This is a genomic window from Pseudomonas sp. R45(2017), from assembly GCF_002112305.1.
Classification (GTDB): Bacteria; Pseudomonadota; Gammaproteobacteria; order Pseudomonadales; family Pseudomonadaceae; genus Aquipseudomonas; species Aquipseudomonas paraglycinae.
Map to the genome: position 1 here is coordinate 563080 of NZ_NEHH01000003.1, position 57671 is coordinate 620750.

A 57671-nucleotide genomic window follows, 5' to 3' on the forward strand; every position below is an offset into this window, starting at 1 on the left:
CGCGCAGGCCGAACACTGGATGCGCATCGGCATGCTCGCCGAGCTGTATCCCGACCTTGATCACCACGCCATTTGCCGGTTGCTGATTCGCGCCGAACAGTCGGGTGGTCTGGATCTGCAGCAGGTCTGCGCACTGGCGGATGCCGCGCAGAACGCCTCGGTCAAAGAGGCGGCCAAGGCATGAGAAACCCGATCAAGATCAACACCCAGGCCGAAATCGCCCACTCCCGCGAGGCCGGCAGACTGGCCGCCGAGGTGCTGGCGATGCTGGTGCCGCACGTCAAGGCTGGCGTCACCACCGATCAGCTCGATCAGTTGTGCAACGACTACATCGTCAATGTGCAGAAGGCGATTCCGGCCAACGTCGGTTATCACGGCTTCCCGAAAACTGTTTGCGCGTCGGTCAACGAAGTGGTCTGCCACGGCATTCCTTCGAAGCGTGTGCTGAAGGACGGTGATATCGTCAACCTCGACATCGCGGTGATCAAGGACGGCTGGTTCGGCGACACCAGTCGCATGTACGTGGTCGGCGAACCGACGCCCGAGGCGCGGCACCTGATCAAGACCACTTACGACGCGATGTGCGCCGGTATCCGCGTCGTACGGCCGGGCGCTACGCTGGGCGATATTGGCCATGCAATTCAAAGTCTGGCGGAAAAAGAAGGGTTTAGCGTGGTGCGCGAGTACTGCGGGCACGGGATCGGCAAGGTCTATCACGATGAACCGCAGGTACTGCATTACGGTTATCCGGAGCAGGGCTTGAAGCTGAAGGCGGGGATGATCTTTACCATCGAGCCGATGCTCAATGCCGGCAAGCGCCATGTGAAAAGTCTGGCGGATGGCTGGACGGTGGTGACCAAGGATCAGTCGTTGTCGGCGCAGTGGGAGCACATGATTGCGGTGACGGAAGACGGATTCGAAGTGTTGACCGCGTGGCCTGACGAAATTGAAGGTTTTGCGGCTATCAAGTGAGACCGAGTCGTCTGCTGGCCCTCACCCCAGCCCTCTCCCGGAGGGAGAGGGAGCCTACCGAGTTGTCTGGCGCACTACATCGACCTGAAAGACCGTGTTGATTGTGGATTCAAAGCAGCTCCTTCAGGTCGGCATATCTCTTCAATATCCCCCAATCGGCTCCCTCTCCCTCCGGGAGAGGGCTGGGGTGAGGGCGGGCAGGCGACTCGGTGTTAATGAGCCCCCGCCGCTTTGTTCAAATCGCTCTCAGCCCACTCGGTATAGACGCAAGCATCCGCCGTCGCCCAACGCACTCGAACCGGATCTCCAGCCTTCAGCGGCATCCCCGCCGCTGACAACGCCTTCACCGTCATCGAAGTCCCGCCCGAAGTCACCACACTGCAAGTCTGACTCTCACCCAGAAACAACACCTCGACCACCTTCGCCGAAACCTCGTTCCAGCCCGCCGCCAACGGCTCACTCGCCGCCTGCTGCACACTCAACGCCAACGCCTTTTCCGGACGCACCATCAGCAGCACATCCTGCCCGGTCTGCAATCCAGCGGTCAGGCGAATCGAAAGCGCCTGCGCCTCAAAACTCGCCGCCGCATTGCCCTGCGCTTTGAGCTTGAGGAAATTCGAGTTGCCGAGGAACGACGCCACAAATGCATTCGGCGGATTCTGATAAAGGTCATACCCGCTGCCGAGCCCGACAATCTTGCCGTGACTGAAAATCGCGATGCGCTGGGACAGGCGCATGGCTTCTTCCTGATCGTGGGTCACGTAGACGATGGTGATGCCGAGGCGACGGTGCAGCTGGCGCAATTCATCCTGCAGGTCTTCGCGAAGTTTCTTGTCCAGCGCCCCGAGCGGTTCGTCCATCAGCAGAATACGTGGCTCGTAAACCAGCGCCCGTGCAATGGCGACCCGTTGCTGCTGGCCGCCGGACAGTTGCGAAGGACGACGATGGGCGAACTGTTCCAGCTGCACCAGCTTCAACATCGCATCGACGCGTTTATCACGCTCGGCTGCAGCGAGTTTGCGGATCGCCAGCGGGAACGCGATGTTGTCGCGCACCGACAGATGCGGGAACAGCGAATAGCGCTGGAACACCATGCCGATGTCGCGTTTGTGCGGCGGCACATTCACCAGCGACTGGCCGTTGACCAGGATCTCGCCGCTGCTCGGGGTTTCGAAGCCGGCGAGCATCGACAACGTGGTGCTTTTGCCCGAGCCGCTGGAGCCGAGAAAGGTGAGGAATTCGCCGTCCTTGATGTCCAGCGAGATGTTGTCCACGGCGGCGAAATCGCCGTAGTGCTTGTTCAGGTTGCGCAGGCTGACCAGGGGTTTGTCGCTCTGCTGGGATGCGTCTTTGATCACGGCACTCATGTCGTACTCCTGGCGCTCATGCGCTGATTTCGTTGCGCCGGCGCAGCGCGGCGGCGATCACCATGACCAATACCGACAGGCCGATCAGCAGCGTCGAAGCGACGGCGATCACTGGCGTCAGGTCCTGGCGCAGGGTGGTCCACATTTTCACGGGAAGGGTTTGCAGGGTCGGGCTGGCCATCATCACGCTGAGCACCACTTCGTCCCACGAAACGAGGAAGGCGAAGAGGGCGCCGGCCACCATCCCCGGGCGGATCGCCGGGAAGGTCACCTTGAACACCGCTTGCAGGCGTGACGCCCCGCAGATGACCGCCGCGTCTTCAATCGACTGATCGAACAGCTTCAGCGAGTTGATGATCGAGATGATGGTGAATGGCAGCGCGACAATCACATGGCTGACGACGAAGGCAAACATCGTCCCGGTGTAGCCGAGCTTGAGGAACAGCGCGTACACCGCCACCGCGATGATCACCAGCGGCACGATCATCGGCAGGGTGAACAGACCGTAGAGCATTTCCCGGCCGGGGAAGCGTCCGCGCACCAGCGCAAAGGCCGTCGGCAAACCGAGGGCGACGGCGCAGATCGTGGTCAGCACCGCGACCTTGAGGCTGGCCAGCGCTGCGCTCATCCAGTCGGCGTTGGAGAAGAACTGCACGTACCATTTCAGCGTCCAGCCCGGTGGCGGGAACACCAGCCACTGGGACGAACCGAACGACAGCAGGACGATGAACACGATCGGCAACAGCAGGAACAGGCCGATCAGCCCGGTGGTGAAATACAGGCCGAAGCGCATCCGGCGACTCATGGCATTGGGCGTCAGAAGCATGTCGGCTTACCTCGCGTTACTGGCGCCAACCGGGGATTCCGGTTGCAGCTTCAGGTAGACGTAGAACAGCACCAGGGTGATGACGATCAGCAACGCGGCGCCGGCGCTGGCCAGGCCCCAATTGAGGAACGACTGCACCTGCTGAATGATGAATTCCGGCAGCATCATGTTCTGCGCCCCGCCCAGCAGCGCCGGGGTGACGTAGTAACCGAGCGACATCACGAACACCATCAAGCCGCCGGATGCCAGACCCGGCCGGCACAGCGGCAGGAACACCCGGAAGAAGTTGGTCCACGGGCTCGCGCCACAGATCGAACCGGCCTGCAGGATCATCGGGTCGATGGCCTGCATGGTCGCCTGCAACGGCAGCACGATGAACGGGATCATGATGTAGCTCATGCCGATCACCACGCCGGTCAGGTTGTGCACCATTTCCAGCGGCTGATCGATGATGCCCATGGCCATCAGGGCTTTATTGATGACGCCCGAAGCCTGCAACAGCACCAGCCAGGAATAGGTGCGGGCGAGTAGGCTGGTCCACATCGACAGCAGCACGATGTTGAGGATCCAACGGCCCCAGCCCCGTGGCACCAGGGTGATTGCCCAGGCCAGCGGGAAGCCCAGCAGCAGGCTGAACACGGTCACCAGTCCCGCCACCGAAAAGGTGTTGAACAGCACCCGGGCGTAGGCCGAGTTAGCGAACAGTTGCTCATAGTTGCCGAGGCCCGGCACCGGTTCCAGCACGCCGCGCAGCAACAAACCAATCAGCGGGGCGAGAAAGAACAGACCGAGGAACAACAGCGCCGGCGCGAGGTTGCCGGCGCCGCGCCAGCGTTGCTTGAGGGACGGGGCTTGCGCCATGGCACTCGCCTTGCCTGAAGCCGGGCCGGCAGCGCTCGGGGCGCTCCCGGTGGCAGTGGAGGGACGGGATGCGGTGGCCGCCATTTTCATTTGACCAGCCATTCGTTCCACCGTGTCGCGATGGCCGGACCGTTCTTGGCCCAGTACGCGAAATCAAGAGTGATCTGATCCTTAGCGTAGGCAGTCGGCAGGTTCGGGGCCAGCGTCGAGTCCAGACGCGCCACGCTGTCGACGTTGACCGGGGCGTAGGCGGTCAGGTTGGAGAAGTCGGCCTGGCCTTTGGCACTGCTGGCGCTGGCCAGGAACTTCATCGCCGCGTCCTTGTTTTTCGAACCCTTTGGCACCACCAGAATGTCGGCCATGACCAGATTCTGTTTCCAGCTCACGCCCACCGGTGCGCCGTCTTCTTGCAGGGCATGGATCCGGCCGTTCCAGAACTGGCCCATGCTCGCTTCACCGGAGGCCAGCAGTTGCTGCGACTGCGCGCCGCCGCCCCACCAGACGATGTCTTTCTTGATGGTGTCGAGTTTCTTGAAGGCGCGATCCAGGTCCAGCGGGTAGAGCTTGTCGGCCGCTACGCCATCGGCGAGCAGGGCCAGTTCGAGCACGCCGGGGCTTGGCCATTTATAGAGGGCGCGTTTGCCGGGGAAGGTCTTGGTGTCGAACAGCGCGCTCCAGTCCTGCGGCTTGTTAGCGCCGAGCTTGCCCTCGTTGTAGCCGAGGACGAAGGAGAAGAAGAACGAGCCGACGCCGTGGTCGCTGACGAAACGCGGGTCGATCTTGTCGCGCTGGATCTGTTTGAAATCGAGGGGTTCGAGCAGGCCTTCGGCGGCGGCGCGCAGGGCGAAGTCGGCTTCGACGTCGACCACGTCCCATTGCACGTTGCCGCTCTCGACCATGGCCTTGAGTTTGCCGTAGTCGGTCGGGCCGTCCTGCACGACGGTGATGCCGCTGGCCTTGCTGAACGGATCGGCCCAGGCCTGTTTCTGCGCATCCTGGGTGCTACCGCCCCAGCTGACAAAGTTCACACTCTCGGCGGCCATCGCGGCCTGGCCGGTCACGCTCAGCAGTCCCGCAAGAAAGATCGCGGTTGCAGCTTTGTTCAACACCATTTTTACGCCCTCATTGTTGTGTTTTTGAGCGGGCTTGCGTTGTTGCCCGCCTGTCGGGAGCAGTAGCTGGACGGTTTTTCAGGTCGTCCGGTCTATGGAATATCATATTATGGTATTCCAAACTTTGTGCAAGCACTTTGCCTTACCGGCTATCTGGCAAACAGGGTCATTCGGTGAATGGAATGCTCTCAACCACCTCAAGATCGTACCCAGTCAACCCGGCATATTTTAGCGGCGGGCCCAAGTGGCGCAGCTTGCCGACGCCCAGGTTCTGCAGAATCTGCGCCCCGGTGCCGACTTCCGAATAGATCCGCGATTGCGAGCGACTGAACTGTCGAGGCGGCTGAGTCAGTTGCGGAATGCGCTCCAGCAGCGACTGGGACGACTCATGATTGGCCAGCACCACCACAACGCCATGCCCTTCGGCCGCGACCCGTTGCAACGCCGCCCACAACGTCCAGTTCGTCGGCCCGCTGTACTCGGCACCCACCAGATCCCGCAGCGGATCGATCACGTGCACGCGCACCAGCGTCGGTTCCTCACGGCGCAATTCACCCATGACCATCGCCATGTGCACGCCACCTTCGATGCGATCTTCGAAGGTGATGAGACGGAACGTGCCATGCACCGTCGGCAACTCCCGTTCGCCGATGCGCTCTATGGTGTGTTCGGTGCTCAGGCGATAGTGGATCAGGTCGGCGATGGTGCCGATCTTGATCCCGTGCTTGTGCGCAAAGACTTCCAGATCCGGACGACGGGCCATGGTGCCGTCGTCGTTCATCACCTCGACAATCACCGAGGCGGGCGTGAAACCCGCCAACCGCGCCAGATCACAGCCGGCTTCGGTGTGACCGGCACGGGTCAACACGCCACCTTCCTTGGCGCGCAGCGGGAAGATATGGCCGGGCTGCACCAGGTCTTCAGCGCGGGCATTCGGCGCCACCGCAGCGGCCACCGTGCAAGCGCGGTCGGCGGCGGAAATGCCGGTAGTCACGCCGACCGCCGCTTCGATGGAAACCGTGAACGCGGTGCTGAACACGCTGCCATTGCTCGGCACCATCTGCTCCAGCCCCAGACGCTGGCAATGATCGTCAGTCAACGTCAGGCAGATCAGCCCCCGAGCCTCACGGGCCATGAAACTGATCGCCTCGGGTGTGCAACGATCGGCGGCCAGCAGCAGGTCGCCTTCGTTTTCCCGGTCTTCGTCATCGACCAGCAACACCATTTTGCCGAGGCGATAATCTTCGATGATTTCTTCGATGCTGTTGAAGGCCATGCTGGACTCTCGATGTGGATGAATTTTGTGGTATACCATAATACAAAATCAACCAAGAGGTCACTATGAAGGCGTACTGGATTGCACACGTGGACATCAACGATCCCGATCACTACAGCCAATACACCCAGCGCGCGCCGAAAGCGTTCGCCGAGTTCGGCGCGAAGTTTTTAGCCAGAGGCGGGCGCAGCGAAGCAATGGAAGGGCGGGCGACGCCACAGCGCAGCGTGGTGATTGAATTCGACAGTTATGAGCAGGCCGTGGCGTGCTACCGCTCGGCGGCGTATCAGGAAGCGAAGAGCTATCGCGAGGAATGGGCGCGGGCGGAGATTGTCATCGTTGAAGGGATGGCGCCGTAACGTCTTGCTTGTAAACCCGCAGGAACTACAGAATCGAACGTGGCCGCGATCTTTGATTTTTTCTGGATCAGGAGATCGTCCGCCGGACGGAATTTAATGCCTGCGGGTTTGCACGGTGTGCTCTAAGGGAATATTGATGCGCATGACAAAAGGAATGTTTTCAGGTAGGCGAGTGGGCCTCTGGCTAGTGGCTGCACTATTTGTGAATGCAGTCTTTCTGGCTTTTCTGATTTTCGGGAACAGTGCGAAGGGACGCGATCTGGAGATGGTTAAAACCAAAGAACCCCTGCTGATCGAGGGGCAAGGTGGCGATGACAATTACTATGTCCTGCCGATGGGGACAACGCTATATCACGATAAAAGCTTTCCTGAAGGGCACGATCGTTATGTGGTGTATCTGAATCACAAAGGTGCCATTGCCCACGAAGAAGTCCCAATGAAGCCTGAATATGGCGGATCTTTTATCGATCCTCTTTGGCTCTCCAATATTGATGCCGATACCTTGAAGGACATTTTCAAGCGTTTCCCGCTCTCCAAGAAAGACATCTCCGCTGCTCTCAAAGCCAATGAAATCACCAAAGATGATTTGGCGGATATCATTCGTGCGATGCCGGATTGAGTGAGCAACTGCCGAGGACCCGGATCCAGCTCTGCATCTCTGGCAAGTGACGTTTAATCAACGCATGAAATGAATCTTGCCGCTGTCGTCATTGCCCATGTACATGCCATACACCCCGGCCTGGCGTTCCTCGATGTAGCGTTCGAGGATCTGCCGGATCGCCGGGTAGTAGATCTGCTCCCACGGGATGTCTTCGGGGGCGAAGAATTTGCAGGCGAGGGTTTCCGGACCGTACTCGCCAGTGATTTCCAGCGCGAGTGCGCGGAAGATGATGTAGACCTCGCTGATCTTCGGCACGCTGAAGATTGAGTACGGCGAGACGATCTCCGCGCGTACGCCGCTTTCTTCCCAGACTTCGCGCAGGGCGGCCTGTTCGGTGGTTTCGCCGCTTTCCATGAACCCGGCGGGCAGGGTCCAGGTGCCGGGACGCGGGGGAATTGCCCGTTGGCACAAGAGGTATTTGCCGTCCTGCTCGATGATGCAGCCGGCGATGATTTTCGGGTTTACATAGTGGATGTAGCCGCAACCGCGGCACATCAGGCGCTCGTGCGTATCGCCCGGCGGCACCTGCTGACCGAGGTCAGCGCCACCGCATTTCGGGCAAAAGCTCGGGCTGAACATGTCAGTGACCTATGCGCGGTTCTTTCAGCGCGATGGGCAGGGTGATCGGTGGAGTGGCGCCGGTCTCTTCCTGTTTGCGTTTCAGATAATCGAGGGCCACGGCAGCCGCAGCGCGCACGTGATCGACGCACGCCTGATGCGCCGCCAGCGGATCGCCGCTCTTGATCGCCTCGACCATTTTTTCCATCTCGTGATTACTGGCGCCGCGACGGTTTTCCTGGGACACCGATGTCGCGCGCAGGTAGCTGATGCGCGCCTGCAACTGCCGCAACTGAGTGGCCGCAACATGGTTGCCGGAGCCTTCCAGCAGCACGTCGTAGAAACCCTGCACCGAGTCGATCACCTGCTGCAACTCGCCGTCCTTGAGCGCCTTGCGGTTCTCGTCGAGGGCTTTTTCCAGGGCCTTGATGTCCTTGGCCTTGGCGCGCAGGGTGAACAGCTGGACGATCAGGCCTTCGAGCACGCAACGCAGTTCATAGATGTCGACGGCATCGGCGAGGGTGATGATCGCCACGCGCGGGCCCTTGGCGTCGGCGAATTCCACCAGACCTTCGGATTCGAGGTGACGCAAGGCTTCACGCACCGACGTACGGCTCACGCCCAGGCGATCGCACAGATCGCGCTCCACCAGGCGATCGCCCGGCAGCAGCTGGAAGTTCATGATGGCGCTTCGCAGTTTATCCAGCACGATTTCGCGCAGGGTGACGGGGTTGCGATTGACCTTGAAGCTGTCGTCGAGTGGCAGGCGTTTCATGGGGTCCGCTCTTTAAGGTGGCTGTCCATGCCAGAGGGGCATCAAAACAGCCGAGGGGTTAACTGGAGGCCTCGGCGTCGGCTTCGGCGAAGGCTTCACGGGCGAGCCGGAAACTGTCCACGGCTGCCGGGACGCCGCAATAAATACCGACCTGAAGCAGAATTTCGCGTATTTGCTCACGACTCAGGCCGTTACGCAAGGCGCCGCGCACATGCAGTTTCAGTTCATGCGGGCGGTTGAGCGCCGAGATCATCGCCAGGTTGATCATGCTGCGCTCCTTGAGCGACAGGCCTTCACGTCCCCAGACGTGGCCCCAGCAGTATTCGGTGACCATTTCCTGCAGCGGGCGGGTGAAGTCGTCGGCGTTCTCGATCGAGCGCTGCACATAGGCTTGGCCCAGCACCTGGGTGCGGATCTTCAGGCCTTGCTCGTACTTTTCGTTGCTCATGTGTTTCTCCGCTCAACCCAGTGTCGGCAAAGCGCCGAGCTTGCCCTTGTGATAAATCATCGGCGTCATCGGTTGCTCCGGCAGGATCAGATTCTTCACCGCGCCAACGATGATCGCGTGGTCGCCACCGTCGTATTCACGCCACAACTCGCACTCGATGATCGCCGTGGCCTTGGCGAGGATCGGGTTACCGAGCTCGCTCAAATGCCACTCGATGCCGTTGGCCTTGTCCTTGCCTTTGCCGGCGAAGGCGTAGGCCTCGGCGGTCTGGTCGGCGGACAGCAAATGGATCGCGAAACGCTTGCTGTCGCGCAGCACCGGATAGGTGTCGGAGGCGTAGTTGGGGCAGAACAGCACCAGCGCCGGATCAATCGACAGCGCACTGAAGGCGCTGGCGGTGATGCCGACGATGCCGCCGTCCGGGTCGAGGGTGGTGACCACCGTGACCCCGGACGGAAACGAGCTCATGACGTCTTTGTAAATGCCGGGTTCGATCATGTCGCAGGACTCCTAACGCATCACAAACGGATCAGGCATCGGCGCCTGGGAGAGGTTGATCCACACCGTTTTCAGTTCGGTGTAGGCCAGCACCGAATCGATGCCGCTTTCGCGTCCATAGCCACTGTTCTTGAAGCCGCCGATCGGTGCCATGGCCGACACTGCGCGGTAGGTGTTGACCCAGATGATCCCCGAACGCACGTCCCGGGCCAGACGATGGGCGCGGCCCAGATCGCGGGTCCAGATGCCGGCGGCGAGGCCGAACTGCGAGTCGTTGGCGATCGCCAGCGCTTCGGCTTCATCCTTGAACCGGATCACCGAAGCCACCGGGCCGAAGACTTCTTCCTGCATGATCTTCATCGAATTGCGATCGCATTCGAACAGCGTCGGTTCGTAGAACCAGCCGTCACCGACGCCGCTCGGGCGCTTGCCGCCCAGACGCAGACGCGCGCCTTCGGCGATGGCATCGGCCACCAGACCTTCAACCACCGCCAGTTGCTGCGCGGTGGCCATCGGGCCCATTTCGCTGCTGTCGTCCTGTGGGTTGCCGATGCGTATGCGCTGGGCGCGCTCCACTAGTCGGCTGACGAATTCGTCGTAGATTTCATCCTGCACCAGCAGTCGCGAACCGGAGACGCAGCTCTGCCCGGACGCCGCGTAGATCCCGGCGATGGCGCCGTTGATCGCGCTGTCGAGATCGGCGTCGGCGAAGATGATATTCGGCGACTTGCCGCCCAGTTCCAGCGACAGCTTGGCGAAGTTCTCGGCGCTGCTGCGCACCACATGCCGGGCCGTGGCCGCGCCGCCGGTGAAGGCAATCTTGCGGATCAGCGGATGGCGGGTGAGGGCGGCGCCCGTGCTCGGGCCGTAACCGGTGACCACGTTGACCACGCCCGGCGGAATCCCGGCTTCGAGGGCCAGGCGCGCCAGCTCAAGAATGGTCGCCGAGGCGTGCTCGGAGGGCTTGATCACAATGGTGTTGCCCGCCGCCAGCGCCGGCGCCAGTTTGATCGCGGTCAGATAAAGCGGGCTGTTCCACGGAATGATCGCGGCGACCACGCCCATGGCTTCGTGCACGGTGTAGGCGAACAGATCGGGCTTATCCAGCGGCAGGGTGCCGCCTTCGAGCTTGTCGGCGAGGCCGGCGGTGTAGTGGAAGAACTCCGGCAGATAACCGACCTGACCGCGGGTTTCGCGGATCAGTTTGCCGTTGTCTCGGCTTTCCAGCTGCGCCAGTTGTTCCTTGTTTTCAGCGATCAGGTCACCGAGACGACGCAGCAGTTTGCCGCGCGCGGTGGCGGTCAAGCCACGCCATGCCGGGCTGTCGAAGGCGGTCTGCGCGGCTTGCACGGCGCGTTCGACGTCGGCCTCGTCAGCGTCGGGCAGTTCGGCCCAAGGTTCGGCCAGCGCCGGGTTGAGGCTTTCGAAAGTCTTGCCGGAGAGGGCGTCGACCCATTCTCCGCCGATGCACATCTGGAAGCGTGCGAGCGTCATGCAACGATCCCCTTTATATGGTTTTGTCGGGCGTGTGCGGTGTCGAGAAATTCCAGCAGCGTCTGGTTCACCAGCCGTGGCGACTCTACCGGCATCATATGCCGTTGCTCGGGCAGCACGGCAACCTTCGCACCGGGAATGCGCGCGGCCAGTTGCTCGGCCATTTCCGGGGTCGATCCGGGGTCCAGCTCGCCGGTGGCGATCAGCGTCGGCGCCTGGATGCTGCCCAGGTCGTCGGCGCGGTACATGTCCTGGGTGGCGAACAATTCGTAGGTGGTCAGGTAACCCTGCGGATCATTGCCGGCCAGGGTCTGGCGGATCGCGGCGATCTGCGCCGGGTTGGCCGCCTGATATTCACGGCTGAACCAGCGCGACAGTGCCGCTTCGGCATTCGCGTCGGGCCCGTGTTCGGCAGCTTGAGCGGTGCGGGCGATGACGCCGGCGCGTTGCTCTTCGCTGCGGTTGAACACGCTGTTGAGCACCACCAGGCTTTTCAGGCGGTCCGGGTAATGCAGGGCAAACGCCCGCGCCACCAGACCGCCCATGGAAAAGCCGATCACCGATGCCTCGGGCAATTGCAGGTGGTCGAGCAACTCCAGCAACTGATCGGCATAGCCGAGCAGGGCGGTGCCGCTGGCCGGTCGCGGGCTGGCGCCATGGCCGAGCATGTCGTAGGCGATCACCCGGTATTGCGTGGCCAGGCCAACGATCTGGCCGCCCCACATTTCTTTGTTCAGGCCTACGCCGTGGATCAACACCACGGGTTGGCCAACGCCTGTCGCCAGATAACTGGTGCCGGCCGGGGTGAGTTCAGCGGTGAGCCGAATCATGGAGCGCTCCTGCAATGCCTTTTTTATTGTGATTACTGGGCTTTTTCGGCGGCCAGTTCTTCCAGATCGATGTAGCGGTTGCCGATGCGCGGGTGCAGGCGACCACCGTCGGCGCAACCGAGCACCACGACGATTTCGTCGGCGCGGGGGGCGTCTTCGATCTGCATTTCCAGGGTTATGTAGTGCGAGCGCAGGCCTTCGTCGTCCTTGTGCATCATCGGGATCTGAATCGAAGTGCCCGGACCGCCGCGCTTGTTGGTGAAGCTCAGGTAGCTCTTGGCCTTGACCGCTTCGCGATAGTGATTGCCGAAGCGCAGGGTGTGGATCACCGCCGACGCGTGCTCGATTTCGCCGTCGGCGCCGACCACCGCGGCTTTGCCGTAAGCCTCGATCTTCTCGGCACCGCCGATGATGCCCACCAGACGCTCGACCATCATCGCGCCGAGGTCGGAGCAATTGGCGCGAATCTGCGGCTTGAGGTCTTCGACAAAGCCGTTGCCGACCCACGGGTTTTTCATCACGACGGCCAGGCCCACCATGGTCACCGGGGTGTCGGAAGCCTTGCCGCCTTCAATGAAGGTCTCTTCGACATAGCTGACGATCTTGCGAATTTCGAAACTCATGAGCTGCTCCGTAGGGGATAAAGAGTGTCTGTGCGTCTGATGGTATACCATAATACCGATCGTGCAAGCCTCCCATTCGAATTTGTACGAGATCAGATGGACGGCATGCGCAAGCGCCACGCCATTCAGGGGCGGCAGTTCAAATGTTTAGAGGCGTTGATCGGATAAGCGGAAGGCTTGGGATAACATTGTCCGATCTGAGAGAAAGGACGCTCGCGATCAATGCTCCCCTACATTGCTACCTATTTGATTTTCGCTTTCGTACTGGAAGTGGCCAGACGCTGCATGGATGGCCCGATGTTTGTCAGAACAGGTTCGAAACACTGGCCCTGGAAGCTCAACTACAGCATTCGATGGTGGGGGGGCGACGAGTATCTGGCGGCGCTGACCCTTGTGTCGCTGGCGCTGCTGCTGTTGCTCGCTTTATGGACCAGGCTGGGCAGCCCTGCGGATCTGAGTGTGGTCTTGCAGGTATGGGTCACCCTGTGCCTGAGTTCATTGGTCCTCTCGATCAGATATTTCAATCTGGTCGCCAAATTCAGGGAAAACTTCTGGTGGCTGGCCCTCACCGCGGCCTTGATAACGTTGGGTATCGGCCAGTTTGCGAGTGCCTGGGCTGACTATTTCATCGTTCACTACACGCGAGTCGAAGCCACCCAGTTTCCCGTCGCACAAAAGACGCTGACGTTGCTGATACTTGCATTCACTTGGCTTTACGCCGCGACGATGCTGGGCAGTCTCATTGTCATCGTCACATATATGTTCATGAATGAAGTGAAGCCGACATTCCGCGAGTCGGCGAAGCGCGATCCTCTGTCAGCGCCGTTCTGGAAAAAATACAAATCCGGTCGTAGCCACATCAGGCGCGCGACCATGCGCTGGATTGTCCTCGGCGTGTCTCTTTTCACCGTCAGCAGTTCATGGAGTGTGTGGGTTTTTGTTCTCAAACATGTCGAAGAAGGTGTTCAGGAAGCTCTGGTATTCGCCTCGTTTCATCTTCATCCGCGCGAATGCGCCATCCCCGGGATGCCCCATGGCGCCAGAGCGGCATTGATCAGTGAAAAAAAAGCGGTTGTCGCAATTCCCGGGGCCAAGGGTTATGTCTTCGAGACTATGCCTTGCGACATGCAGTCGATCCGGGTTCTGAAAGATGACGCGGCTCAGAGGTTGAAGCTGGATGATTATTTTTGACGAGGGGCCAGATGCGGGTTCATCAACCCGGCGAATACCCCTCCATTCGCTCGCAACCCCGCTCCTTCGCGGTTAACAAAAGATAACGTTGCGCCGATTGTCAGACGTTTCGAATGCCCGATAGGATGAGCCAGCTTCCGAAGGGGCTCTGGATGGCGGGTTTCAGGACTATGCTTGTGACCAGGCAGTCACCGTGAGCACCCTTGCGGCGCCCTTAAGGTCCATGACCAACAATAATAAACAGGGGAAGGTCTATGAGTCGTTGCCGCCCGCCGGCGTTACGCAACACCGCGTTGCTGGCCACAGCACTCTCTCTGCTGGGCTTTGCCACATTGTCGGCGCCGGTTCTCGCCGCCGAAGCGCCAGCCGACGTGGTCTATTCCACCGAATCGGCCAAGGCCTCGAAAAGCCTGATGCTCGATGTCGTTCACGCCGGAACCCGGCTGGTGGCGGTTGGGGATCGCGGGCACATTCTCTATTCCGACGATCAGGGCAAGACCTGGACCCAGGCCAAAGTGCCGAGCCGCCAGTTGCTGACCGCCGTGTATTTCGTCGATGACAAGCACGGCTGGGCCGTCGGCCACGACGCACAGATCCTCGCCAGCGAAGACGGCGGCCTGACCTGGACCAAACAGTTCGAAGACCTCAAGCGTGAGTCGCCGCTGCTCGACGTCTGGTTCAAGGACGTCAACAGTGGCCTGGCCGTAGGTGCCTACGGCGCGCTGCTGGAAACCACCGACGGCGGCAAAAACTGGGAAGACGTCAGCGACCGCCTCGACAACGAAGACCAGTTCCACCTCAACGCCATCGCTTCCGTAAAAGACGCCGGCCTGTTCATCGTCGGTGAGTCGGGCAGCATGTTCCGCTCCGCCGACTGGGGCCAGACCTGGGAAAAACTCGAAGGCCCGTACGAAGGCTCGCTGTTCGGCGTGATCGGTACGGCGCAGCCGCAAACCCTGCTGGCCTACGGTCTGCGCGGCAACCTTTACCGCTCCACCGATTTCGGCAGCACCTGGGAGCAGGTCGAACTGAAAGCTGCGCGCGGTTCGCTGGAGTTCGGCCTGTCCGGTGCCACACTGCTCGAAGATGGCTCCATCGTCATCGTCGGCAACGGCGGCTCGGTGGTCAGCAGCAGCGACAACGGCGAAACCTTCAGCGTGTTCAACCGTCCGGATCGCATCTCGCTGTCGTCGGTCACCGCCGCCGGCAACGGCAATCTGATCCTGAGCGGGCAGGGTGGCGTGCGGGTCACTACTGCGAACGGCGCCGAGCTGGGCAAATGAGCCGAATCAATAATAAGAAGGCGGGGCTATGACTTCCTTGAGCACTCATCATCAGGACAAGGCGACGTTTCTTGAGCGCCTGATCTTCAACAACCGCCCGGCAGTGATCGTGATCTGCCTGCTGGTCAGCATTTTCCTGTTCTGGCAGGCCACGCTGATCCGCCCGTCCACCAGTTTCGAAAAGATGATCCCGCTCAAGCATCCGTTCATCGAGAAGATGATGGAGCATCGCAACGATCTGGCGAACCTGGGCAACACCGTGCGTATTTCGGTGGAAGCGAAGGATGGCGACATCTTCTCCAAGGAGTACATGGAGACCCTGCGTCAGATCAACGACGAGGTGTTCTACATCTCCGGCGTCGACCGTTCCGGCCTCAAGTCGCTGTGGAGCCCGAGCGTGCGCTGGACCGAAGTGACCGAGGAAGGTTTTGCCGGCGGCGAAGTGATCCCGCAGAGCTACAACGGCTCCCAGGACAGCCTCGATCTGCTGCGCAACAACGTGCTCAAGTCCGGTCAGGTCGGGCGTCTGGTGGCCAACGACTTCAAGTCGAGCATCGTCGACATCCCGCTGCTGGAGTCCTACCCGGACCCGCAGGACCAGGGCAAGCTGCTGGCGCTGGACTACCGCCAGTTCTCCCATGAGCTCGAAGACAAGATCCGCAACAAGTTCGAAGCGCAGAACCCCAACGTCAAGATCCACATCGTCGGCTTCGCCAAGAAGGTCGGTGACCTGATCGACGGCCTGGTGATGGTGGTGATGTTCTTCGGCATCGCCTTCGTCATCACCCTGATCCTGCTGCTGTGGTTCACCAACTGCCTGCGCAGCACTGTGGCGGTGTTGAGCACCACGCTGGTGGCGGTGGTCTGGCAACTCGGGTTGATGCACTTCTTCGGGTTCGGCCTCGATCCGTATTCGATGCTGGTGCCGTTCCTGATCTTCGCCATCGGCATTTCCCACGGCGTGCAGAAAATCAACGGTATCGCCCTGCAATCCGGTGAGGCGGACAACGCGTTGACGGCCGCACGGCGGACATTCCGTCAATTGTTCCTGCCGGGGATGATCGCGATTCTGGCAGACGCCGTCGGCTTCATCACGCTGCTGATCATCGACATCGGCGTGATCCGCGAGCTGGCCATCGGCGCTTCCATCGGCGTGGCGGTGATCGTGTTCACCAACCTGATCCTGCTGCCGGTGGCGATTTCCTATGTCGGCATCAGCAAGCGCGCCATCGCCAAGAGCAAGAAGGACGCGCATCGCGAGCATCCGTTCTGGCGTCTGCTGTCGAATTTCGCCAACCCGAAAGTCGCGCCGATTTCCATCGCCCTGGCGCTGGTCGCCTTCGGCGGCGGTCTCTGGTACAGCCAGAACCTGAAAATCGGTGACCTCGACCAGGGCGCGCCGGAACTGCGTCCGGACTCGCGCTACAACAAGGACAACAACTTCATCATCAGCAACTATTCGACCAGTTCCGACGTGCTGGTGGTGATGGTCAAGACCAAGTCCGAAGGCTGCTCGCGCTATGAAGCCATGGCGCCGATCGACGAGCTGATGTGGAAGATGCAGAACACCGAGGGCGTGCAGTCGGCGATCTCGCTGGTGACCGTGTCCAAGCAGATGATCAAGGGCATGAACGAGGGCAACCTGAAATGGGAAACCCTGTCGCGCAACCCGGATGTGCTGAACAACTCAATCGCCCGGGCCGACGGCCTGTACAACAACAGTTGCTCGCTGGCGCCGGTGCTGGTGTTCCTCAACGACCACAAGGCCGAAACCCTGGATCGCGCCGTGCATGCGGTGCAGGACTTCGCCAAGGAAAACAACAAGGAAGGCCTGGAGTTCATCCTCGCGGCTGGTAACGCCGGGATCGAGGCGGCCACCAACGAGGTGATCAAGAAGTCCGAGCTGACCATTCTGATCCTGGTGTACATCTGCGTGGCGGTGATGTGCATGATCACCTTCCGCTCGTGGGCGGCGACCCTGTGCATCGTGCTGCCGCTGGTGCTGACTTCGGTGCTGGGCAACGCGCTGATGGCGTTCATGGGTATCGGCGTGAAGGTTGCGACGCTGCCGGTGGTGGCGCTGGGCGTGGGGATCGGCGTGGACTACGGCATCTACATCTACAGCCGCCTGGAAAGTTTCCTGCGTGCCGGCCTGCCGTTGCAGGAAGCCTATTACCAGACCCTGAAATCCACCGGTAAAGCGGTGCTGTTCACCGGTCTGTGCCTGGCCATCGGCGTGTGCACCTGGATCTTCTCGGCGATCAAGTTCCAGGCCGACATGGGCCTGATGCTGACCTTCATGCTGCTGTGGAACATGTTCGGTGCGCTGTGGCTATTGCCGGCACTGGCGAAGTTCCTGATCAAGCCGGAGAAACTGGCGGGGCAGAAGGGCAATTCGTTGTTTGCTCACTGATCCGGTTGGCTGAAATGAAAAAGCCGCAACCTTGAAGGGTTGCGGCTTTTTTTATGGTGTGAGATCAAAAGCCCCCTCACCCTAGCCCTCTCCCAAAGGGAGAGGGGACTGACCGAGTTGTGCTTCGTCAACCATCGACCTGAAAAACCGAGTCGATTACGGATTCAAGGCAGATAGTTCAAGTCGGTGTATCTCTCCAATATCCCCGGATCGGTTCCCTCTCCCTCCGGGAGAGGGCTAGGGTGAGGGCAGGCGGACTAAAGGCTTACGAAAGATCCGCCCCCAGCACCACACTCAAGGCGCTGCGCGCATCATCCAGCTGCACCAACGTCGCATGCCTCGCCCCCAACGCATCCCGATTCTCGATCGCCGTCAAAATCGCCTTGTGCCGAGGCAACGCCAGTTCATGCAGATTCGGCCGCTGATTCGAATGCTTCAACGCCTCGGCAATCGCCACCGCAAGCATGTTGCACAGATTGGCCAGCAAATCGTTGTGGGTCGCATCGGCAATCCGGCTGTGAAAGTCCAGATCCGGTTGCAGCAAGGCTTCCGGCGTCGGGGCCGCTTCCATGCGCTGGTAAGCCTCGGCAATCGACGCGATGTCGGCATCCGTGGCGTGCTGGGCGGCGAGGGCGGCGGCGGCCGGTTCGATGATGCTGCGCACGCTGGTCAGGACGTTGAAGAACTCGTTCTGCGGGCTGCTTTGCATCAACCAGTGCAATACGTCCGGGTCGAGCATGTGCCATTCCCGGCGCGGCTTGACCACGGTGCCGACGCGCGGTTTCGAATACACCAGGCCCTTGGCGACCAGCACTCGGGTGGCTTCGCGCAACACCGGCCGGCTGACCGCGTATTCCTCGCAGAGCAAGGCTTCGGCGGGCAGCTTGTCGCAGGGCAGAAAGCGTCCGGAAACAATCTGCATGCCCAGTTCCTGGACGATGCGCGAGTGCATGCTTTTACGGTCGGAAGGTTTGCGGTAATCCATGGGGAGTGGCGCGATCCTGAGCGATGGAGATGCCGCGCATCATAGCAGGCACGGCGTAATCTGGAGCGAGGCAATGATCGTTCCCACGCTCCGCGTGGGAATGCCTGAAGGGACGCTCTGCGTTCCAGTTCTCAAATGGGACGCAGAGCGTCCCGGGCTGCATTCCCACGCAGAGCGTGGGAAGGATCAGGGCAGGGGGACAGCGGTGTTAGTGGGAATGGCGGGGGACTTCAGCCCCTCGGCAACCTACCAGGAAGTCGAAATCACACCCCTGATCCGCCTGCAGCACATGGTCGATATACAGCTGACGATACCCACCCACCAACAATTGCTGCGGCGGTTGCAGATCCGCCATGCGCGCCGCCAGTTCAGCGTCCGGAATGTCCAGATGCAAACGCCCGCTGGCGCAGTCCAGCTCGATCCAGTCACCTTCCTTCACTGCCGCCAAAGGCCCGCCGGCCGCCGCTTCCGGCGCGACATGCAACACAACGGTGCCGTAAGCCGTGCCGCTCATGCGCGCATCGGAGATACGTACCATGTCGGTCACGCCCTGCGCCAGCAGCTTGGCCGGCAGCCCCATGTTGCCGACTTCGGCCATGCCCGGATAACCCTTCGGCCCGCAGTTCTTCATCACCAGAATCGAGTCCGCATCGACGTCCAGTTCCGGGTCGTTGATCCGCGCCTTGTACATGTCGAAGTTCTCGAACACCACCGCGCGGCCACGGTGCTGCATCAGTTCCGGTGTGGCGGCTGACGGTTTGAGCACCGCGCCCAGTGGCGCGAGGTTGCCGCGCAACACGCAGATGCCGCCGTCGGCGCGGATCGGATTGTCGAGGGTGCGGATCACTTCGTCTTCACCGTAGATCGGCGCGTCCTTGGTGTTCTCGCCGATGGATTTGCCGTTGACGGTCAATGCGTTCGGATTCGGAATCAGATTGGCTTCGCCGAGGCGGCGCAACACGGCCGGCAATCCCCCGGCGTAGTAGAACTCTTCCATCAGGAAACGCCCGGACGGTTGCAGGTCGACAATGGTCGGCATGCCGCGACCGATGCGGGTCCAGTCGTCCAGATCCAGCTCGACGCCAATGCGCCCGGCGATGGCTTTGAGGTGGATTACCGCGTTGGTCGAACCGCCAATCGCTGCGTTGACCCGGATCGCATTTTCGAAGGCTTCCTTGGTCAGGATCTTCGACAGTTTCAGATCCTCACGAACCATCTCCACCGCACGCATGCCGGACATGTGCGCCAATACATAACGCCGCGCATCCACTGCCGGAATCGCCGCGTTGTGCGGCAGGGAAGTACCGAGTGCTTCGGCCATGCAGGCCATGGTCGACGCGGTGCCCATGGTGTTGCAGGTGCCGGCGGAGCGAGACATGCCGCCCTCGGCCGCGAGGAAATCATCAATCGTGATGGTGCCGGCCTTGACCTGTTCGCTGAGCTGCCAGACCACGGTGCCGGAGCCGATGTCCTTGCCTTTGTGCTTGCCGTTGAGCATCGGCCCGCCGGTGACGACGATCGCCGGCACGTCGCAACTGGCTGCGCCCATCAGCAGGGCCGGGGTGGTCTTGTCGCAACCGGTCAGCAGCACCACGCCGTCAATCGGGTTGCCGCGAATCGCTTCCTCGACGTCCATGCTCGCCAGGTTGCGGGTGAGCATGGCGGTTGGGCGCAGGTTCGATTCGCCGTTGGAGAACACCGGGAATTCCACCGGGAAGCCGCCAGCCTCGATCACCCCGCGTTTGACGTGCTCTGCGATCTGGCGGAAGTGCGCGTTGCACGGGGTCAGTTCCGACCAGGTGTTGCAGATGCCGATGATCGGCTTGCCATGGAACTGATGGTCGGCGATGCCCTGATTCTTCATCCAGCTGCGGTACATGAAGCCGTTCTTGTCGGCCGTGCCAAACCATTGGGCGGAGCGCAGGGTGAGTTTCTTATCAGACATGATCGATTCTCTTATTGTAAGACTATTGTTTGCGAGCTTCGGCTAAACATATGCGCAAAATCGTCGATTTGGAAGTGTTGTCGCATAATTAGTATTACTATATAGTCGTTTTCGACGGAGGGATGGCCCTGGCGATTTTCCGCGAGAGGCGTTCCCCGAGGTTCCATAAAAACAACAATCGGAGACCGATCTCATGAGCCAGGAACTGCGGCTTGTCCGGCGCATCACGCTGAAACTGATTCCCTTCCTGATCCTGCTGTACCTGATCGCCTATGTGGATCGCTCGGCCGTCGGCTTCGCCAAGCTGCACATGGGCGCCGACATCGGTATCGGCGATGCTGCCTACGGCCTCGGTGCCGGGCTGTTTTTCATCGGCTACTTTCTGTTTGAAATCCCCAGCAACCTGATGCTCGAACGCTTCGGCGCGCGGCGCTGGTTTGCGCGGATCATGATCACCTGGGGCGCGATCACCATCGGCATGGCCTTCGTCCAGGGCCCGCACAGTTTCTACGTGATGCGCTTTCTGCTCGGCGCGGCGGAGGCGGGGTTCTTTCCCGGCGTTCTGTACTACATCACCCAATGGTTTCCGGTGCGCCATCGCGGCAAGATCCTCGGGCTGTTCATCCTTTCCCAACCCATCGCGATGATGATCACCGGCCCCGTTTCGGGCGGTTTGCTGGGCATGGACGGCATCCTCGGCCTGCATGGCTGGCAGTGGCTGTTCATCGTCATCGGCACCCCGGCGATCCTGCTGACCTGGCCGGTACTGCGCTGGCTGCCGGACGGCCCGCAGCAAGTGAAATGGATGGACCAGGCCGAAAAGGACTGGCTGACCGGCGAGCTGAAAAAGGACCTGCAGGAATACGGCCAGACCCGTCACGGCAATCCGCTGCATGCACTGAAAGACAAACGCGTGCTGCTGCTGGCGCTGTTTTACCTGCCGGTGACCCTGAGCATTTATGGCCTGGGCCTGTGGCTGCCGACCCTGATCAAACAGTTCGGCGGCAGCGATCTGGTGACAGGTTTCGTGTCTTCGGTGCCGTACATTTTCGGGATCATCGGCCTGCTGATCATTCCGCGCAGCTCCGACCGTTTGAATGATCGCTACGGCCATCTGGCGGTGCTTTATGTGCTGGGCGCGATCGGCCTGTTCCTCAGCGCGTGGCTGTCGTTGCCGGTGGCGCAACTGGCGGCGTTGTGTCTGGTGGCGTTCGCGCTGTTTTCCTGCACGGCGGTGTTCTGGACGCTGCCGGGGCGGTTCTTTGCCGGTGCCAGCGCGGCGGCCGGGATCGCGTTGATCAACTCGGTGGGCAACCTCGGCGGTTACATCGGCCCGTTCGTGATCGGCGCGCTGAAGGAATACACCGGCAACCTCGCTTCGGGCCTGTACTTCCTGTCCGGGGTGATGGTGTTCGGGCTGATTCTGACGGGTGTCGTCTATCGCTTGCTGGAGCGCAAGCATGTGCTGCCAGTCGAGCAATTTGCAGCGAGTGCACGGGGTGCGACGCGTACCTGATTTCGATCCAGGATTTGTTTTAACAGGAGAACATCATGCATCTGGTTCAATTCGAATTGAGTAGCGGCGAGCGCCGTGTCGGGGTGGTCGAGGACGGCCTCGTGCGTGAAGTACAAGATGCGCGCACGGTTCGCGATCTGGCCCTGGCCGCGATCGAGGCTGGCAGCACCCTCGCGCAGCAAGTGCAAACCCTTGGCCTCGGCATCAGTCACGATTACGCCGAATTGCTGGCCAAACTGCGCATTTTGCCACCGCTGGACCACCCGGACCCGGCGCACCTGCTGGTTAGCGGCACCGGCCTCACGCACCTCGGCAGCGCCTCGGCCCGGGACAAGATGCACCAGCAGGCCGGTGACGAAGCGGCGATGACCGACACCATGCGCATCTTCAAGTGGGGCGTGGAGGGCGGAAAACCGGCGGCGGGGCAGGCCGGTGTGCAGCCGGAATGGTTCTACAAGGGCGACGGCAGCATCGTTGTGCGTCCCGGTCAGCCGTTCCCGCTGCCGCCGTTTGCCGAAGACGCCGGCGAGGAGCCAGAAATGGCCGGGCTCTACATCATCGGCCACGACGGCAAGCCGTATCGCCTCGGTTTCGCGGTGGGCAACGAATTCTCCGATCACGTCATGGAGCGCAAGAATTACCTGTATCTGGCCCACTCGAAACTGCGCAGTTGCAGCTACGGCCCGGAACTTCGCACGGGTGAATTGCCTCAACACCTGGCGGGCACCAGCCGCATCCTGCGCGACGGTGAAGTGCTGTGGCAGAACGAGTTCCTCAGCGGTGAGGCCAACATGTGCCACAGCCTGGCGAACCTCGAATACCACCACTTCAAGTACAGCCAGTTCCTGCGTCCCGGTGACGTGCACATTCACTTCTTCGGCACCGCGACCCTGTCGTTCGCCGATGGCATTCGCACTCAGCCGGGCGACGTGTTCGAGATCAGCCAGGCCGAATTCGGCGCACCGCTGGTCAACGGCATCGCTCCGGTCGCAGCGGCATTCGAACCGGACAGCATCGGCACCCTTTAAGGAGATCCCATGACTCAGATTCTCGGTCACAACTACATCGGTGGTCGTCGCAGTGCGGCGGGCAACGTCAAGCTGCAGAGCGTGGACGCCACCACGGGCGAAGCACTGCCCCACGATTTCATTCAGGCCACGGAAGCGGAAGTAGACGCCGCCGCCAAAGCCGCTGCGGCGGCGTATCCGGCGTATCGCAGCCTCAGCGCCGAACGCCGCGCGCAGTTTCTCGATGCGATTGCCGATGAACTGGACGCGCTGGGCGATGATTTCGTCGCCGTGGTCTGTCGCGAAACCGCACTGCCGGCCGGGCGGATTCAAGGTGAAAGAGGGCGCACCAGCGGCCAGATGCGCTTGTTCGCCAAAGTCCTGCGACGCGGTGATTTCTACGGTGCGCGCATCGACCTGCCGTTGCCGGATCGTCAGCCGCTGCCACGTCCGGATCTGCGCCAATACCGCATCGGCCTCGGCCCAGTGGCGGTGTTCGGTGCAAGCAATTTTCCACTGGCATTCTCCACCGCCGGCGGCGATACCGCATCGGCGCTGGCGGCCGGTTGCCCGGTGGTGTTCAAGGCCCACAGCGGCCACATGGCCACCGCTGAACTGGTCGCCGATGCGCTGATTCGTGCAGCAGAAAAAACCGCCATGCCGGCCGGTGTGTTCAACATGATCTACGGTGGTGGCGTCGGTGAATGGCTGGTCAAACATCCGGCCATTCAGGCGGTTGGTTTCACCGGTTCGCTGCGGGGCGGACGGGCGCTGTGCGACATGGCCGCCGCGCGGCCTCAGCCGATCCCGGTGTTCGCCGAGATGTCGAGCATCAACCCGGTCATCGTGCTGCCCGAGGCCCTGGCCGTGCGATCGGAAACCGTCGCCCGCGATCTGACCGCTTCGGTGGTGCAGGGCTGCGGTCAGTTCTGTACCAATCCGGGCCTGGTGATCGGCATCCGTTCGCCACAGTTCACCGCATTCGTTGAGCAAGTCGCGGCGCTGATCGGTGATCAACCGGCGCAAACCATGCTCAATGCCGGGACCCTCGGCAGCTACGGCAAGGGCGTGGAAAAACTTTTGGTGCACGCTGGCATCGAGCATCTGGCGGGCAATCCGCAACAGGGCAATCAGGCGCAGCCGCAGTTGTTCAAAGCGGATGTTCGCCTGCTGATCGATGGCGATGAAGTGCTGCAGGAAGAAGTGTTCGGCCCGACCACGGTGATCGTCGAAGTGGCCGATCAGGCGCAGTTGAGTGCGGCGTTGAATGGCCTGCACGGGCAACTGACGGCGACCATCATCGGCGAGCAGACGGATTTCGAGCGCTTCCCGGAGCTGACGCCGTTGCTGGAACAGAAGGTCGGGCGGATCCTGCTCAATGGTTATCCGACCGGTGTCGAAGTGTGCGATTCGATGGTTCACGGCGGCCCGTATCCTGCGACGTCCGATGCCCGCGGCACCTCGGTGGGTACGCTGGCGATCGATCGTTTCCTGCGTCCGGTGTGCTTCCAGAATTACCCCGACAGCCTGCTGCCGGAACCGCTGAAAAACGCCAACCCGCTGCGTATTCAGCGGCTGGTCGACGGCAAGCCATCGCGCGAAGCCCTCTAACCGCATGATCGTTCCCACGCTCCGCGTGGGAATGCAGCCCGGGACGCTCCGCGTCCCATTCGAGAGCTGTAACGCGGAGCGTCCCTTGAGGCATTCCCACGCAGAGCGTGGGAACGATCAAGAGCGGGGCTTTGAGCTATCATTGGCCCTTTCCCCCTGAAAGACATGATTGCCATGACTGCCGTAACCGACACCCTTCTCAACGCCCTCGAACACTGCGGTATGGTCGAAATCGACGGCCTGCACGCTTTCGAATTCGCCCTCGACGAAGACGACAACCTGCACATCGAATGCATCGATGGCCGAACAGCCAAGCACTGGGAATTCACCCCGGCTCAGGTGGCGGCGGCGACGTTTGATGAAGACCTGCAGAGCTGGTTGATCGTCGGTTTTTCCAGCGACACCAAAACCGTTGGCGAACACCGTCTGGTGTGCCTCGGTGACGTACTGAGCAGTGCCGACGACGAGGATGAAACTGAATGAACATGCGTAAATTCTGGCCATTGCTGATGGCCGGCAGTGTCGGCGCGATGGGCCTTTCCAGTGCCTCGGCCGAGAGCTTCCAGTTTTTGGTGGGCTCCTACACCGCCGGCACCAGCGAAGGCATCTACCGGATGAACTTCGACAGCGCCACCGGCCAGATCGCCGCCAAACCGCTGCAAGTGATCAAGAGCGAAAACCCGTCGTGGCTGACCCTTTCGAAGGATCAGCACCGGGTGTTCGTGGTCAACGAAAACGGCCCTGGCCAGAAGGATCCGGTCGGCCGCGTCAGCAGTTATTCCATCGATCCGAAGACCCACGCGCTGACCCTGATCAATCAAGTGCAGAGCCTGGGCAACGAGCCGACCCATTCGAGCCTCAGCGGCGACGCCAGCCATTTGTTCGTCAGCAACTACTCGGTGGTTGAAGATCCGGGCGGCACCCTCGCGGTGTTGCCGGTCGGCAGCGACGGCAAGCTCAAACCGGTGGTGCAGATGAGCGCGCACCCGGCGAGCCGGGTCAATCCCGAGCGTCAGGCCTCGAACCACGTGCACTCGACGGTGTCCTCGCCGGACGGTCGTTATGTGTTCTCCAATGACCTGGGTGCGGACAAGGTCTTCATCTACCAATTCGACCCGAAAGCCAATTCGGATCTGCCGCTGACCCCGGCGAAAACCGCGTCGGTGCAACTGCCAGCCGGCAGCGGCCCGCGTCATCTGCTGTTCAGCGCTGACGGCAAACATGCCTGGCTGACCATGGAAATGAGTGCTCAGGTCGCAGTGTTCGATTACAAGGACGGCGTCCTGACCCAGACGCAACTGGTCGATCTGGCTGCCGGCCAGCCGACGTCGGACAAAGCCGCCGCCGCGCTGCACGCGTCCGCCGACGGCAAATTCCTCTACGTCAGCAACCGTGGCACCGCCAATCAGCTGCTGGTGTTCGCCATCGACCCGGCCAGTGGCCAGCTCAAGGAGCTGCAACGACGTTCGGTGGAAGGCGATCACCCGCGTGAGTTCAGCCTCGATCCAAGCGGCAAATTCCTGCTGATCGCCAACCAGAAGAGCAACCAGATTGTCGTGGTCGAGCGCGACGACAAGACCGGTCTGCTGGGCAAAACCGTGCAAAAACTGCCGATGGACGCCCCTAGCGATCTGAAGTTTCTCGTGCGTCAATAAGCCGCAGGCCCCGATCTGCGGGGCCTGAAGCTATGTATTAATCCTGCTGATAACAGGTAATGTTGCAAAGCATTTCAAGCGATCGACCCTCGAGCGTTAAGTTTGCTTCACGGCCCAACCGGGCAAGCAAGCCAACTGAACACGAGGGTTACCGCCATGAACTTCAATCTTTTCTCGATCATCGCCGCTTCCGCCATCTCCGCCACCGTGGCTCTGCCAGCCAGTGCCAACGTTGAAATCAGCGACAAAAAATCCCACACCCAGAGCTACACCCAGAAATACCTGCAACAAAGCGCCAACTTCTACGCCGCGCTGGATCACAAAGCTCAACACTGAAATTTCCGTCACGCCCTGGAACTGCCCAAGGCTGCGATCCTTTGATCTTGTTTCTCAAAAAGCAAAATCAAAAGATCGCAGCCTTGGGCAGTTTTTTGCCTGCGCAACGGCCGACGATAGCTATTTTCAAACAGCGAGATAGACCGGCTAAATAATCAACGAAACTGATGGTTACTATGGAAAACCCTGAGTGGTTACCCCGGCTTTTTTGATCGATTCTGTGGGCCTCGAAACATTGTCCACGGAGCACACATCATGGCCAGTTCAATCATCACTTCCGCCAAGCGCGGCGCCTACGTGGCCATCGGTCTGTACCTGGTCATGGTGCTGTTTGTCAGTCTGGCGTCGCAGTCGCAACACAGCTTCGAAGCACCGATCGACGTCGCCCATCCCGGCATCCAGTTCGAACTCCGCTCCCAGAACGCGACGGTGGATTCAGCTGAACTCGCGGGAGTCGGCGGAGCATGAAAGGCTACAGACTCTGGGTCATTGCCGGACTGGCGTTCATGACCAACGGCGCTTCGCTTTTGGGATTCGGTCAGGGCTCGGTCGGTGGACTGGCCCGGGCCATAGAGGCCAACCACAACATCGCGCACAACATCGAACGGGCCAATGCGCTGGGGCTGCTGGCCGGCAATCCGCCAGTGAAAACTCCCAGCGGTTTTCTCGGCCCGTTTGAAGTGGATTGCTCGGCCATCGGCATGTGTGAAGTGCTGGCGTAACGCGCCTACTTTTTCATGATGCCGGTGAACAGCTCCGACTCCAGAAACCGCTGCAACCAGGTCTGCAACCGCACGTAAGGCGTCTGCGCAAACCAGTCACGATCCACGTGAGCGAACTGGCGAACGAACGGCAACAGCGCGATATCGGCCAGGCTCGGATGATTGGTCAGCAAGTATTCGCGACCCTCGAGCAACTCATCCAGTTTCTGCAAGAACAGAGCACCTTCCGCCCGATAAACCTCCATCGGCTGTTCCGGATAACGCTCGGCGTACTTGTAGCGATTCAAGTGAACCTTGAACACTTGATCGTTGGCTTCGATCAACTTGGCGATCCTTGAATCGCCCCCCAGCAACCACTCATCCGGATCGTTCTGCGCCAGCGCCCAGCGCATGATCTCCAGGCTTTCATCGATCACCTGACCGTCCGCATCCAGCACCGGCACCGTGCCCTTGGGCGAGATCGCCAGCATCTGGGCCGGTTTGGCTTTCAGGCTGACTTCAACGATCTCCACCGGCACACCCGAATAACGCAGGGCCATCCGCGCCCGCATCGCGTACGGGCAGCGGCGGAAGGAATACAGCGTGTTCATTTCACCTCCAGTGTGCTCAAACCGTTGCCCTGGCGCTGTACCTGAATCTGCACCGGGATCCGCTCGTGCATTTCCTGCACGTGGGAAATCACCGCGACCTTGCGGCCCTGAGCCTGCAAGCCGTCGAGGGCGTCCATGGCCAGTTGCAGGGATTCGGGGTCGAGGCTGCCAAAACCTTCGTCGATGAACAGCGATTCGATCTTCAACGTGCTCGACGCCATCGAGGCCAGACCCAGGGCGAGGGCCAGCGACACCAGGAAGGTTTCGCCACCGGACAGCGAATGCACCGAGCGCAGTTCGTCGCCCATTTCGGTGTCCATCACCAGCAGGCCGAGCATGCTGCCGCCACGCTTGAGGCGATAGCGCTTGACCAGTTGCCGCAGCTGCACGTTGGCGTGATGCACCAGCAGGTCGAGGTTGTAGGCCTGGGCGATCTTGCGGAAGGTGTCGCCGGTGGCCGAGCCGATCAGCGCATTGAGCCGCGCCCAGCGCTGATACTCGGCATAGGCGTCGGCGATCTGCTGCGCGAGCGCCTGATTGGCGTTCTGGCGGCGCTGGTCTTCGGCCTGCTCGGCGCGCAGTTCGGCGCATTGCTGTTCGCTGGCCGTGCACTGGTTTTGCAGGTCGGCGAGGGCGCTGGCGAGTTGTTCGGCATCCAGATTGCCGTTGTGTTGGGACTGATGATCGAGCAGGCGCTGATCGCGTTCCTGCAACAACACCTTGGCCTGTTCAACGGCTTTTTCGTTGCGCTGCAAGCGCTGGCGCAGTTCATCGACTTGCGCGTCATCGACCCGCAGCAAGTCTTCGAGGCCACCGTCATCCAGCTCCGGATGGCGGGCGCGCCAGTCGGCAATTTTGCCGGCCAGATCGCGGTCTTCGGTTTCCAGCGCTTGCAGACGTTCCTGCTGCGCTTTCAGTTCGGCGGCGATTTGCACGAGCTGCGTACGCGCGTCCTGCAGCGCCTGAGTCGTCGTGGATTCGGCGTTGCGCGCCTGTTCCACCGCCTGTTCCAGTTGCTGCTGCCAATGCTCGGCGCAGGTGTGATCACCCAGCAATTGCGCAAGCTTCTCTTGGCTGGCCTGTTGTTGCCCTGTCAGCGTGTTGAGCTGCTGCTCAGCGTTTTGCAGCTGCTGCACACGGCCCTGTTGGCGGTCCTGTTCTTTCTCAAGCGTCTGCTGGCGTTGTTGCTGTTCGGCCAGCTCTTCCTTCTGTTGATCGACTTGCGCCAGACGTTCGGCAATCTGCCGGTCAAGCTGCATGAAGGTCGCGGCCGGTTCGGCGCGCAAGGCGTCGAGGGTGTCGCTCGGCAGCAGTGTGGCGAAGGCCGCCAGTTCTTCGTCCAGGCGTTGGCGGTCAGCGCTCAGCTCGCGCTGCTGATTGCTCAGGTGCTGCGACGCTTGGTGGTGTGCGGTTTCGGCCTGACGCAATTGCTGGGTCAGCCGCGCCGCATCCTGTTGCAACGTGAGCAGGGCGGTCTGGCGCTGTTCGTCCTGGGTGATGCTCTGGTTCAGTTGATCGTTCTGGCGAGTCAGCCACGCGGCGCGCTTGTCACTGTCCTGATTCAGCAACGACGCAGCCAGCGGATGCGCCTCGATGCTCGGCGTCAGCGATTGTTGCTGAGCAGCCAGTTGTTCCTGCTGTTGCAGCAACTCTTTCTGTTGGGCAATCACGCCACCGACGCTGGCGCGCAGCTCGGTGAGTTTTTCCTTCAGTTGATCGACCGCTTGCTGCGCGCTGGCCTGCTCGCTTTCGTCGTGACGGCCGAGGCTTTGGAGCAGGGCTTCCGGCTGGTGATACGGATGTTCGTTGCTGCCGCAGACCGGGCACGGCTGGTCGTCCTGCAACTGCGCGCGCAGCTCTTCGACACTGGCACTGCGGGCCAGACGCTGACGTTCGAGCAATTCACGGGTGACGTTGAGGGTCTGTTCGGCGACAGTCAGCTCGGACTTGGTTTTCACCCCGTCCTGGGTCAGGCGCTCGCGCTCCTGTTGCGCATCGAGCTGACGCTGTTGCAGTTCGGCACTGCGTTTGTCCAGCTCCTGCTGACTGGCCCACAGGCGCGTCAGGTCTTCAATGGCGCGCAGTTGCTTGCGGTTGTCCTGCAACAGAGTGCCGAGGATGCCGATCTGTTCGGCGACCGCGTCCGGTTCGGCACCAGCCTCCTTGAACAATACTTCCAGCTGCTGCCTTTGCGTGGCAAGCGCCTCGGTGGCGCGAGTGGCATTTTCTTCGAGGGAAGCGAGTTCGCCTTGACCTTTGTTCAATCGATTGCCGATCAGCATCAGTTGCTGCAAGCGGTCGCGATAGGCATTCCACGCTTCGCTCAACGGTGCCAAGTGAGCGCTTTGCTCGAGATCGGCGGCGATACGTTGCAAGCGTTCGGCGACCTGTTTCTGCTGATCGAGCAGGGTCTGGATTGTGCCCTGGCCCTGGGCGCAGGCTTGCTCAGCGGCTTGCTTCGCTTCGGTGCCGGTTGCGACATCCTTGGCGAGGCGGGCGAGGGTGCTTTGCTCCTCGAACGCCTGACGCAACAGCGGCGCGCCTTCGCTCTGCTGCGTTTGCGCCTGGGTCAGGGCAATCTGCGCTGCGGCGAGATCCTGTTCCAGTCGCGTCTGGCGCTCAGCCAGTTCGCCTTGTTGCTGGGTGTGCGCGTGGATCTGTGCGGCCAGCGGCGTCAGCTGGGTATCAAGTTCGGTTTTGCGGGCGAACTGGTGCCGTTGCGGGGCAAGTTGTTCTAGGCGGGTGAGCTTCAGACGCTCACCGGCCAGCGACTCCCTTTCGTGCTCGGCGCTGCGCAGTTGTTCGGCGGCGGCCTGTTGCGAGTCTTGCAGCCGCAGCAGTTCCTTGAGCCAGTCATGCTGCTGCTCGATTTGTTTGAGCTGCGCCTGCTGCAACTTGAGTTGTTGCTGGGCGGCATTGAAGCGCTCGTCGAGTTCTGCGCGAGCCTCGGGGGCCAGCGGGGTCACGCCGGTAGCCTGATCCTGCAACTGCTTGTGGGCTTCGCGGGCCTCCTTGGTCTTGTCGAATGCGCGGCGGCCGAGGCGGGTGTAGAGCGCGGTATCGGTGAGTTTTTCCAGCAGTTCGCTGCGGTCGTTGTCGTCGGCTTTGAGGAACGCACTGAATTCGCTCTGGGCCAGCAGCACGGCGCGGGTGAATTGTTCGAAGTTCAGGCCCAGCGCGGCTTCAAGCTGAGTCTTGTGCTCGCCTTTCTGGCTGGCGAGCAGTTGATCCTGATCGATGTCGCGCAGGCTCTGACGGCTGGCCTGCAACTTGCCGCCGGCCTTTTCCCGAGCGCGGTTGGCTTCCCAGCGCGCGCGATAGCGACGGCCATCGACGCCGACAAAATCCACCTCGGCAAAACCTTCACCCGTGCCGCGACGCAGCAGGGTGCGCGGGTCGCCAGTGGCGATTTCGCCGTCGGCGTCCGGCACCTTGGCGTCACGCCCGGTGTTGTTCAGACGCGGCACGGCGCCGAATAGCGCCAGACACAGCGCATCGAGCAAGGTACTTTTGCCGGCGCCGGTCGGGCCGGTGATCGCAAACAGTCCGGCGCTGGCCAGCGGTTCGGCGGTGAAGTCGATCTCGAACGGGCCGGCCAGCGAAGCGAGGTTCTTCAAACGAATGGCGAGAATCTTCATGGCTGCTCGCCCTCCATCTGGACGTCTTGCAGCAGCTCGGCGAAGTCCTTGAGGGTTTGCTCATCGACCTCGCTGCCGTAGTTGTCGAGCCAGGCGCGGCTGAACAATTCCTGCGGCGTGAGCTGGTCCAGTTCGATCAGCGCGCTGCCGTCCTCGGCGCCGTCAGCGCCCCGGTTGCCGGCGTATTCGGCGGCAATTCGCACCAGTCGCACAGCCTTGCCTTGCAGGGCGCTTTCGACCTGATGGCGCAGATCCGGCTGCGGTTCGTCGAGGCGTACCCGCACTTCCAGCCACGGCTGGCGCTGGGTTTCGGCCAGCAGGTCGATATTCGGCAGGTCCGCCAGTTGCAGCAGGATTTCCGCCAGCGGCGCAGGGCCGAGACGCTGCAGATTGACGGAGCGGGGGATCAGCATTGGCTCGACGCTGACCAGGGTTTCGCCGTCCAGAACGACGTCGAGCACCTGGTGCTGATAACTGATTTCCGAAAACGACAACGGGATCGGCGAGCCGCTGTAGCGAATCCGTTCTTCGCCGTTGACCTTCTGCGGCTTGTGCAAATGGCCGAGGGCGACATAGCTGATGCTCGGCCCGAACAGGCTGGCAGGCAGGGCTTCGGCGTTGCCGATGATCAGGCTGCGCTCGGAGTCTTCCGATACCGAACCACCGGCCATGTGCGCGTGGCTGATGGCGACCAGTGCCTGGCCCGGTTGGCGCTTGGCATTCGCTGCTTCGATCAGCCATTCATGCACCTGACCTATGCCGCGCAGGTAGTTGTCGCCCAGATGCGCGCCGGTCACTTCGGCAGGCCGCAGGAACGGCAGCGCCAGGCACCACGCGGCAATCTCGCCGGACGCATTCGGCAGCGGCAACAACAGACGCTCCGCATCCAGTTGCCCGTCATCCAGCCACAACACCCTGCCCAGCGCATGGGTACGCAAACGCCGCATCAACGGCGCGGGCAGTTCGATCCGCGAACCGGAATCGTGGTTGCCGGCGATCATCACGATGGTCAGCAACGGCTGCTGTTCATGGGCGCTGACGATGAAGTCGTAGAGGCGTTCCTGGGCTTTGACCGGTGGATTGACCGTGTCGAAGATGTCGCCGGCAATCAGCAGCACGTCCGGCTGCGCCAGCTTCAATTGGCGCAGCAGCCACTCGAGAAAACAGGCGTGCTCGAAATCGCGTTCCTGGCCGTGCAGGTTCTGCCCAAGGTGCCAGTCGGAGGTGTGAAACAGACGCAAGGCTGACTCCGCAATATAAAGAGGTGATGGCCACCGGGATGAGAGGGGCGGCGAAAGAGGGGAGAGTTTACAGATTATTGCGCCAGGAGGCGCTGACCCTGCCCGGGGACGTCAGTTGAAGGGTATTTGACGGCATGATGACCGTTCGTCGGCAACGCCGGGTCGTCGCATCCAATAATTGACGCCAAAATAGTGGCCATCTAATATCGCGCCATTAATTTGATATCAGTGTGCCGCTACGAGGGAACGAACAGGCGTTCATGGCTTTTGCCGTGATCGTCCGGGCAACGCTTGATCGCCTTGCGCAACTTTCTCCCTATCCGATTTTGCTCTGACGGGCGCCATCCGCAACCCCGTCGGGATCGTCGCGCCTGCCTTCAAATCGCCCATCCTGCCTGTGCATTGAGACCCTTACATGGACGTTCGTCAGTTCTCCTTTCTCGCTCGCCTGCCATCTGCCGCCGTAAAAAGCCGTGATCAGTTCTGCGGTATGCCCAAGCGAGGACTGGCGTTTTTGCTGGCCAACGTCATGTTCTGGCAACCGATGTGGGCACAGGCCGACGGCATTGTGGTGGCCAACCCTGGCACTACGCTCGACCGCGCCGGCAACGGCGTGCAGATCATCAACATCGCCACGCCCAACGGGGCGGGTCTGTCGCACAACCAGTTTCATGACTACAACGTCAGCGCGCAGGGCGTCATCCTCAACAACGGTTCCAACCAGGCTTCGTCCACTCAATTGGGCGGCTACATCATTGATAACCCGCACCTGAAAAACAGTGGTTCGGCACAGGCGATCCTCAACGAAGTCATCGGTGGCAGCTCGAGCCAGTTGCGCGGTTACACCGAAGTGGCGGGGCAGTCGGCGCGGGTGATCGTCGCCAACCCGTACGGCATCAGTTGCAACGGTTGCGGTTTCATCAACACACCACGCGTCACCCTTACCACCGGCAAACCGGTGCTGGATGGCAGCGGTCGGCTGGATCGTTTCCAGGTCGATCAGGGCAGCGTCGCCATCGAAGGCGCCGGGCTTAACGCAACCAATGTCGACCGCTTCGAAATCATCACCCGCAGCGCGAAGATCAACGCCGAGATCCAGGCGAAAAACCTGACCATCGTCGCCGGGCGCAACGACGTCAACGCCGACAACCTCAACGCCACCGCCCGCGCTGACGACGGCAGCGCCAAACCGCAACTGGCCATCGACTCTTCGGCGCTGGGCGGCATGTACGCCGGTGCGATCAAACTGGTCGGCACCGAAGCCGGGGTCGGGGTGAAACTCGACGGCAAACTGATCGCCAGCGGCGGTGACATCCAGCTCGACGCCAACGGCCAGTTGAGCCTGGCCGAGACCTCGGCCACCGGCGCGGTCAACGTCAAGGCCGCCAGCCTGGAGACCCGCTCGGCGGTCTACGCCGGCACTTCGCTGAACGTGCAGACCCAGGGCGATCTGACCAACCGACAGACTCTCGCGGCGCGGGATAGCATCAGCCTCAGTGCGGGCGGTCAGTTGACCAACGCCGGGGCCATTGAAGCCGGGGTCAATGCTGACGGCAGTCGCAATGCCAATGGTGATCTGAGCCTGAGTGCGCAAAACATCGACAACCGTGGCAAGAGCCTGGTGGCCAGCCGCAATCTGGCGGTGAATGCCGCGCAGGTGCTGAGTAACCAGGGCGGCACGCTGAGCGCTGCGCAGATCGCAAGCATCGTTGCAGGGACACTGGACAACCAGAATGACGGGCGTGTGCTGAGCAAAGGCGCGCTGAACGTGACCGCCAGTCAAGTGCTCAACAGCCAAGGTTTGATCGACGCAAAGGGTAACCTGACGGCCACGATCGGTCAGTTGAACAACAGCAACGGCCAGGTTTCGAGTTCCGGTATCACTCGACTCAGCGGAACCTCCGTCAACAACCTCGGCGGCCAAATCCTGGGTGATCTGGGGCTTAACATTGATCTCAGTGCCGCGCTGGACAATCGCGACGGCATGCTCGGTTCCGGCGTTGCTCTCGATCTCAAGGCCGGTAGTCTCGATAACCGCGACGCCGGGGTCGTGGTCAGCGATGGCGGTCTTGTGGTGCGGGTCAGCGGTCTGCTCGACAACCGCAACAAGGGCGAAATCACTGCCAAGGGCGCCATTGACGCGCAGGCCGGTCATCTCGACAACCGTGACGGCAAAGTCATCGGCAAAGGAACGCTGGCACTGCGCAGTGATTCGGCAGACAACCGTGGCGGCGCGCTGCAAGGCGACGGGCAACTGACGCTGAACGTCGATCGACTGGATAACCGCGACAACGGTCTGATCATCGGCAAGGCTGGCATCACATACGCAGGCACGCGCCTGGACAACAGCAGTGGCCTGGTCAGTGCTGTCGGCCCGGTGGGTATCAAGGCTGGCGAGGTGCAGAACGCCAAAGGGCGGATCTCCAGCCAGGGCGACTTGACCGCGACCATAGGCCTGCTGCAACAGCAGGGCGGCGCACTGGTCGCACAGGGCAACCTGAGCCTGACCGGCACCACACTCGACAACCGTAACGGCGGGCTGATCGGCACAAAAAAAGCGCTGACTCTCGCGGTCGATGACATCGATAACCGGGCGGGCGAGCTATCTGGCAGCCTGTTGCTCAACATCAAGGGCCAGCGGCTGGACAACAGCGACGGTGGCAAGGTTCTCGCAGCCAGCGATCTGGAACTGGCGGTTGCCCGGTTGATCAACCAGAGCAAAGGCATGATCGTCGCCAGTGGTGCGACGAAACTGACCGGCAGCACGCTGGATAACACCGGTGGCTCGTTCGATAGCTTGAAGGGCCTGGTCATCACACTGGACGATGCACTGCTCAACGGCCAGGGGCTCATCAGCAGCGAAGGCACGTTGACCATCAATGCCGGCCGTGTCGATAACAATGCCGGCAACCTGACCAGCGCCGGCGCCCTGGCGTTGACCAGTCTTGGCGCGCTGCTCAATCAGGGTGGCTCCATCAGCACCGACAGCACTCTGAAACTCAAGAGCGCCAGTCTCGACAATAGCCAGAAAGGTCTGATCTCCGGCAAGGACAACAGCCGGATCGACAGCGGCGATGTCGACAACAGTCAGGGCGGGCGCCTGATCAGCGGTGGAACGCTGGACTTCACGGCGGGGCAGGTGAACAACGCTGCAGGCCGCATCGCCAGTCAGCAAGCCATGACCATGTCGGTCACCGGCCTCGATCAGCAGGGCGGTGAACTGTTCAGCAAGACCAGCCTGAGTCTTGATTTGAACAACGGCCAGTTGAACAACCAGAACGGTTTGATCAATGCGCCCGGCGAATTGCTGCTCAAGCAACTCAATGGGGTAAACAACCAGGGCGGTGAAATCTCCAGCCAGCAAGCCTTCGCACTGACCGCCCATGACCTGGACAACAGCAACGGTAAACTGCTGAGTCAGCAAGGCTTGACCGTACGCATTGCGCAGGCGCTGAACAACGCCAAAGGCGTTATTTCCGGCGCATCGCTGGACAGTCACAGCGGCAGCCTCGACAACAATGAAGGCTTGATCAGCAGCCGTGGCCCACTGACGCTGACGACCGACAACACCCTGGATAACCAGCTTGGTACGGTGATTGCCGACGGCAAACTCGAACTGACGGCGCAGACGCTGGACAACCGTGGCGGCAGCATCGCCGGCAAGTCGGACGCCACCGTGCAGGCGAAAAAGCTCGATAACCAGAACGGCCAGTTGATCGCCACCGGCGTCCTCAAACTCGATGCCGACCTGCTCGACAACCGTCAGGGCGGACTGCTCGGCTCGACCAAGGCGATGACCTTGAACGTCGACGACTTGGATAACCGCGGCGGTGAAATCAGCACCAACAGCGACCTGCAGGTGATTGGCAAAAAACTCGACAACAGTGACGCCGGCAAGATCTTCACCGGCCAATCGTTGACGCTGACCGTTGAGCAACTGATCAACCGCAACAAGGGCCTGATCAGTGCCGGCACTTCGTTCGACCTGCACGGCGATTCACTGGACAACAGTGGTGGCGAGCTGCTCAGTCAGCAGGCCATGGCTCTGACGCTGGGCGGTGCATTCGATAACAGCCAGGGCAAGGTCAGCAGCGAAAGCGCCCTGACGGTCAAAACCGCGCAACTGACCAACATCAAGGGCAGCCTTTCCAGCGCTGCGGACCTGACAATCGAGAGTCGCGGCAGCGTTGATAACCAGGGCGGTGCGATGGTCACCGATGGGGCGATGGTGCTCGACAGCACCCGCCTCGACAACCGTCAGGCAGGCACACTCAGCGCCAAGGGCGCGGCCCGCGTCTCCACAGGCGACTTCGACAACAGCACCGGCAAGCTCAGCAGCGCCGACACCCTGAACCTTGTCGCGGGAAAGGTCACCAACCGCGATGGCGGGCAGATTGGCAGCCTGGGCGCTCTGACGGCATCGGTCACCGGGCTCGAGCAGCAGGGCGGCAAGCTGTTCAGCAACACTCGCCTGAGCCTGGACATGAACAATGGCCAGCTTAATAACCAGAATGGCTTGATCAATGCCCCCGGTACGTTGCTGCTCAAGCAGCTCAATGGCGTGAACAACCAGGGCGGAGAAATTTCCAGCGGTGAAGCCTTTACCGTGGCGGCGCAAAATCTGGACAACGGCAATGGCAAATTGCTGAGCACCCAGAGCCTGACGCTGCGCATCGCCCAGGCACTGGACAACGTCAAAGGCATGATCGGTGCAGCATCGATCGATGCCCGTGCCGGCAGTCTGAACAGCAGTGGCGGCAGTCTGGTCAGCCGCGGTGATCTTGACCTGACTGTCGATGGCCTGCTGCGCAACGACAGCGACGGCCTGGTGAGTGCGGCGCAAGCGCTGCGTATTCGCAGCGCCGACCTGAACAACCAGAGCGGTGTTTTGCAGGGCATCGGCAGCGTCACGCTCAATGCCATGGCCCTGAACAACCGCGACAAAGGCTTGATCAACAGCCAGGGCAGTCTGTCGCTGACGGCGACAGCGCTGGACTCCAGCAATGGCGGTGAAGTCTCTGCCGGTGGCGACATCGACCTGACCTTGACCTCTCTGACCCAGAACGGCGGGCGCTTGCTGGGCGACAAGGCCGTTACAGTGGATCTGGCCAATGGCGACGTCGACAACACCAATGGTTTGTTGACGGCCAAGGGGCCGTTGACCCTCAAGCGCTTGCGCGACCTGAACAACCAGGGCGGCGAGATTTCCAGCAGCCTGGGTTTCGACGTCATTGCCCGGGCGTTGAACAACAATGCCGGCAAGATCATCAGCGGCGAGAAACTGAAGCTCAGCGGTACGACCCTGACCAACCAGAACGGCTTGCTCTCGGGCTGGCAGCAGTTGAGCGTCAGTGGCGACAGTCTGGACAACCGCGCCAACGGCACGCTCTCAAGCCGCAACGGCGATGTGTCGGTCGATCTCAAGGGCGCTCTGCTCAACAGCGGTAACGGCGCTCTGGTTTCGCAAGGCAGTCTGACCGTCAATGCCGGCAGCCTCGACAACAGCGACAAAGGCATCCTCAGCAGTGCGGCAGGGCAGACCCTCACGCTCAAAGGCTCACTCAACAACAATCAGGGCGGCCTGATCGACAGTGGCGCCGCACTGGACATCACCAGCACTGCACTGACCAACGTCGGTGGTTCTATCAACGCGCTCCAGGCGCTCACTGCCAACGCTTCGAGCCTGGATAACAGCGGGGGCAAACTCGCGGCCAACGGCGCGATCAACCTGAACCTGTCGGGACTGTTGAACAACAACGCCGGCAAACTGGCGGGCACCGGTCCGGTCGTGATCAAAGGCGTCAGCGATCTGAGCAACCGCAACGGCCAGCTCGCCAGCCAAGGCTCGCTGCAACTGCTGACCGGCTCGCTGGACAACGGCAGCAAAGGCACCATTGCGGCCAATGATGACTTGCAGATTACCGCCAGCGCCGCCGTGCGTAACGATGCCGACGGCTTGATCTACAGCCAGACCGGCAGCCTGCAACTCAAGGCGGCAAGCCTGGCCAACGGCAAAGGTTCGATCCAGAGCCAGACCGGCCTGACGCTCGACATCACCGGCGATCTCGATAACCAGAGCGGAAAAATCATCGCTCAGGAAGGCGACGTGACGGTCGGTGCGGCCAGCATCGACAACCGCGGCGGGATTCTGTCCAGCATCAAGGGCGCGCTTGAGGCGCGTACCGTCGGTGTCCTGCGCAATGGCTTCGACCTGAACAACAATCGCCAGGGCGGCGTCATTCAGGCTCAGGGCCTGAAACTGTCGGCACTGGCCGGTCTGGACAACAATGGCGGGCGCATCTCGGCGCAAGGCTCCGATGCGAATATCACCACCGCTGCATTCGATAACCGCAACGGCGTGATCTACGCCAAAGGGCTGGTTGGCGTAAGCGGCTCGAGCCTGGACAACGTTGCCGGGCAGATCGCCGCCGAGCGCATCGACTTTGGCTTGAGTGGTGCGCTGAACAACGGCGCGGGTGTCATTGAAAGCAACAGCCAAATGACCGTCAAAGCGGCCAGCGTCAATAACCAGAATGGCCGACTGCGTTCGCTGGGCACCTCTGGCAAGACCGAGTTCCAGATTGGCGGCCTGCTGGATAACCGCAATGGCGTGCTGGAAACCGCGAACACCGACATGACCCTGGCCGTCGGCAGCTTCCTCAACGGTGGCGGGCAGCTCAACCACGTCGGCCGTGGCCGATTCGATCTCTCCACGGCCAACGTGATCGGCGCCGGCGGCAGCATTACCACCGGTGGCCTACTGGATCTGACGGCCGACACCTGGAACAACTCCAGCGTGATTCAGGCCGGGCGATTGAACGTGAACGTCCGCCAGTTCAGCCAGAGCGCCAGCGGCAAGCTGCTGGCCTCCGATCTTCTGCAGATACGTGGGGGCAACTGGACCAACGACGGCCTGCTCGCCAGTGATGGCCTGATCGATATGCAACTGACCGGTGCCTATGGCGGCAATGGGCGGATGTCGAGTCAGCGTGGTCTCAACCTGAGTGCAGCGCAAGTCAACATAGGTGGTGCCGGCAGCATCGCCGCTGGCGGATCGTCGACGATCAGTACCGGTGGATCGCTCGTCAACTCGGGCCGCATCACCTCCAGTGAAGATCTGACCGTGAACGCCGGCAGTGTCGCCAACTACGGCACGTTGGGTGCGGCGCAGAACCTGAACATCAACACCCCTTCATTGCTCAATGACCGCGGGTTGATCTTCAGCGGCAAGGACATGACGCTCAGTGTTGGCAATCTGACCAACCAGCATGGTGATTTCTACGGTCTGGGTAATGTTGTTGTCGGTGGTTACGGCGGTGCAGCGAGGGCGGCAGGCGTCTACAACATCTCCGGTTCCATGGAGAGCGGTGGCGCGTTCACGATGAATGCCGATGTCTTCGAAAACCGCTCCGAAGGCCCAGTGATGTCGGGTGACCGCAAACTGGTCTCTGGCTACATTGCCAATATTTGCAACGACTGCCGCGGCGGGACATTCGTTTTCACGCTTTCGGCTCATGAGCTTTATCAAAGTACTGACACTGATACCAGCGCCTCTGCCGTATTGAATGTAGGCAAGGACTTCGTTTTCCAGGGCGGGACTTTTCTTAACAGCAAAAGCACCGTGGCTGCCGGCGGCAATATCAGCATCACGGCCGACAGCCTCAAAAACATTGGTGCCAAGAGCGGCACCATCGAACGTACAAGCACTTACGTCCTGACCATGGGAGCGGGCGATACTCCACGGTTTTTCGAAAGCGTCGTAATGCCTTACAACCAGCGCAACAATCCTGATTTCCCGTATGTGTATTACATCGATCCGGCGGGTGCTATCCGTAAAGCCATTCCGACATCCGGTCGTGTCAGAGAAGGGAACCGGGACGGCGAGTGGTACAACGTGGTGGGTCTCAAGGACAGTGAGACAGGCGCAACGGTCAGTGCGTTACGTGGCTATAACATCGCACTGCCTGGTTTGAACTATGGCTTTGAATCCACAACGCCATCTCTTTATGACAAGAATAATCTGGTCGAACTGCCCGCTCAGTTGACTCAGTACAAACCTGAGTCCGTCACTGAAGTCGCTGTTGACAGCACAGGTGCAGCGAGCACAGGTACAAGCCGCAATGCTGTCATTCAGGCCGGTGGCAACGTTTCGATCACCGCCGTCAAGGACGTGGAGAACAGCGTCATCCACCAGGATTACGGCGCTACTGGCGGTACCAACAAAGTCGCAGACACTCGGGTTGGCAACACCGGCATAGCGGTCATCAGGATCAACAGCCAGTTGCCACCGGAGCTGGCCCAGCAGCAGGTCAATCCACTGACCTTGCCGGGCTTCTCCTTGCCGGTAGGCGACAAAGGTCTTTTCCGTCTGAGCACCCAGGGGGGCAGTGACCTTTCTCCTGTAGTCGCTACAGGTCCATCGCCCACCTGGACAATGACCGGCGAGTCGGTCAAGGCCGAGCAGCATCTGGTCGCAGGCACCAGCGGCGGTCCGCGCAATTTGCTGGTCGATGCTCCTGCACCGGTCTCTGACAGCACGCGCGCCGTCGATACCTTTCGACGCGACCCGACCATGGTCAAAGCGGTCGCCAGCACGCTGGATGTGAACGTTCCGGTGAATCCGGCCGGTCCCGGCAGGGGCGGACGTGGCAATGACGCCCGGGAGTCGATCGACAGTCGCCCGGTCACCCGCGTGACGGGCCTGCCAGACACCAAGGCCCCGGCGAACGGCCACAAATACCTGATCGAAACCAACCCGGCGCTGACCGATCTCAAGTCCTTCATGAGTTCGGACTACCTGCTCGGCAAACTCGGTTACGACCCGGACCAGAGCGCCAAGCGTCTCGGTGACGGACTCTTCGAGCAGCGTCTGGTGCAGCAAGCCGTGACCGCGCGCACCGGCCAGGCCTTCATCGATGGCCGAAGCAACAACGAGGACATGTTCCGCTACCTGATGGACAACGCCATCGCCAGCAAGGACGCCCTCAACCTGTCGATGGGCGTGGGCCTCACTGCCGAACAGGTGGCGGCGCTGACCCACGATATCGTCTGGCTCGAAGAGCACGAAGTGAACGGTGAAAAAGTGCTGGTGCCGGTGCTGTACCTGGCCCAGGCCAACGGCCGTCTCGGCCCGACCGGTGCGTTGATTTCCGGTAAGGACGTGACGCTGATTGCCGGCGGGAATCTGGATAACGTCGGGACGTTGAAGGCGACGAATGATTTGATGGCTATCGCCGGTAACGACGTTGTCAACAGCGGAGTGATTGAGGCGGGAAATCGCCTGGATGTTCTGGCGGGCAATGATGTCGTCAACAAATCCGGCGGCATCATCACCGGGCGGGATGTAAACGTGACAGCGATTCGTGGAGACGTACTTAACGAGCGAACCATTACGACCCAGACCAATAACACCCGCCTCGCCTCTCAAAGTCATGACTTCGCCGACAGCGCAGCAAGAATTGAAGCGGCCAATGATCTGACGGTAATGGCAGGCCAGGACATCAATGTTAAAGGCGCAGTCATGCAGAGTGGCCGGGACATGACGTTCAACGCAGCTCGCGACATCAACGTGACGTCAGCGCAGGTGGCGAACAGCGTCTATTACGACAGTCGGCACAACAGCAGCAATGTCACTCAGTTGGGTTCGGAACTGGACTCGGGTCGCGATGTATCCATGCGCTCCGGCCGCGACATAACAGTCGTTGCCAGCAAGATTGACGCTGAACGCAATGTCGCGATGGCCGCGACCGGTGACTTGACGATCAGTTCGGCCGCAGATGAGGAGCACTCCCTGTCGAAGAGCAAGAAACTTACAAAGCAGGAAGATCACGTCAGCCAGGTCATGAGCGATATCAAGGCTGGTGGCAGTGTTGCAATGAGTGCAGGTGATGACATGGCGGTGATCTCCAGTCGCATCAGCGCCGGTGACGAGGCGTACTTGGTTGCCGGAGACCGACTGGACATTCTTGCCGCGCAGGACACTGACTACTCGTTGTATGACAAGAAGAAGAAAGGCTCATTCGGGTCCAAACAAACCAAGCGCGATGAGGTGACTCAGGTCACTCATATCGGTAGTGAAATCACGTCTGGCTCCAACATGGTTTTGGCAAGCGGTGGGGATCAGCGTTACCAGGCTGCGAATCTGCAAAGTGGTGGCGATCTCACGATCAACAGTGGCGGCTCAGTCACGTTCGAAGGTGTGAAGGATCTGCATCAGGAAAGCCACGAGAAGAGCAGTTCCAGTCAGGCCTGGACGTCCATGTCGGGTAAAGGCAGCACCGATGAGACGTTGAAACAGACCCAGATGACGGCCGCAGGAAAGCTGGCAATCCATGCGGTTGACGGGCTGAAAATCGATGTCAGACAGGTCAACCAGCAAACCGTAAGCGAAGCCATTGATGCGATGGTCAAGGCGGATCCGAAACTTGCGTGGCTCAAGGATGCCGAGCAACGGGGTGACGTGGACTGGCAACTGATCAAGGAAACCCACGAATCGTTCAAATACAGCAATTCGAGCCTGGGTCAGGGCGCGATGCTGGCAATCATTATCGTCATGACCGTATTGACCGCCGGAGCGGCAAGTGGTCTGGCGGGCACAATGGCGGGTGCGACAGCTGGCTCGGGCTCGGCAATGGCTGCGGGATCGGCGACCATGGCAGCGGGCTGGGGGAACGTTATGGCAACCAGCGTAATGACCTCGATGGCCGGCTCGGCGACGGTGAGCGCCATCAACAATAAAGGCAATCTGGGCGCGGTCGTAAAAGATGTCACCAGTACCCAGAGTCTGAAGGGCTACGCTACATCCGCCCTGACAGCGGGCATCACTTCCGGGTATCTGGATGAGGCGTTTGGTGCATCGACCAATCCCACAGCAGGAATCACGAAAGGATTCGATCTCGGAAAGTTGAGCGGCATTGGTGACTACATCAAGTATTCTTTGGCCCAAAGCGCGACACAGGCCGGAGTAAGCACCCTCATCAATGGCGGTAGCCTTGGTCAAAACCTGATGACAGCGATTGCATCGCAAGCCAATAACGTCGCCATGGCAACCGGGTTCAACTTTGTCGGCGATTACGTGAAATATCCAACAGGCAGTTTCGAAAAAGTACTGGCCCATACACTGATGGGAGGGTTGCTGGCTCAAATCACTGGGGGAGATTTCAAAACGGGTGCGGCAGCAGCAGGCGCCAATGAAGCGTTGAGTGGAATTCTTGATGGAATGACCAAGGGCGACAAGCAACTTGAACTAATGGCTTCTCAATTGACCGGTATTCTGGCGGCGACTGCCGTCGGAGGTGATGTACAGCTTGGGGCGGACATTGCCAAATACGCAACGGCGTTCAATCGTCAAGGGCATGAGGAGGAAGAGCATGCCAAGGAAGAAGAGGCCAGTAAGGGCGACTTCAAAAAGGAAAACCTCGATAAAGCGACTTGCTACATGATCCGGTGCTGGGCCCAGTATGAAAGGGGGAGTGCCGAGTATCGTGCAAATTACCTCACGGAGGCTGATATGGCCGGGCTCAGCAATGAGTTGACCTGGGCTGATGCTCAGCGTGACAGGGGTTTGTTTGACTATACTTATTTTGATTCAGTCTCGGATTTTGCAACGCGTGATGCCTTTCCTCTGGGAGCCGATGCTCTTCAGGCGGGTCTCGGGGTGGGAACCGTGGTATCGGGTTTCAGTCTGTGCGCCACTGTTGCAGGTTGCGCCTTTGGAGGGCCTATGGCGACGATTGGAGCAGGTAACGCTGTAGAAGGCAGTAGCGGTTTTTATAACCACATCTTTGGTGATGAGCCCTTCCGATATAATCCTGTAAAGGACGCATTTTCATACTTTGGAGGTGAGTATGGATCTGCTGCATACAGCGGTGCGGATCTGTTCTTCAGTGCAGGGTCGGGGTTCGTAAAAGTACCTTTGAGAATATCGTCGGACGGACTAAAGAACACCAAGTCGCTATTCGGTGTGACAGTGGAAAAATTTGATAATAATTTCGTCGTGCCTGTTTTTGGTAAGACTTTGCCTTTCGGGAGCGCTCTGGGTATGTATCTGTATGGTGTGACTGGAAAGGCGTCTGACTTTTATAAGGAACTAAATAGTGGCAAGTAGAAATATATTCGCCAGATCGGTCGTTTTGTTGTGTGTCGTCTGGTTTGTGTTCATGGTGTCTTTGCTGCTTTCTCTTGTAGTGGTTTCACTGTTGATGGCGGCGCTATATGTTTTTTTCGAGCCTGATTTCAGGTTGGTATTCAAGTGTGTCGGGATTCCATTGGCATTGGTTCTGTCGGCGCGATGGATTTACAAGAACCTGGCTCGTGTGAAAGACTTTGCTGATGGGTGAAAGGTGCGAGGTGGAAAGGAAGGACGGATTTATTTATTGCTTACTGTTGTAAATAAATCTGACCACTTCTTGAGAGCAGCAAAGCACAAGCAGAAAAAGGGGCGGATTTATTTGATTAATAAATCCGCCCCTTTTTTATTTTTTACTGAGCTACTTCGGATAAAGCGGCGGCAACCCACTGTCCCCAACCGGATCCTGCACCCGCTCCGCCGTTGGAATCGTACGGATCGCCCGCCACAAATCCTCACCCTGCCAGTGCTGCCCGGTCTCGCTGTACAGCGCTCCGTTCAAACCATCGAGCGCATCCGACAGCGGCACAAACCGCGCCGCCATGTCCGCCAGGGTTTCCGGCTGCTGGCGGGCCCAGGCGTCGAGGGCCTGGCGGGTGGCGTGGGGGTCGTTGGCCTGGCTGGCGCGTTTGATGTCGTCGAGCAGGGTGCGGGGGCTCGGGCCGGTTTGCGCGGCGCGCAGGATTGCCGGCTGCCAGCGGGCACGCCACCAGAGGCCGAAGCCGAGCAGGGTGGTGCAGGCGAGAACGAACGTGCTGAGTTTCCACCACCACAAGGCTTCGCTGTCGGCGGCGCTGAGCGGTTGCGCGTTGCCCGCCGGGGTGTCGACTTGCAGGCTTGGGTTGTTCGCCACTTGCAGGGTGCGCGCCGGCAGGCTGGTGTGTTCCAGGTGATCTTCGAAGGTGTTCCACCAGACCACGTCCACCGTTGGCAACTCGATCGCGCCGCTGCGGCTCGGCACCAGTGCTTCGCGTTCTTCGCGGCTGCCAATGAGGCCGCGGTCGCTGCTCTGGTTGTTCAGCACCGGTTGATCCGGGTAGCGGCGCAAGCCGTTGGCTTCGGTGGCGGGCAGGGCGGGCAGTTGCGAGCTGGCCAGGCCTTCGACCTTGAGGGTCAGGCTGCGGGTCAGGGAGTCGCCGACCTGGGTGTGTTCCGGCTCCGGGTTCCAGCTTTCGCTCAGGCTCAGGCTGCGGGCCGGCAGCCACGGTGCGTCGCTGGGGTACGTCATCGGTTTCGGTTTGACCGTCAGCGAGGTGGCGGTGGAGCTGACGCGCATCAGTTTGCCCGGCTTCGGCCCCTGCGCCGTGGCGTCCTGCGAGGGCTGGGTGTCGACGAGTGTGGCGCTGAAAGTCTGCGGGGCGATGCTCAGCAAGCCGCTGTGCTGCGGATAGATCGCATAGCGCATCTCGATCACGCCATGGCGCACACCGTTGATGTCTTTTTCGTAGGTGCGCATGTCGCCCAGTTGCTCGATGCGCGCGTCGGCGATCTGCAACGGCGTCAGGCTGCTGTCGTCGTACAGCGACACCGAATGGTAGATGCGCAACGTCAGGATGGCCTGGGCCTGCACATAGACGCTGGTCTGGTCGAGGCTGGCTTCGATGAACACCGGTTCGCGGGCATTGTTCTCTTCGCGGTTGTCACTCTCGATCACCTGCACGGTGATCGGCTGGCTCTCGACGTCGCCCAGTTTCAGCGGCGGAATTTCAACGCTGCCGTTCTGCTTGGGCAACAGGGTGATGATCCAGCGAGTGGTGGCGCGGTTGTCACCGTTGAGCGTGTTCAACTGGTTGACCTGACGTGTGCCGCGTACTTCGAACAGTGGCTCCAGCGGGCTCAGGTCCGGTTTGCCGAACTGCGTGACATCGTTGGATTCGAGGGTAAGTTCAACCGTCTCGCCGGAGTTCAGGCGACTGCGATCCACACTGGCCGTCAGCTCGGCCGCCTGGGCGGTGGCCGTGCAGATCAGCAGGGGCAGCAAGAGAGCGGTGAAACGGGTCATCGAATGTTTTCCTGATCCTGATGTTGTTGCTGTTCGTACCAGAATTTGCGTCGCAGCAGTTCGCCCGGATCATCCGGGATCTTGCCCAGCCATTGTTCCAGCGCCTGCTGTTGCTCGCCTTCGAGGTTGTCCTCATTGGGGCGCAGCAGCGGCGCAGTGTTCTGTTCCTTGCCCGGTTCGCTGTCCGGCAGCTCGTTGGCACCCGGCTGCGGCGGGGTAGTCGGCGGCGGTTCGCTGGCGGACTCACCGGTTTGCGGCTCGCTCTGGGTTTCGCTTTTGACCGCTGGCGGCGGAGCGGTCGCTGGCGGTGGTTCATCGCCCGGTAGGTTTGGCTGCGTCGGTTTGTCTTGCGGTTCGGCCGGCGGCGGGGCGTTTTTCTGTTTCAGCAGGTTTTCCACCAGCGCCTTGTTGGTCAACGCCGGACGCAAATCCGGCTGGCGTTCCAGAGCCTGTTCGTAGGCGTCCAGCGCTGCTTCCAGCTCGCCGCTTCTGGCCAGGGCGTTGCCACGATTGTAGTGGGCGTGGGCGTCATTGCCCTCGGCGAAACGCTGAGCGGCGCCACTGTAGTCGCCGGCCTCGTACAACGCCACCCCTTGCCATTGCGGATCTTCGAAATGCTTCGCCGCTTCGGCCGGGCGCTTCTGTTTGAGCAGATGCAAGCCTTGTTGATCGGGACGCAGCCACAGGTCTTCGAAGTCGAAGGCATAGCTCGGTTGCGGCAATGCCAGCAGCAACGGCAGGCAGAACAACCAGCCACGCCGCCCGGCGCACGCGGCGAGCAACAACAGCGGCAACAGCAGCCAGTAACCCTGATCGGCCCAGGTGTCGAGGCGAACGGTCTGGCCATCATTGCGCAGGCCGCGTGGGCCGTCGAGCAGGCCGAGGTCGCCCAGATCGGACTCATCCAGCCGCGCGCTGCGGTACTCGCCGCCGACCGCGTTGAGGAATGCGCCGAGGCCCGGGCTGTCAAGTTGCGGCACCCGGATCGCGCCTTGTTCATCCTTGAGGAAACTCCCGTCCTCCTGAGCAATCGGCGCGCCCTCGGCGGTGCCGACACCGAGCATCAACAACTGCGCCGATTGGCCGCTTAGTGCATTGCGAATACCTTGGCGTTCTTCTTCCGACAGCGAAGAGCCAATCAGTAGAATCCGCCCCTGACCCAGCGCACCCTGCTTGAGCAGCGCCAGCGCCTTGCCAACCGCCAGATCGGCGCGATGGCCGCTTTCCGGCATCAGCGAGGGCTTGAGCGCGTCGAGCAGGTTGCGACTGGTCGCCAGGTCATCCGACAGCGGCACCAGCGTATGGGCGCTGCCGGCGTAAACGACGATGGCGGTCTGGGCATCGCTGCGCACTTTCAGCAGGTCGAACAGCTTGCGCCGGGCCTGTTCCAGTCGCGTTGGCGGCGAATCGGTGGCAAGCATTTCCGGGGTCAGTTCCAGCACCACCACCAACGGGTCGGCGGGTTTCTGGCTGGTCTGTTCGACCCGTTCCCAGCTCGGCCCGAGCAACGCCAGAATCGTCAGCAGCCAGGCCACGCTCAGGGCGACCCACGGCAGTTTGCTGTCGCGACCGCTGCCGCCACTGAGCAGCGTGGCGTGAAAGGCCGGCGGCAGAATCATCTGCCAGCGACCGGCGCGTTTCTGTCGGTGCCAGAGCTGCCAGATCAGCCAGCCGAGCGCCGGCAGCAGCAACAGCCACCAGGGACGGAACCAGTGCGGCCAGAGAGCGATCATCGGCGCCTCCGCAAACGCAAACGCTTGAGGCGCTCGCGCCAGTCAGGCAGGGGGCTTTGCAGATACAGCTCCTTGGTGAACAGCCGTTGCAGCGGGTTGTCCGGCCACAACACGCGGGCCACCAGCAGAATGCTCAGCAGCAGCGCGAATGCCAGCGGCCACTGATACAACGCCTGTGCCGGGCGGGCCTGGGTCGGTTGCTGAGTCACCGGTTCGAGCTGGTCGAGGGTGTCCTTGATCGCTTGCAGTTGCTGGCCGTCGCGGGCGCGGAAGTATTGGCCGCCGGTGACCTCGGCGATGGACTTGAGCGCCGGTTCGTCGAGATCGAGGGTCGGGTTGCCGCCGAGCAACGCCGTGGCGCCGCTTTCTTCGGGATCGGCGCCGATACCGATCGGATAGATTTTCACGCCTTCGCTGGCGGCCAGTTTGGCGGCGGTCAGCGGGTCGATTTCGCCGCCATTGTTGGCGCCGTCGGTGACCAGAATCAGCACCCGGCTCTGGGCTGGACGCATGCGCAGGCGCTTCAGGGCCAGGCCGATGGCGTCGCCAATCGCGGTGTTCTTGCCGGCGATGCCGATCCGCGCTTCATCGAGCCAGACCCGAACGGTGCGACGGTCAAACGTCAGTGGTGCTTGCAGATAAGCCTGGCTGCCAAACAGGATCAGACCGACGCGGTCGCCATCGCGGCTTTCGAGAAAATCACCGAGCAAATGCTGGACCAGCGACAGGCGACTGACGTCTTCGTCGTTCCATTGCATGTCCGGGAAATCCATCGAGCCGGACACGTCCACCGCCACCAGCAGATCACGACCGCTGGCGGCAATCGGCAGCGGTTCGCCGAGCCATTGCGGGCGGGCGGCGGCGATCAGCAGCATCAGCCACAGCAACATGAATGGCGCTTGCTGGCGCCACGCTGGCAGATTGGCCCGGGCGCGGCGGCGAGCGAGGCCTTCCAGGTCGCCCAGGAAACTCACTTTCAACGCCGGCTCGCCACTGTCGGCCACCGGCAGCACGAGGCGCATCAGCCACGGCAGCGGCAACAGCAGAAAGATCCACGGCCAGGCGAACTCAAACATGTTTGCGGATCCAGGTGTCGACTGCCTGGGTCAGGCCGGCGATGGCTTTGTCGTCGAGCTTGCACTCGGGTTTGTAGGCGCCTTCGACGAGCACCATCCAGCGGGTCAAGCCGGCGGCGGGGCAACGGTTGTCGAGAAACGCCAGCCATTTGCGGCCGTTGAGGGTATGGCTCTGGCTGTAGGGATAGTGGTTGCGGCACAGGCGCTTGAGCAGGCCGTTGAGCTGCTGCAGCCAGGCCCCGGCCGGGGCGCCGTCGTAGGGTTTGGGCATCTGCGCCAGTTCGGCGAGTGCGGCGATACGCACCGGATCGAGCGGCAGTTCGGCGCGCACGACCGGTTTTTTCTTGATCGGAATGAAACGTCGCAGCCGCCAGATCACGAAACCGATTACCGGCAACAGTAAAAGCAGCAGCCACCAGCCCGGCGCCGGCGGCCAGAAGGCAATCGGTGGCGGGGAGATCAGTGGTTGCAGTTGTTCGAGGCCGTTCATCGACCTTTCCCCGGACGTTGCGGGTTCAGGAACTCGCGCATCTGCTCAACCATTTCGCTCTGGGTGCTCAGTGGCATCAACAGCACTCGCAGCTTCTGCGCGAGCAATTCCCAGCGAGCGATCCGCGCTTCGGCCTGGGCGCGGTAGGTCTGGCGCAGATCGAAATTGAGGGTGTCGAGTTCCAGCTGCGCGCCACGTTCGGCGAATCTCAGCAGGCCGGCGGCGGGCAGGGCGTGATCCAGCGGATCGGACAGCGGCAGCATCAACAGATCGCAATGGCGCGACAACAGGCTCAATTGCTGCTCGGCGCTGTCGGACAGTGCGCGCTCGTCGCAGATCACGATCACCAGACTGCCCGGTCGCAGCACTTCGCGGGCCCGGCGCAACGCCACGCCAAACGCATCGCGATCCGGCTCCCGCTCGCTGTGCAGCGACTGATTGACCTTCACCAAGCGGTTGAGCAGTTGCAACAGGCTCTGCTTGCTGCGGCGCGGTTTGATTTCGTAATGCTCGTTGTCGCCGAACACCAGTCCGCCAACCCGGTCGTTATGACCCAGCGCGGCCCAGCCGATCAGCGCCGCAGCCTGCGCCGCGAGCACCGACTTGAACATCAGCCCGGAGCCAAAGAACAGCCGCGTGCTTTGCTCGACCATGATGAAAATCGGCCGTTCGCGTTCTTCATGGAACAGTTTGGTGTGCGGTTCCTGAGTCCGCGCGGTGACGCGCCAGTCGATGGTGCGCACGTCGTCGCCGGCCTGATAGACCCGCACCTGATCGAAATCCACACCACGACCACGGAATTTCGAGTGGTGCAGGCCGATCAGCGGGCTGCGCTGGCTCGGCGTCGAAAACAGCTGCACTTCGCGCACGCGGTGACGCATCTCGATCAGCTCGGCGAGGCTGATGCGGATGCCCGGTTCGGACGGCAGGGAGGCGTTCATCGGGGTCAAGCGACGGCTACGACGTCGAGAATCCGTTGCACCACGCGATCCTGATCGATGCCAGCGGCTTCGGCTTCAAACGACAGAATGATGCGGTGACGCAACACGTCGAACAGCACCGCCTGGATGTCTTCCGGGCTGACGAAGTCGCGACCGGCCAGCCAGGCGTGGGCGCGGGCGCAGCGGTCGAGGGCGATCGAGCCGCGCGGGCTGGCGCCGTAGGCAATCCACTCGGCCATTTCCGGGTCGAACTTGGCCGGGTTGCGCGTGGCCATGACCAGTTGCACCAGGTATTCCTCGACCGCGTCCGCCATGTACAAGCCAAGGATTTCCTTGCGCGCGGCGAAGATCGCCTGCTGGCTGACCCGGCGTTCGGGCTTGGTTTCGCCGTTCAGGGCTTCGCCGCGGGCCTGTTGCAGGATCCGACGCTCGACGGCGGCATCCGGGAAGCCCATTTTCACGTGCATCAGGAAGCGGTCGAGCTGGGCTTCGGGCAACGGATAGGTGCCTTCCTGCTCGATCGGGTTCTGCGTGGCCATCACCAGGAACAGCGGCGACAGCTCGTATGTACTGCGCCCGACACTGACCTGACGTTCGGCCATGGCTTCCAGCAGCGCCGATTGCACCTTGGCCGGGGCACGGTTGATTTCGTCCGCCAGCACCAGGTTGTGGAAGATCGGGCCTTGCTGGAACACGAAGCTGCCGGTTTCCGGGCGATAGATCTCGGTGCCGGTGATGTCGGCGGGCAGCAGGTCCGGGGTGAACTGAATGCGATGGAACTGGGCTTCGATGCCCTCGGCGAGCTCTTTGATCGCTTTGGTCTTGGCCAGACCCGGAGCGCCCTCGACCAGCATGTGGCCGTCGGCGAGCAGGGCGATGAGCAAGCGCTCGATGAGTTTTTCCTGGCCGAGAATCTGCGTTGAAAGAAAGGTTCGCAGCGCCAGCAGCGCTTCACGATGTTCCATCGATGACTGTTCCTGGAAAGGGTGGCCACAGGCGTTCGGATAACGCCGGGGCTGGGGGCGTTACTTTAATCCATCGCAGGGGGTGGCGACTAACGGCATTTTGCGCAAAGTGCGGGAAATGACCGGGGCAATTGTTGGAATTTTGTAGGGCGGGGGAGGTGCGGTGTTCTTTCGGGCCCTTTCGCTCGCGAAAGGGCCGGCCCAGATGCCATCAAATCTGGCTGATATAGGTGCCAGTACCATCAAGAATGTTCTTCAGGGTTTCCTCGACTTCAGCCAGATCCACCATGTCCGGATTGAAAGTGATTTCCAGCACATCATCCCCGTTCAACGCATCGGCATCCGCTGCCGCGATTTCGATCTTCAGCAGGGTCTTGGTCAGGGTGACTTTCACGCCGTCAAGGGTCGACGGCTCGCCATCCAGCGTGATCTCCAGCTCGTCCTCGTCCGGGTAGCGGCTCATCAGGAACATGTCGCCCTTGTCGCTGTGGCAGCAGAGCATGGCCATGTTGTCTTCTTCGTCGTCGCACGGGTTGACGATCAAAAGGGCGGTGGTCATTTGCATGGGGAATTCCTGCCTCGGCGGGCTTGTTGGTCGCAATTGGGCGCGATTCTGCCAGCCCCCGGGAATTTCTGCATGTGAGAGTGTCAGAGGATGTGTCGTGAACGCGACACAGGTCAATGGTCATTCCTGGCACGCCTGTACCGTAAAAACGGGCATTCAGACCGGCGTTCCGCCCCATGAATGCTAGTGTTTACCGATGCGCAGGCCTTGGTTTACGTGCCAATGACCGAATATGTCGCAGCACCGCAAGCAGACACATTGTCGCACCCATTAAGCTGCGCAACGGATGAGCACCCGTAAAGGCATTGCCATGGCCCCGCGAGCGGCGCCGGGCAGTCGTTTTTGCAGATGCCCATTCATGGAAGGTGAATGTGACCTGAGTGTCTCGTCCAGCTTCACCCACCTGTCACCCTGTTTCCTCTGCCCGAGAATCAGGAACAGGGCGACGGAACGCCCCGAAAGGGGTTTTGCACGCGACGCTTTCCATCAATAACAAGCCCAAGCGGAGTACCACAGATGGCGTTCTTCACCGCAGCCAGCAAAGCCGACTTCCAGCACCAACTGCAAGCGGCACTGGCGCAGCACATCAGTGAACAGGCACTGCCACAAGTGGCGCTGTTCGCTGAACAATTCTTCGGCATCATTTCCCTGGACGAGCTGACCCAACGTCGCCTCTCCGACCTCGCTGGCTGTACTCTCTCTGCGTGGCGCCTGCTTGAGCGCTTCGATCACGCGCAACCGCAAGTGCGCGTCTACAACCCCGATTACGAACGTCACGGCTGGCAGTCGACCCACACCGCGGTCGAAGTGCTGCACCATGACTTGCCGTTCCTGGTGGACTCGGTGCGTACCGAGCTGAACCGTCGCGGCTACAGCATCCACACCCTGCAGACCACCGTGCTCAGCGTGCGTCGTGGCAGCAAGGGCGAGTTGCTGGAAATCCTGCCAAAAGGCACCACCGGCGAAGGCGTTCTGCACGAGTCGCTGATGTACCTGGAAATCGACCGCTGCGCCAATGCGGCCGAATTGAATGTGCTGAGCAAGGAACTGGAACAGGTTCTGGGTGAAGTCCGCGTCGCGGTCTCCGATTTCGAGCCGATGAAGGCCAAGGTGCAGGAAATCCTCACCAAGCTCGATAACAGCGCATTCGCCGTCGATGCCGACGAGAAGACCGAAATCAAGAGCTTCCTGGAATGGCTGGTGGGCAACCACTTCACCTTCCTCGGCTACGAAGAATTCACCGTTGTCGATCAGGCCGATGGCGGCCACATCGAATACGACCAGAATTCGTTCCTCGGCCTGACCAAGATGCTGCGCACCGGTCTGACCAACGAAGACCGCCACATCGAAGACTATGCCGTGAAATACCTGCGCGAACCGACCCTGCTGTCGTTCGCCAAGGCCGCGCACCCGAGCCGCGTGCACCGTCCGGCTTACCCGGACTACGTGTCGATTCGCGAAATCGATGCCGACGGCAAAGTGATCAAGGAACACCGCTTCATGGGCCTGTACACCTCGTCGGTGTATGGCGAAAGCGTACGTGTCATCCCGTTCATCCGCCGCAAGGTCGAAGAGATCGAGCGTCGCTCGGGCTTCCAGGCCAAGGCTCACCTGGGCAAGGAATTGGCTCAGGTCCTGGAAGTGCTGCCGCGTGACGACCTGTTCCAGACCCCGGTCGACGAACTGTTCAACACCGTGATGTCGATCGTGCAGATCCAGGAACGCAACAAGATCCGCGTGTTCCTGCGCAAAGACCCGTACGGTCGTTTCTGCTACTGCCTGGCCTACGTGCCGCGCGACATCTACTCCACCGAAGTTCGCCAGAAGATCCAGCAAGTGCTGATGGAGCGCCTGAAAGCCTCCGACTGCGAATTCTGGACGTTCTTCTCCGAGTCCGTGCTGGCCCGCGTGCAACTGATTCTGCGCGTCGACCCGAAAAACCGCATCGACATCGACCCGCTGCAACTGGAAAACGAAGTCATCCAGGCTTGCCGCAGTTGGCAGGACGACTACGCAGCCCTGACCGTTGAAACCTTCGGCGAAGCCCACGGCACCAACGTGCTGGCAGACTTCCCGAAAGGCTTCCCGGCTGGCTATCGCGAGCGTTTCGCGGCGCATTCGGCCGTGGTCGACATGCAGCACCTGCTGAGCCTGAACGAAAAAAATCCACTGGTGATGAGCTTCTATCAGCCGCTGGGCCAGGTCTCCGGCCAGCGCGAGCTGCATTGCAAGCTGTACCACGCCGACACCCCGCTGGCACTGTCCGACGTACTGCCGATCCTGGAAAACCTCGGTCTGCGCGTGCTGGGTGAATTCCCGTACCGTCTGCGTCATACCAACGGTCGCGAGTTCTGGATCCACGACTTCGCGTTCACCGCCGCCGAAGGTCTGGACCTGGACATCCAGCAACTCAACGACACCCTGCAGGACGCGTTCGTCCACATCGTCCGTGGCGATGCCGAGAACGATGCGTTCAACCGTCTGGTGCTGACCGCCGGCCTGCCATGGCGCGACGTTGCGCTGCTGCGTGCCTACGCCCGCTACCTGAAGCAGATCCGCCTGGGCTTCGACCTCGGCTACATCGCCAGCACCCTGAACAACCACACCGACATCGCTCGCGAACTGACCCGGTTGTTCAAGACCCGTTTCTACCTGGCCCGCAAGCTCGGCAGCGATGATCTGGACGACAAGCAACAACGTCTGGAACAGGCGATTCTGACCGCGCTGGACGACGTTCAGGTCCTCAACGAAGACCGCATCCTGCGTCGTTACCTGGACCTGATCAAAGCGACCCTGCGGACCAACTTCTACCAGACCGACGCCAACGGCCAGAACAAGTCGTACTTCAGCTTCAAGTTCAACCCGCACTTGATTCCTGAACTGCCGAAACCGGTTCCGAAGTTCGAGATCTTCGTTTACTCGCCACGCGTCGAAGGCGTGCACCTGCGCTTCGGCAACGTCGCTCGCGGTGGTCTGCGCTGGTCCGACCGTGAAGAAGACTTCCGTACCGAAGTCCTCGGCCTGGTAAAAGCCCAGCAAGTTAAAAACTCGGTCATCGTGCCGGTGGGTGCGAAGGGCGGCTTCCTGCCGCGTCGCCTGCCACTGGGCGGCAGCCGTGACGAGATCGCGGCCGAGGGCATCGCCTGCTACCGCATCTTCATTTCGGGCCTGTTGGACATCACCGACAACCTGAAGGACGGCAAACTGGTACCGCCGGCCAACGTCGTGCGGCATGACGACGATGACCCGTACTTGGTGGTCGCGGCGGACAAAGGCACTGCAACCTTCTCCGACATCGCCAACGGCATCGCCATCGACTACGGCTTCTGGCTGGGTGACGCATTCGCGTCCGGTGGTTCGGCTGGTTACGACCACAAGAAAATGGGCATCACCGCCAAGGGCGCGTGGGTTGGCGTTCAGCGCCACTTCCGCGAGCGCGGCATCAATGTCCAGGAAGACAGCATCACCGTAGTCGGCGTGGGTGACATGGCCGGTGACGTGTTCGGTAACGGCCTGTTGATGTCCGACAAGCTGCAACTGGTTGCCGCGTTCAACCACATGCACATCTTCATCGACCCGAACCCGGATCCGGCCACCAGCTTCGCCGAGCGTCAGCGCATGTTCGATCTGCCGCGTTCGGCCTGGACCGACTACGACACCAGCATCATGTCCGAAGGCGGCGGCATCTTCTCGCGCAGCGCGAAGAGCATCGCCATCTCGCCACAGATGAAAGAGCGCTTCGACATCCAGGCCGACAAGCTGACCCCGACCGAACTGCTGAACGCCTTGCTCAAGGCGCCGGTGGATCTGCTGTGGAACGGCGGTATCGGTACTTACGTCAAAGCCAGCACCGAAAGCCACGCCGATGTCGGCGACAAGGCCAACGATGCGCTGCGCGTGAACGGCAACGAACTGCGCTGCAAAGTGGTGGGCGAGGGCGGTAACCTCGGCATGACCCAACTGGGTCGTGTGGAGTTCGGTCTCAATGGCGGCGGTTCCAACACCGACTTCATCGACAACGCCGGTGGCGTGGACTGCTCCGACCACGAAGTGAACATCAAGATCCTGCTGAACGAAGTGGTTCAGGCCGGCGACATGACCGACAAGCAACGCAACCAGTTGCTGGCGAGCATGACCGACGAAGTCGGTGGTCTGGTGCTGGGCAACAACTACAAGCAGACTCAGGCCCTGTCCCTGGCGGCCCGCCGCGCTTATGCGCGCATCGCTGAGTACAAGCGTCTGATGAGCGACCTGGAAGGCCGTGGCAAGCTGGATCGCGCCATCGAGTTCCTGCCGACCGAAGAGCAACTGGCCGAACGCGTTGCCGAAGGCCATGGCCTGACCCGTCCTGAGCTGTCGGTGCTGATCTCGTACAGCAAGATCGACCTCAAGGAGCAGCTGCTGGGCTCCCTGGTGCCGGATGATGACTACCTGACCCGCGACATGGAAACGGCGTTCCCGCCGACCCTGGTCAGCAAGTTCTCCGAAGCCATGCGTCGTCATCGCCTGAAGCGCGAGATCGTCAGCACCCAGATCGCCAACGATCTGGTCAACCACATGGGCATCACCTTCGTTCAAAGGCTCAAAGAGTCTACCGGCATGACCCCGGCGAATGTGGCTGGCGCTTACGTGATCGTGCGCGACATCTTCCACCTCCCGCACTGGTTCCGTCAGATCGAAGCGCTGGACTATCAGGTTTCCGCTGACGTGCAGCTGGAGCTGATGGACGAGCTGATGCGTCTGGGCCGTCGCGCTACGCGCTGGTTCCTGCGTGCCCGCCGCAACGAGCAGAACGCTGCCCGTGACGTCGCGCATTTCGGTCCGCACCTGAAAGAGCTGGGCCTGAAGCTGGACGAGCTGCTGAGCGGCGAAATCCGCGAAAACTGGCAAGAGCGTTATCAGGCGTACGTCGCCGCCGGTGTACCGGAACTGCTGGCGCGTATGGTGGCGGGTACGACCCACCTCTACACGCTGCTGCC

41 protein-coding genes (2 of these 41 only partly in view) are annotated in these 57671 nt (G+C 61.0%); 17 read left to right on the forward strand and 24 right to left on the reverse strand.

Annotated elements, in window-relative coordinates:
- Both CAF74_RS09830 and map read left to right on the forward strand, forming a co-directional pair.
- A protein-coding gene (locus tag CAF74_RS09830) for a ParD-like family protein (protein ID WP_011334623.1) crosses the window boundary here: on the forward strand, nucleotides 1-184 show its 3' portion. The gene continues 77 nt to the left of window position 1, outside the view; only the last 184 of its 261 coding nucleotides appear in the window; its start codon lies beyond the left edge, outside the window; its stop codon occupies nucleotides 182-184.
- The gene (gene map / locus CAF74_RS09835) at nucleotides 181-972 is read left to right on the forward strand and encodes a type I methionyl aminopeptidase (protein ID WP_085746227.1); all 792 of its coding nucleotides are present in this window, start codon (nucleotides 181-183) and stop codon (nucleotides 970-972) included. Before CAF74_RS09830 ends, map begins: the two co-directional genes overlap by 4 nt.
- Before the next feature lie 212 nt (nucleotides 973-1184).
- Here the strand turns inward: map and CAF74_RS09840 are convergent, their stop codons facing one another.
- The 5 genes from CAF74_RS09840 to ribBA all read right to left on the reverse strand — a co-directional run bounded on the left by CAF74_RS09840 (nucleotide 1185) and on the right by ribBA (nucleotide 6414).
- Nucleotides 1185-2339: an ABC transporter ATP-binding protein gene (locus CAF74_RS09840; RefSeq protein ID WP_085746228.1), complete on the reverse strand. Its 1155-nt coding sequence runs from the start codon at nucleotides 2337-2339 to the stop codon at nucleotides 1185-1187.
- Nucleotides 2340-2355: 16 nt separating this feature from the next.
- Nucleotides 2356-3165: an ABC transporter permease gene (locus CAF74_RS09845; RefSeq protein ID WP_007957396.1), complete on the reverse strand. Its 810-nt coding sequence runs from the start codon at nucleotides 3163-3165 to the stop codon at nucleotides 2356-2358.
- Between the two features lie 6 nt (nucleotides 3166-3171).
- Nucleotides 3172-4116 (reverse strand): ABC transporter permease, encoded by a 945-nt coding sequence (locus CAF74_RS09850; protein ID WP_085746229.1) that lies wholly within the window; start codon nucleotides 4114-4116, stop codon nucleotides 3172-3174.
- Nucleotides 4113-5138, reverse strand: coding sequence for an ABC transporter substrate-binding protein (locus CAF74_RS09855; protein WP_011334619.1), 1026 nt, complete (start codon nucleotides 5136-5138; stop codon nucleotides 4113-4115). Before CAF74_RS09855 ends, CAF74_RS09850 begins: the two co-directional genes overlap by 4 nt.
- 166 nt (nucleotides 5139-5304) lie before the next feature.
- Nucleotides 5305-6414 carry a bifunctional 3,4-dihydroxy-2-butanone-4-phosphate synthase/GTP cyclohydrolase II gene (ribBA, locus tag CAF74_RS09860; protein WP_085746230.1) on the reverse strand — a complete coding sequence of 370 codons (1110 nt, stop codon included), beginning with the start codon at nucleotides 6412-6414 and terminating at the stop codon, nucleotides 5305-5307.
- A gap of 65 nt (nucleotides 6415-6479) precedes the next feature.
- On the opposite strand from ribBA, the gene CAF74_RS09865 reads away from it, so the two are divergent.
- Both CAF74_RS09865 and CAF74_RS09870 read left to right on the forward strand, forming a co-directional pair.
- A complete protein-coding gene (locus CAF74_RS09865; protein WP_085746231.1) occupies nucleotides 6480-6773 on the forward strand; it encodes a DUF1330 domain-containing protein in 294 nt (97 codons plus the stop codon).
- A gap of 136 nt (nucleotides 6774-6909) precedes the next feature.
- A complete protein-coding gene (locus CAF74_RS09870; RefSeq protein ID WP_240867055.1) occupies nucleotides 6910-7392 on the forward strand; it encodes a hypothetical protein in 483 nt (160 codons plus the stop codon).
- Between the two features lie 57 nt (nucleotides 7393-7449).
- On the opposite strand, the gene CAF74_RS09875 is transcribed toward CAF74_RS09870, so the two are convergent.
- The 7 genes from CAF74_RS09875 to CAF74_RS09905 are packed head-to-tail and all read right to left on the reverse strand — an operon-like array spanning nucleotide 7450 to nucleotide 12660.
- Nucleotides 7450-8013 carry an NUDIX hydrolase gene (locus CAF74_RS09875; protein ID WP_011334615.1) on the reverse strand — a complete coding sequence of 188 codons (564 nt, stop codon included), beginning with the start codon at nucleotides 8011-8013 and terminating at the stop codon, nucleotides 7450-7452.
- A 1-nt stretch (nucleotide 8014) separates the two neighbouring features.
- A complete protein-coding gene (locus tag CAF74_RS09880; RefSeq protein WP_085603063.1) occupies nucleotides 8015-8767 on the reverse strand; it encodes a GntR family transcriptional regulator in 753 nt (250 codons plus the stop codon).
- Between the two features lie 58 nt (nucleotides 8768-8825).
- Nucleotides 8826-9215: a carboxymuconolactone decarboxylase family protein gene (locus CAF74_RS09885; protein ID WP_085746232.1), complete on the reverse strand. Its 390-nt coding sequence runs from the start codon at nucleotides 9213-9215 to the stop codon at nucleotides 8826-8828.
- Between the two features lie 12 nt (nucleotides 9216-9227).
- Nucleotides 9228-9713, reverse strand: a complete 486-nt coding sequence (locus CAF74_RS09890) for a flavin reductase family protein (RefSeq protein ID WP_085746233.1) — start codon at nucleotides 9711-9713, stop codon at nucleotides 9228-9230.
- 12 nt (nucleotides 9714-9725) lie between these two features.
- The gene (locus tag CAF74_RS09895; protein ID WP_085603065.1) at nucleotides 9726-11207 is read right to left on the reverse strand and encodes an aldehyde dehydrogenase; all 1482 of its coding nucleotides are present in this window, start codon (nucleotides 11205-11207) and stop codon (nucleotides 9726-9728) included.
- Nucleotides 11204-12037: an alpha/beta fold hydrolase gene (locus tag CAF74_RS09900; RefSeq protein WP_085746234.1), complete on the reverse strand. Its 834-nt coding sequence runs from the start codon at nucleotides 12035-12037 to the stop codon at nucleotides 11204-11206. Before CAF74_RS09900 ends, CAF74_RS09895 begins: the two co-directional genes overlap by 4 nt.
- 32 nt (nucleotides 12038-12069) lie before the next feature.
- The gene (locus tag CAF74_RS09905) at nucleotides 12070-12660 is read right to left on the reverse strand and encodes an amino acid synthesis family protein (RefSeq protein WP_007957412.1); all 591 of its coding nucleotides are present in this window, start codon (nucleotides 12658-12660) and stop codon (nucleotides 12070-12072) included.
- A gap of 222 nt (nucleotides 12661-12882) precedes the next feature.
- Here CAF74_RS09905 and CAF74_RS09910 point away from each other — a divergent pair, with 222 nt between their 5' ends.
- The 3 genes from CAF74_RS09910 to CAF74_RS09920 all read left to right on the forward strand — a co-directional run bounded on the left by CAF74_RS09910 (nucleotide 12883) and on the right by CAF74_RS09920 (nucleotide 17547).
- Entirely contained in the window at nucleotides 12883-13851 is a 969-nt protein-coding gene (locus tag CAF74_RS09910) for a hypothetical protein (protein WP_085746235.1), read from the forward strand.
- 254 nt (nucleotides 13852-14105) lie between these two features.
- Nucleotides 14106-15134, forward strand: a complete 1029-nt coding sequence (locus CAF74_RS09915; protein ID WP_085746236.1) for a YCF48-related protein — start codon at nucleotides 14106-14108, stop codon at nucleotides 15132-15134.
- Between the two features lie 28 nt (nucleotides 15135-15162).
- The gene (locus CAF74_RS09920; protein WP_007957414.1) at nucleotides 15163-17547 is read left to right on the forward strand and encodes an RND family transporter; all 2385 of its coding nucleotides are present in this window, start codon (nucleotides 15163-15165) and stop codon (nucleotides 17545-17547) included.
- A 265-nt stretch (nucleotides 17548-17812) separates the two neighbouring features.
- On the opposite strand, the gene CAF74_RS09925 is transcribed toward CAF74_RS09920, so the two are convergent.
- Together CAF74_RS09925 and CAF74_RS09935 are read right to left on the reverse strand one after the other, a co-directional pair.
- Entirely contained in the window at nucleotides 17813-18532 is a 720-nt protein-coding gene (locus tag CAF74_RS09925) for a FadR/GntR family transcriptional regulator (RefSeq protein ID WP_011334609.1), read from the reverse strand.
- Between the two features lie 208 nt (nucleotides 18533-18740).
- The gene (locus CAF74_RS09935; RefSeq protein WP_085746237.1) at nucleotides 18741-20477 is read right to left on the reverse strand and encodes an IlvD/Edd family dehydratase; all 1737 of its coding nucleotides are present in this window, start codon (nucleotides 20475-20477) and stop codon (nucleotides 18741-18743) included.
- Nucleotides 20478-20670: 193 nt separating this feature from the next.
- Here CAF74_RS09935 and CAF74_RS09940 point away from each other — a divergent pair, with 193 nt between their 5' ends.
- The 8 genes from CAF74_RS09940 to CAF74_RS09975 all read left to right on the forward strand — a co-directional run bounded on the left by CAF74_RS09940 (nucleotide 20671) and on the right by CAF74_RS09975 (nucleotide 27324).
- Nucleotides 20671-21993, forward strand: a complete 1323-nt coding sequence (locus CAF74_RS09940) for an MFS transporter (RefSeq protein ID WP_007957417.1) — start codon at nucleotides 20671-20673, stop codon at nucleotides 21991-21993.
- 35 nt (nucleotides 21994-22028) lie between these two features.
- Entirely contained in the window at nucleotides 22029-23021 is a 993-nt protein-coding gene (gene araD1, locus CAF74_RS09945; RefSeq protein ID WP_085746238.1) for an AraD1 family protein, read from the forward strand.
- 9 nt (nucleotides 23022-23030) lie between these two features.
- On the forward strand, nucleotides 23031-24611 hold the full coding sequence (locus CAF74_RS09950) for an aldehyde dehydrogenase (NADP(+)) (protein ID WP_085746239.1): 1581 nt from the start codon (nucleotides 23031-23033) through the stop codon (nucleotides 24609-24611).
- A gap of 174 nt (nucleotides 24612-24785) precedes the next feature.
- Entirely contained in the window at nucleotides 24786-25094 is a 309-nt protein-coding gene (locus CAF74_RS09955) for a DUF5629 family protein (protein WP_085746274.1), read from the forward strand.
- On the forward strand, nucleotides 25091-26266 hold the full coding sequence (locus CAF74_RS09960) for a lactonase family protein (RefSeq protein WP_085746240.1): 1176 nt from the start codon (nucleotides 25091-25093) through the stop codon (nucleotides 26264-26266). Before CAF74_RS09955 ends, CAF74_RS09960 begins: the two co-directional genes overlap by 4 nt.
- Nucleotides 26267-26422: 156 nt before the next feature.
- Nucleotides 26423-26602, forward strand: a complete 180-nt coding sequence (locus CAF74_RS09965) for a hypothetical protein (protein WP_011334602.1) — start codon at nucleotides 26423-26425, stop codon at nucleotides 26600-26602.
- 255 nt (nucleotides 26603-26857) lie between these two features.
- Complete coding sequence (locus tag CAF74_RS09970) at nucleotides 26858-27070, forward strand: hypothetical protein (protein WP_085746241.1); 213 nt, start codon at nucleotides 26858-26860, stop codon at nucleotides 27068-27070.
- Nucleotides 27067-27324 carry a hypothetical protein gene (locus CAF74_RS09975; RefSeq protein ID WP_085746242.1) on the forward strand — a complete coding sequence of 86 codons (258 nt, stop codon included), beginning with the start codon at nucleotides 27067-27069 and terminating at the stop codon, nucleotides 27322-27324. The genes CAF74_RS09970 and CAF74_RS09975 overlap by 4 nt, the downstream gene beginning before the upstream one ends.
- A gap of 5 nt (nucleotides 27325-27329) precedes the next feature.
- Here CAF74_RS09975 and CAF74_RS09980 read toward each other — a convergent pair whose 3' ends face one another.
- From CAF74_RS09980 to CAF74_RS09990, 3 genes are read right to left on the reverse strand one after another with little or no spacing between them, the layout of a single operon-like run.
- Nucleotides 27330-27914 carry a glutathione S-transferase gene (locus CAF74_RS09980; protein WP_085746243.1) on the reverse strand — a complete coding sequence of 195 codons (585 nt, stop codon included), beginning with the start codon at nucleotides 27912-27914 and terminating at the stop codon, nucleotides 27330-27332.
- A complete protein-coding gene (locus CAF74_RS09985) occupies nucleotides 27911-31552 on the reverse strand; it encodes an AAA family ATPase (RefSeq protein ID WP_085746244.1) in 3642 nt (1213 codons plus the stop codon). Before CAF74_RS09985 ends, CAF74_RS09980 begins: the two co-directional genes overlap by 4 nt.
- Complete coding sequence (locus CAF74_RS09990; protein ID WP_007959327.1) at nucleotides 31549-32793, reverse strand: exonuclease SbcCD subunit D C-terminal domain-containing protein; 1245 nt, start codon at nucleotides 32791-32793, stop codon at nucleotides 31549-31551. Before CAF74_RS09990 ends, CAF74_RS09985 begins: the two co-directional genes overlap by 4 nt.
- Nucleotides 32794-33208: 415 nt before the next feature.
- On the opposite strand from CAF74_RS09990, the gene CAF74_RS09995 reads away from it, so the two are divergent.
- The gene (locus CAF74_RS09995; protein ID WP_085746245.1) at nucleotides 33209-44899 is read left to right on the forward strand and encodes a filamentous hemagglutinin N-terminal domain-containing protein; all 11691 of its coding nucleotides are present in this window, start codon (nucleotides 33209-33211) and stop codon (nucleotides 44897-44899) included.
- A gap of 382 nt (nucleotides 44900-45281) precedes the next feature.
- On the opposite strand, the gene CAF74_RS10005 is transcribed toward CAF74_RS09995, so the two are convergent.
- The 7 genes from CAF74_RS10005 to CAF74_RS10035 form a co-directional block, all read right to left on the reverse strand.
- On the reverse strand, nucleotides 45282-46922 hold the full coding sequence (locus tag CAF74_RS10005; RefSeq protein WP_085746247.1) for a BatD family protein: 1641 nt from the start codon (nucleotides 46920-46922) through the stop codon (nucleotides 45282-45284).
- On the reverse strand, nucleotides 46919-48655 hold the full coding sequence (locus tag CAF74_RS10010; protein WP_085746248.1) for a tetratricopeptide repeat protein: 1737 nt from the start codon (nucleotides 48653-48655) through the stop codon (nucleotides 46919-46921). Before CAF74_RS10010 ends, CAF74_RS10005 begins: the two co-directional genes overlap by 4 nt.
- Nucleotides 48652-49731, reverse strand: coding sequence for a VWA domain-containing protein (locus tag CAF74_RS10015; protein ID WP_085746249.1), 1080 nt, complete (start codon nucleotides 49729-49731; stop codon nucleotides 48652-48654). Before CAF74_RS10015 ends, CAF74_RS10010 begins: the two co-directional genes overlap by 4 nt.
- Nucleotides 49724-50221: a DUF4381 domain-containing protein gene (locus CAF74_RS10020; protein ID WP_085746250.1), complete on the reverse strand. Its 498-nt coding sequence runs from the start codon at nucleotides 50219-50221 to the stop codon at nucleotides 49724-49726. Before CAF74_RS10020 ends, CAF74_RS10015 begins: the two co-directional genes overlap by 8 nt.
- Entirely contained in the window at nucleotides 50218-51162 is a 945-nt protein-coding gene (locus tag CAF74_RS10025) for a DUF58 domain-containing protein (protein ID WP_007959332.1), read from the reverse strand. The genes CAF74_RS10020 and CAF74_RS10025 overlap by 4 nt, the downstream gene beginning before the upstream one ends.
- Nucleotides 51163-51167: 5 nt before the next feature.
- Nucleotides 51168-52127 (reverse strand): MoxR family ATPase, encoded by a 960-nt coding sequence (locus CAF74_RS10030; RefSeq protein WP_011334589.1) that lies wholly within the window; start codon nucleotides 52125-52127, stop codon nucleotides 51168-51170.
- A 211-nt stretch (nucleotides 52128-52338) separates the two neighbouring features.
- Nucleotides 52339-52692 (reverse strand): hypothetical protein, encoded by a 354-nt coding sequence (locus tag CAF74_RS10035; protein ID WP_003225678.1) that lies wholly within the window; start codon nucleotides 52690-52692, stop codon nucleotides 52339-52341.
- Between the two features lie 516 nt (nucleotides 52693-53208).
- Between CAF74_RS10035 and CAF74_RS10040 the strand changes: the two genes are divergently transcribed.
- Nucleotides 53209-57671, forward strand: the 5' portion of a protein-coding gene (locus tag CAF74_RS10040; RefSeq protein ID WP_085746251.1) for an NAD-glutamate dehydrogenase. 430 nt of this gene lie beyond the right edge of the window; the window shows 4463 of its 4893 coding nt (coding positions 1-4463); its start codon is at nucleotides 53209-53211; its stop codon lies beyond the right edge, outside the window.

Excerpts from the sequence above, each read along its gene's own strand:
- map (WP_085746227.1), top strand. The coding sequence starts at position 181 with ATGAGAAACCCGATCAAGATCAACACCCAGGCCGAAATCGCCCACTCC.
- CAF74_RS09840 (WP_085746228.1), bottom strand. The coding sequence starts at position 2,339 with ATGAGTGCCGTGATCAAAGACGCATCCCAGCAGAGCGACAAACCCCTG.
- CAF74_RS09845 (WP_007957396.1), bottom strand. The coding sequence starts at position 3,165 with ATGCTTCTGACGCCCAATGCCATGAGTCGCCGGATGCGCTTCGGCCTG.
- CAF74_RS09850 (WP_085746229.1), bottom strand. The coding sequence starts at position 4,116 with ATGAAAATGGCGGCCACCGCATCCCGTCCCTCCACTGCCACCGGGAGC.
- CAF74_RS09855 (WP_011334619.1), bottom strand. The coding sequence starts at position 5,138 with ATGGTGTTGAACAAAGCTGCAACCGCGATCTTTCTTGCGGGACTGCTG.
- ribBA (WP_085746230.1), bottom strand. The coding sequence starts at position 6,414 with ATGGCCTTCAACAGCATCGAAGAAATCATCGAAGATTATCGCCTCGGC.
- CAF74_RS09865 (WP_085746231.1), top strand. The coding sequence starts at position 6,480 with ATGAAGGCGTACTGGATTGCACACGTGGACATCAACGATCCCGATCAC.
- CAF74_RS09870 (WP_240867055.1), top strand. The coding sequence starts at position 6,910 with ATGCGCATGACAAAAGGAATGTTTTCAGGTAGGCGAGTGGGCCTCTGG.
- CAF74_RS09875 (WP_011334615.1), bottom strand. The coding sequence starts at position 8,013 with ATGTTCAGCCCGAGCTTTTGCCCGAAATGCGGTGGCGCTGACCTCGGT.
- CAF74_RS09880 (WP_085603063.1), bottom strand. The coding sequence starts at position 8,767 with ATGAAACGCCTGCCACTCGACGACAGCTTCAAGGTCAATCGCAACCCC.
- CAF74_RS09885 (WP_085746232.1), bottom strand. The coding sequence starts at position 9,215 with ATGAGCAACGAAAAGTACGAGCAAGGCCTGAAGATCCGCACCCAGGTG.
- CAF74_RS09890 (WP_085746233.1), bottom strand. The coding sequence starts at position 9,713 with ATGATCGAACCCGGCATTTACAAAGACGTCATGAGCTCGTTTCCGTCC.
- CAF74_RS09895 (WP_085603065.1), bottom strand. The coding sequence starts at position 11,207 with ATGACGCTCGCACGCTTCCAGATGTGCATCGGCGGAGAATGGGTCGAC.
- CAF74_RS09900 (WP_085746234.1), bottom strand. The coding sequence starts at position 12,037 with ATGATTCGGCTCACCGCTGAACTCACCCCGGCCGGCACCAGTTATCTG.
- CAF74_RS09905 (WP_007957412.1), bottom strand. The coding sequence starts at position 12,660 with ATGAGTTTCGAAATTCGCAAGATCGTCAGCTATGTCGAAGAGACCTTC.
- CAF74_RS09910 (WP_085746235.1), top strand. The coding sequence starts at position 12,883 with ATGCTCCCCTACATTGCTACCTATTTGATTTTCGCTTTCGTACTGGAA.
- CAF74_RS09915 (WP_085746236.1), top strand. The coding sequence starts at position 14,106 with ATGAGTCGTTGCCGCCCGCCGGCGTTACGCAACACCGCGTTGCTGGCC.
- CAF74_RS09920 (WP_007957414.1), top strand. The coding sequence starts at position 15,163 with ATGACTTCCTTGAGCACTCATCATCAGGACAAGGCGACGTTTCTTGAG.
- CAF74_RS09925 (WP_011334609.1), bottom strand. The coding sequence starts at position 18,532 with ATGGATTACCGCAAACCTTCCGACCGTAAAAGCATGCACTCGCGCATC.
- CAF74_RS09935 (WP_085746237.1), bottom strand. The coding sequence starts at position 20,477 with ATGTCTGATAAGAAACTCACCCTGCGCTCCGCCCAATGGTTTGGCACG.
- CAF74_RS09940 (WP_007957417.1), top strand. The coding sequence starts at position 20,671 with ATGAGCCAGGAACTGCGGCTTGTCCGGCGCATCACGCTGAAACTGATT.
- araD1 (WP_085746238.1), top strand. The coding sequence starts at position 22,029 with ATGCATCTGGTTCAATTCGAATTGAGTAGCGGCGAGCGCCGTGTCGGG.
- CAF74_RS09950 (WP_085746239.1), top strand. The coding sequence starts at position 23,031 with ATGACTCAGATTCTCGGTCACAACTACATCGGTGGTCGTCGCAGTGCG.
- CAF74_RS09955 (WP_085746274.1), top strand. The coding sequence starts at position 24,786 with ATGACTGCCGTAACCGACACCCTTCTCAACGCCCTCGAACACTGCGGT.
- CAF74_RS09960 (WP_085746240.1), top strand. The coding sequence starts at position 25,091 with ATGAACATGCGTAAATTCTGGCCATTGCTGATGGCCGGCAGTGTCGGC.
- CAF74_RS09965 (WP_011334602.1), top strand. The coding sequence starts at position 26,423 with ATGAACTTCAATCTTTTCTCGATCATCGCCGCTTCCGCCATCTCCGCC.
- CAF74_RS09970 (WP_085746241.1), top strand. The coding sequence starts at position 26,858 with ATGGCCAGTTCAATCATCACTTCCGCCAAGCGCGGCGCCTACGTGGCC.
- CAF74_RS09975 (WP_085746242.1), top strand. The coding sequence starts at position 27,067 with ATGAAAGGCTACAGACTCTGGGTCATTGCCGGACTGGCGTTCATGACC.
- CAF74_RS09980 (WP_085746243.1), bottom strand. The coding sequence starts at position 27,914 with ATGAACACGCTGTATTCCTTCCGCCGCTGCCCGTACGCGATGCGGGCG.
- CAF74_RS09985 (WP_085746244.1), bottom strand. The coding sequence starts at position 31,552 with ATGAAGATTCTCGCCATTCGTTTGAAGAACCTCGCTTCGCTGGCCGGC.
- CAF74_RS09995 (WP_085746245.1), top strand. The coding sequence starts at position 33,209 with ATGGACGTTCGTCAGTTCTCCTTTCTCGCTCGCCTGCCATCTGCCGCC.
- CAF74_RS10005 (WP_085746247.1), bottom strand. The coding sequence starts at position 46,922 with ATGACCCGTTTCACCGCTCTCTTGCTGCCCCTGCTGATCTGCACGGCC.
- CAF74_RS10010 (WP_085746248.1), bottom strand. The coding sequence starts at position 48,655 with ATGATCGCTCTCTGGCCGCACTGGTTCCGTCCCTGGTGGCTGTTGCTG.
- CAF74_RS10015 (WP_085746249.1), bottom strand. The coding sequence starts at position 49,731 with ATGTTTGAGTTCGCCTGGCCGTGGATCTTTCTGCTGTTGCCGCTGCCG.
- CAF74_RS10020 (WP_085746250.1), bottom strand. The coding sequence starts at position 50,221 with ATGAACGGCCTCGAACAACTGCAACCACTGATCTCCCCGCCACCGATT.
- CAF74_RS10025 (WP_007959332.1), bottom strand. The coding sequence starts at position 51,162 with ATGAACGCCTCCCTGCCGTCCGAACCGGGCATCCGCATCAGCCTCGCC.
- CAF74_RS10030 (WP_011334589.1), bottom strand. The coding sequence starts at position 52,127 with ATGGAACATCGTGAAGCGCTGCTGGCGCTGCGAACCTTTCTTTCAACG.
- CAF74_RS10035 (WP_003225678.1), bottom strand. The coding sequence starts at position 52,692 with ATGCAAATGACCACCGCCCTTTTGATCGTCAACCCGTGCGACGACGAA.